Source organism: Streptomyces sp. P9(2023) (assembly GCF_032436795.1).
Taxonomy (GTDB): Bacteria; Actinomycetota; Actinomycetes; order Streptomycetales; family Streptomycetaceae; genus Streptomyces.
In genome coordinates, this window is record NZ_JAUPWM010000011.1 from 114,230 (window position 1) to 170,481 (window position 56,252).

General features: G+C 72.2%; 51 protein-coding genes (2 of these 51 running past the window's edge). 21 read left to right on the top strand and 30 right to left on the bottom strand.

Annotation, left to right across the window (positions count from 1 at the left end):
- Positions 1-613: the 5' portion of a GNAT family N-acetyltransferase gene (locus Q5762_RS17865; RefSeq protein ID WP_315893124.1), read on the bottom strand. It extends 377 nt beyond the left edge of the window; only the first 613 of its 990 coding nucleotides appear in the window; it begins with the start codon at positions 611-613; its stop codon lies beyond the left edge, outside the window.
- Positions 614-928: 315 nt separating this feature from the next.
- On the opposite strand from Q5762_RS17865, the gene Q5762_RS17870 reads away from it, so the two are divergent.
- The 3 genes from Q5762_RS17870 (at position 929) to Q5762_RS17880 (ending at position 5,053) form a co-directional block, all read left to right on the top strand.
- Positions 929-1,477: a DUF1707 and FHA domain-containing protein gene (locus Q5762_RS17870; protein ID WP_315893125.1), complete on the top strand. Its 549-nt coding sequence runs from the start codon at positions 929-931 to the stop codon at positions 1,475-1,477.
- Positions 1,478-1,587: 110 nt separating this feature from the next.
- Complete coding sequence (locus tag Q5762_RS17875; protein ID WP_315893126.1) at positions 1,588-3,801, top strand: MMPL family transporter; 2,214 nt, start codon at positions 1,588-1,590, stop codon at positions 3,799-3,801.
- Between the two features lie 172 nt (positions 3,802-3,973).
- Entirely contained in the window at positions 3,974-5,053 is a 1,080-nt protein-coding gene (locus tag Q5762_RS17880; RefSeq protein WP_315893127.1) for a cytochrome P450, read from the top strand.
- On the opposite strand, the gene treY is transcribed toward Q5762_RS17880, so the two are convergent.
- Complete coding sequence (treY, locus tag Q5762_RS17885) at positions 5,037-7,427, bottom strand: malto-oligosyltrehalose synthase (protein ID WP_315893128.1); 2,391 nt, start codon at positions 7,425-7,427, stop codon at positions 5,037-5,039. The two genes, Q5762_RS17880 and treY, sit on opposite strands and share 17 nt — an antisense overlap.
- 90 nt (positions 7,428-7,517) lie before the next feature.
- On the opposite strand from treY, the gene Q5762_RS17890 reads away from it, so the two are divergent.
- On the top strand, positions 7,518-8,741 hold the full coding sequence (locus tag Q5762_RS17890; protein WP_315893185.1) for an MFS transporter: 1,224 nt from the start codon (positions 7,518-7,520) through the stop codon (positions 8,739-8,741).
- A gap of 296 nt (positions 8,742-9,037) precedes the next feature.
- Entirely contained in the window at positions 9,038-9,790 is a 753-nt protein-coding gene (locus Q5762_RS17895) for a hypothetical protein (protein WP_315893129.1), read from the top strand.
- Positions 9,791-10,062: 272 nt separating this feature from the next.
- Here the strand turns inward: Q5762_RS17895 and glgX are convergent, their stop codons facing one another.
- Positions 10,063-12,183 carry a glycogen debranching protein GlgX gene (glgX, locus tag Q5762_RS17900; protein ID WP_315893130.1) on the bottom strand — a complete coding sequence of 707 codons (2,121 nt, stop codon included), beginning with the start codon at positions 12,181-12,183 and terminating at the stop codon, positions 10,063-10,065.
- Between the two features lie 429 nt (positions 12,184-12,612).
- Here glgX and Q5762_RS17905 point away from each other — a divergent pair, with 429 nt between their 5' ends.
- Together Q5762_RS17905 and Q5762_RS17910 are read left to right on the top strand one after the other, a co-directional pair.
- A complete protein-coding gene (locus tag Q5762_RS17905) occupies positions 12,613-13,863 on the top strand; it encodes an SAV2148 family HEPN domain-containing protein (RefSeq protein WP_315893131.1) in 1,251 nt (416 codons plus the stop codon).
- Positions 13,864-13,972: 109 nt separating this feature from the next.
- Entirely contained in the window at positions 13,973-14,695 is a 723-nt protein-coding gene (locus Q5762_RS17910; protein WP_315893132.1) for a 3'-5' exonuclease, read from the top strand.
- A 29-nt stretch (positions 14,696-14,724) separates the two neighbouring features.
- On the opposite strand, the gene Q5762_RS17915 is transcribed toward Q5762_RS17910, so the two are convergent.
- The 3 genes from Q5762_RS17915 to Q5762_RS17925 all read right to left on the bottom strand — a co-directional run bounded on the left by Q5762_RS17915 (position 14,725) and on the right by Q5762_RS17925 (position 17,034).
- A complete protein-coding gene (locus tag Q5762_RS17915) occupies positions 14,725-15,072 on the bottom strand; it encodes a hypothetical protein (RefSeq protein WP_315893133.1) in 348 nt (115 codons plus the stop codon).
- Positions 15,073-15,215: 143 nt separating this feature from the next.
- Entirely contained in the window at positions 15,216-16,046 is an 831-nt protein-coding gene (locus tag Q5762_RS17920; RefSeq protein WP_315893134.1) for an alpha/beta fold hydrolase, read from the bottom strand.
- A gap of 52 nt (positions 16,047-16,098) precedes the next feature.
- Positions 16,099-17,034: an aminoglycoside phosphotransferase family protein gene (locus Q5762_RS17925; protein WP_315893135.1), complete on the bottom strand. Its 936-nt coding sequence runs from the start codon at positions 17,032-17,034 to the stop codon at positions 16,099-16,101.
- Between the two features lie 106 nt (positions 17,035-17,140).
- Between Q5762_RS17925 and Q5762_RS17930 the strand changes: the two genes are divergently transcribed.
- From Q5762_RS17930 to helR, 7 genes are all read left to right on the top strand, one after another.
- Positions 17,141-18,112, top strand: a complete 972-nt coding sequence (locus Q5762_RS17930) for a carbohydrate ABC transporter permease (RefSeq protein WP_399495190.1) — start codon at positions 17,141-17,143, stop codon at positions 18,110-18,112.
- A complete protein-coding gene (locus tag Q5762_RS17935) occupies positions 18,109-18,951 on the top strand; it encodes a carbohydrate ABC transporter permease (protein WP_315893137.1) in 843 nt (280 codons plus the stop codon). Before Q5762_RS17930 ends, Q5762_RS17935 begins: the two co-directional genes overlap by 4 nt.
- Positions 18,951-20,246: an extracellular solute-binding protein gene (locus tag Q5762_RS17940; protein WP_315893138.1), complete on the top strand. Its 1,296-nt coding sequence runs from the start codon at positions 18,951-18,953 to the stop codon at positions 20,244-20,246. Before Q5762_RS17935 ends, Q5762_RS17940 begins: the two co-directional genes overlap by 1 nt.
- A gap of 129 nt (positions 20,247-20,375) precedes the next feature.
- Entirely contained in the window at positions 20,376-21,572 is a 1,197-nt protein-coding gene (mgt, locus tag Q5762_RS17945; RefSeq protein WP_315893139.1) for a macrolide-inactivating glycosyltransferase, read from the top strand.
- A gap of 223 nt (positions 21,573-21,795) precedes the next feature.
- Positions 21,796-22,998, top strand: a complete 1,203-nt coding sequence (locus tag Q5762_RS17950; protein WP_315893140.1) for a S8 family serine peptidase — start codon at positions 21,796-21,798, stop codon at positions 22,996-22,998.
- 72 nt (positions 22,999-23,070) lie between these two features.
- Positions 23,071-23,625: a DUF1697 domain-containing protein gene (locus Q5762_RS17955; protein ID WP_315893141.1), complete on the top strand. Its 555-nt coding sequence runs from the start codon at positions 23,071-23,073 to the stop codon at positions 23,623-23,625.
- Between the two features lie 149 nt (positions 23,626-23,774).
- On the top strand, positions 23,775-25,925 hold the full coding sequence (helR, locus tag Q5762_RS17960) for an RNA polymerase recycling motor ATPase HelR (RefSeq protein ID WP_315893142.1): 2,151 nt from the start codon (positions 23,775-23,777) through the stop codon (positions 25,923-25,925).
- On the opposite strand, the gene Q5762_RS17965 is transcribed toward helR, so the two are convergent.
- Positions 25,922-26,788 carry an aldo/keto reductase gene (locus tag Q5762_RS17965; RefSeq protein ID WP_315893143.1) on the bottom strand — a complete coding sequence of 289 codons (867 nt, stop codon included), beginning with the start codon at positions 26,786-26,788 and terminating at the stop codon, positions 25,922-25,924. The genes helR and Q5762_RS17965 overlap by 4 nt on opposite strands.
- Positions 26,789-26,875: 87 nt before the next feature.
- On the opposite strand from Q5762_RS17965, the gene Q5762_RS17970 reads away from it, so the two are divergent.
- Positions 26,876-27,448 carry a TIGR03086 family metal-binding protein gene (locus Q5762_RS17970; protein WP_315893144.1) on the top strand — a complete coding sequence of 191 codons (573 nt, stop codon included), beginning with the start codon at positions 26,876-26,878 and terminating at the stop codon, positions 27,446-27,448.
- A 3-nt stretch (positions 27,449-27,451) separates the two neighbouring features.
- Here the strand turns inward: Q5762_RS17970 and Q5762_RS17975 are convergent, their stop codons facing one another.
- On the bottom strand, positions 27,452-27,991 hold the full coding sequence (locus tag Q5762_RS17975) for a hypothetical protein (RefSeq protein WP_315893145.1): 540 nt from the start codon (positions 27,989-27,991) through the stop codon (positions 27,452-27,454).
- A 145-nt stretch (positions 27,992-28,136) separates the two neighbouring features.
- On the opposite strand from Q5762_RS17975, the gene Q5762_RS17980 reads away from it, so the two are divergent.
- On the top strand, positions 28,137-29,282 hold the full coding sequence (locus Q5762_RS17980) for a hypothetical protein (RefSeq protein ID WP_315893146.1): 1,146 nt from the start codon (positions 28,137-28,139) through the stop codon (positions 29,280-29,282).
- Here the strand turns inward: Q5762_RS17980 and Q5762_RS17985 are convergent.
- Together Q5762_RS17985 and Q5762_RS17990 are read right to left on the bottom strand one after the other, a co-directional pair.
- Complete coding sequence (locus Q5762_RS17985) at positions 29,224-29,775, bottom strand: transposase (protein ID WP_315893147.1); 552 nt, start codon at positions 29,773-29,775, stop codon at positions 29,224-29,226. The genes Q5762_RS17980 and Q5762_RS17985 overlap by 59 nt on opposite strands.
- A gap of 168 nt (positions 29,776-29,943) precedes the next feature.
- Positions 29,944-30,138, bottom strand: a complete 195-nt coding sequence (locus Q5762_RS17990; protein WP_315893148.1) for a hypothetical protein — start codon at positions 30,136-30,138, stop codon at positions 29,944-29,946.
- A gap of 85 nt (positions 30,139-30,223) precedes the next feature.
- On the opposite strand from Q5762_RS17990, the gene Q5762_RS17995 reads away from it, so the two are divergent.
- Positions 30,224-32,233 carry a transposase gene (locus Q5762_RS17995; RefSeq protein WP_315893149.1) on the top strand — a complete coding sequence of 670 codons (2,010 nt, stop codon included), beginning with the start codon at positions 30,224-30,226 and terminating at the stop codon, positions 32,231-32,233.
- Between the two features lie 15 nt (positions 32,234-32,248).
- On the opposite strand, the gene Q5762_RS18000 is transcribed toward Q5762_RS17995, so the two are convergent.
- The 14 genes from Q5762_RS18000 to Q5762_RS18060 all read right to left on the bottom strand — a co-directional run bounded on the left by Q5762_RS18000 (position 32,249) and on the right by Q5762_RS18060 (position 45,967).
- The gene (locus tag Q5762_RS18000; RefSeq protein WP_315893150.1) at positions 32,249-33,217 is read right to left on the bottom strand and encodes a sirohydrochlorin chelatase; all 969 of its coding nucleotides are present in this window, start codon (positions 33,215-33,217) and stop codon (positions 32,249-32,251) included.
- An 8-nt stretch (positions 33,218-33,225) separates the two neighbouring features.
- The gene (locus Q5762_RS18005) at positions 33,226-34,113 is read right to left on the bottom strand and encodes an ABC transporter permease (protein WP_315893151.1); all 888 of its coding nucleotides are present in this window, start codon (positions 34,111-34,113) and stop codon (positions 33,226-33,228) included.
- Complete coding sequence (locus tag Q5762_RS18010) at positions 34,100-34,894, bottom strand: ABC transporter ATP-binding protein (RefSeq protein WP_315893152.1); 795 nt, start codon at positions 34,892-34,894, stop codon at positions 34,100-34,102. Before Q5762_RS18010 ends, Q5762_RS18005 begins: the two co-directional genes overlap by 14 nt.
- Before the next feature lie 43 nt (positions 34,895-34,937).
- Positions 34,938-36,044, bottom strand: coding sequence for an aliphatic sulfonate ABC transporter substrate-binding protein (locus Q5762_RS18015; protein ID WP_315893153.1), 1,107 nt, complete (start codon positions 36,042-36,044; stop codon positions 34,938-34,940).
- Between the two features lie 203 nt (positions 36,045-36,247).
- Positions 36,248-37,603, bottom strand: coding sequence for a GTP-binding protein (locus Q5762_RS18020; protein ID WP_315893154.1), 1,356 nt, complete (start codon positions 37,601-37,603; stop codon positions 36,248-36,250).
- Positions 37,603-38,538, bottom strand: a complete 936-nt coding sequence (gene cysD / locus Q5762_RS18025; protein ID WP_315893155.1) for a sulfate adenylyltransferase subunit CysD — start codon at positions 38,536-38,538, stop codon at positions 37,603-37,605. The genes Q5762_RS18020 and cysD overlap by 1 nt, the downstream gene beginning before the upstream one ends.
- Positions 38,535-39,119 carry an adenylyl-sulfate kinase gene (gene cysC / locus Q5762_RS18030; protein WP_315893156.1) on the bottom strand — a complete coding sequence of 195 codons (585 nt, stop codon included), beginning with the start codon at positions 39,117-39,119 and terminating at the stop codon, positions 38,535-38,537. Before cysC ends, cysD begins: the two co-directional genes overlap by 4 nt.
- A complete protein-coding gene (locus tag Q5762_RS18035) occupies positions 39,116-39,826 on the bottom strand; it encodes a phosphoadenylyl-sulfate reductase (RefSeq protein WP_315893157.1) in 711 nt (236 codons plus the stop codon). Before Q5762_RS18035 ends, cysC begins: the two co-directional genes overlap by 4 nt.
- Complete coding sequence (locus tag Q5762_RS18040) at positions 39,823-40,041, bottom strand: hypothetical protein (RefSeq protein ID WP_315893158.1); 219 nt, start codon at positions 40,039-40,041, stop codon at positions 39,823-39,825. The genes Q5762_RS18035 and Q5762_RS18040 overlap by 4 nt, the downstream gene beginning before the upstream one ends.
- Positions 40,038-41,735: a nitrite/sulfite reductase gene (locus tag Q5762_RS18045; RefSeq protein WP_315893159.1), complete on the bottom strand. Its 1,698-nt coding sequence runs from the start codon at positions 41,733-41,735 to the stop codon at positions 40,038-40,040. Before Q5762_RS18045 ends, Q5762_RS18040 begins: the two co-directional genes overlap by 4 nt.
- A gap of 126 nt (positions 41,736-41,861) precedes the next feature.
- The gene (locus Q5762_RS39990) at positions 41,862-41,945 is read right to left on the bottom strand and encodes a putative leader peptide (protein WP_352077884.1); all 84 of its coding nucleotides are present in this window, start codon (positions 41,943-41,945) and stop codon (positions 41,862-41,864) included.
- A 142-nt stretch (positions 41,946-42,087) separates the two neighbouring features.
- Positions 42,088-42,657 carry a GNAT family N-acetyltransferase gene (locus tag Q5762_RS18050; protein ID WP_315893160.1) on the bottom strand — a complete coding sequence of 190 codons (570 nt, stop codon included), beginning with the start codon at positions 42,655-42,657 and terminating at the stop codon, positions 42,088-42,090.
- A 119-nt stretch (positions 42,658-42,776) separates the two neighbouring features.
- Entirely contained in the window at positions 42,777-44,096 is a 1,320-nt protein-coding gene (locus tag Q5762_RS18055) for a GAF domain-containing protein (protein ID WP_315893161.1), read from the bottom strand.
- 233 nt (positions 44,097-44,329) lie between these two features.
- Positions 44,330-45,967, bottom strand: coding sequence for an acyl-CoA dehydrogenase family protein (locus Q5762_RS18060; RefSeq protein ID WP_315893162.1), 1,638 nt, complete (start codon positions 45,965-45,967; stop codon positions 44,330-44,332).
- Positions 45,968-45,984: 17 nt separating this feature from the next.
- Here Q5762_RS18060 and Q5762_RS18065 point away from each other — a divergent pair, with 17 nt between their 5' ends.
- Together Q5762_RS18065 and Q5762_RS18070 are read left to right on the top strand one after the other, a co-directional pair.
- Complete coding sequence (locus Q5762_RS18065; protein WP_315893163.1) at positions 45,985-47,100, top strand: YihY/virulence factor BrkB family protein; 1,116 nt, start codon at positions 45,985-45,987, stop codon at positions 47,098-47,100.
- A gap of 28 nt (positions 47,101-47,128) precedes the next feature.
- Positions 47,129-47,866, top strand: a complete 738-nt coding sequence (locus Q5762_RS18070) for a helix-turn-helix domain-containing protein (protein ID WP_315893164.1) — start codon at positions 47,129-47,131, stop codon at positions 47,864-47,866.
- On the opposite strand, the gene Q5762_RS18075 is transcribed toward Q5762_RS18070, so the two are convergent.
- The 4 genes from Q5762_RS18075 to Q5762_RS18090 form a co-directional block, all read right to left on the bottom strand.
- Positions 47,803-48,201 carry a VOC family protein gene (locus Q5762_RS18075; protein ID WP_315893165.1) on the bottom strand — a complete coding sequence of 133 codons (399 nt, stop codon included), beginning with the start codon at positions 48,199-48,201 and terminating at the stop codon, positions 47,803-47,805. The genes Q5762_RS18070 and Q5762_RS18075 overlap by 64 nt on opposite strands.
- Positions 48,202-48,288: 87 nt before the next feature.
- Positions 48,289-49,455, bottom strand: coding sequence for a hypothetical protein (locus tag Q5762_RS18080; RefSeq protein ID WP_315893166.1), 1,167 nt, complete (start codon positions 49,453-49,455; stop codon positions 48,289-48,291).
- A 68-nt stretch (positions 49,456-49,523) separates the two neighbouring features.
- Positions 49,524-51,470: a trypsin-like peptidase domain-containing protein gene (locus Q5762_RS18085; RefSeq protein WP_315893167.1), complete on the bottom strand. Its 1,947-nt coding sequence runs from the start codon at positions 51,468-51,470 to the stop codon at positions 49,524-49,526.
- Positions 51,467-51,811 (bottom strand): CU044_2847 family protein, encoded by a 345-nt coding sequence (locus tag Q5762_RS18090; protein ID WP_315893168.1) that lies wholly within the window; start codon positions 51,809-51,811, stop codon positions 51,467-51,469. Before Q5762_RS18090 ends, Q5762_RS18085 begins: the two co-directional genes overlap by 4 nt.
- A 143-nt stretch (positions 51,812-51,954) precedes the next feature.
- Here Q5762_RS18090 and Q5762_RS18095 point away from each other — a divergent pair, with 143 nt between their 5' ends.
- A complete protein-coding gene (locus Q5762_RS18095; RefSeq protein WP_315893169.1) occupies positions 51,955-53,070 on the top strand; it encodes a molybdopterin-dependent oxidoreductase in 1,116 nt (371 codons plus the stop codon).
- Here Q5762_RS18095 and Q5762_RS18100 read toward each other — a convergent pair.
- Together Q5762_RS18100 and Q5762_RS18105 are read right to left on the bottom strand one after the other, a co-directional pair.
- Positions 53,025-54,506, bottom strand: a complete 1,482-nt coding sequence (locus tag Q5762_RS18100; protein WP_315893170.1) for an SPFH domain-containing protein — start codon at positions 54,504-54,506, stop codon at positions 53,025-53,027. The two genes, Q5762_RS18095 and Q5762_RS18100, sit on opposite strands and share 46 nt — an antisense overlap.
- Before the next feature lie 76 nt (positions 54,507-54,582).
- Entirely contained in the window at positions 54,583-55,089 is a 507-nt protein-coding gene (locus Q5762_RS18105; RefSeq protein WP_315893171.1) for a hypothetical protein, read from the bottom strand.
- Between the two features lie 149 nt (positions 55,090-55,238).
- On the opposite strand from Q5762_RS18105, the gene Q5762_RS18110 reads away from it, so the two are divergent.
- Positions 55,239-56,252, top strand: the 5' portion of a protein-coding gene (locus tag Q5762_RS18110) for a helix-turn-helix domain-containing protein (RefSeq protein WP_315893172.1). It continues 45 nt past the right edge of the window; the window shows 1,014 of its 1,059 coding nt (coding positions 1-1,014); the start codon lies at positions 55,239-55,241; its stop codon lies off the right edge, out of view.

The window sequence follows — 56,252 nt, forward strand, 5'->3', positions numbered from 1 at the left end:
CGGACGCGAGATCGGCCTGCCCGTGCGCGTCGAGGGTGCCCTCAAGGACCGGGGCCATCAGCGCGACCAGATCCTCGCGGTCGCGCACCGGGCGGAACTCAAGGCGGCCCTTCGGCTCCGGTACGGGAGTCCCCGGCAGCCACTCCAGGCGCAGCCGCTCGACCAGCGGGCGGGCCCCGGAGGCTTCCAGGACGCCGAAGAGGGTCTCCAGCTCGGCCCGCGTCGCCGGCACGTCGCGCCAGTCGGCCGGCATGAACCGGTTGAACTCGGGGCGGGGCGCGCCCGTCGGTACGACCGCGGCGGTCGCCGTCTCCAGCAGACGCAGGCCGATCCCGGCGCGCTCCTGCTCGGGCAGTTCGGGGTCGAGGTCGAAGAAGTCGAGGGCGAGCGGCTCGCCGCCGGCCTTGTTGGTCCACCAGGAGAGCCTGGCGAGGACCCGGTCGCCGCGCAGGGCGACCCACATCCAGGCCGGCACGCGGCGGCCGGTGGCGAGGTCGTCCGCGAGTTCGTGGTCGAGGACGTAGTTGAGCCGGCGGAACAGCGCCAGCTCCTCCGGTCCGGCGAGCGGGCGGAGTATCACGCCGTCGGGCGTGTCGGTCGAGGACGTGGTCACGTCATATCCCCCTGGGAGTCGAGTGCGCCGCAGAAGGTACCAGCGTTCTTGATCGGGGCGGTAAGGGATTACGGGAGGGTACGGATCAGGGGACGGTACGGGGTTGGCGGGCGGTACGGATAAGGGGCGGCCCGGGGTTGGCTGGCGGTACGGATCAAGGGACGGCCCGGGGTTGGCTGGCGGTACGGGTTCGGCTGGTGTCGCCGCTGCTCGCGAGGGCCACCGCGGCCCCTACGGGGCGGTGCCTGTGGGGCCGCGTGGCCCCCTGGGGCCCCGTTCTGGACACCTCGGGTCTCTCGGACGGACAATCACGATGTGACGACCCCTTTCGAGTTCTCCACGCAACCCGCTCGGCCCTCCGACGCCGAGCGGGACCGTGCGCTGGAGCTGCTCCGTGAAGGTGCCGCGCAGGGCAGGCTCTCGCACGACACCTTCCTGTTCCGGATGGAGCGGGCGCTCGTCGCCCGTGGGCCGGACGAACTCGCGCTCCTCACCGCCGATCTGCGCACCGAGTCCGGCTGGACGCGGCGGCTGGTCGGGGCGGTGGAGAAGATGTCCGGGTTCACGGCGAGGCTCGGCCGGGCCTGGAGTACCGAGCGGTTGCCGAAGCTGCTCCTGCCCGAACCGGCGCCGTACCCGCTGCGGATCGGCCGCGACCCGGTGAACGGGCTGCGGCTCAGCCACGAGACGGTCTCCCGGCTGCACGCCGAACTCTCCCTGCAGGGCGGCCTCTGGGTCCTGCGCGACCTCGGCTCGACCAACGGCACGACCGTCAACGGCCGCCGGGTCACCGGCGCGGTGGCGGTCCGGGCCGGTGACGCGGTCGGCTTCGGGCAGATGACCTTCCGGCTCTCGGTGCGCTGAACATCCCCTTCGTTCCCCGGGGACTTCCCTTACGGGTGGGGGTAACCCCCCTTCGGTACACGGGAGTCCACCAGTGACCGCGAACCGCCTCCGACGCGAGGCTTCTCACCATGAGAAGAACTGGGGATCCGGTCACGGTCCGTACGGCGCGATGGTGCGCGACCCACCCGTGGAAGGCGATCGCCGGCTGGGTGCTGCTGCTCGCCCTGTGTGTCGGCGCGGGGGCGGCCGCCGGTACGAACAAGGGGACGTTCGCCGACTTCTGGATCGGGGAGGCGGGGCGGGCGGAGGCGATGGCCTCGGGCAGCGGGCTGACGCCCCCGCCGATGGAGCAGGTGCTGATCGAGCGGAAGGCGACGGCCGGCGGGGCCGAAGCGGCCGCCGCGGCGGACGAGATCCGGCGGCGGATGGCGGCGCTGCCGGCGGTCGAGTCGGTCGGCGCACCGGTCGCCTCGTCCTCGTCCGGACGCGGCGAGGCGGTGCGGGTCGCGGTCACCCTGCGCGGGGACCGCGAGACGGCGAAGAAGGAGGTCGAGACGCTCCTCGCCGAGACCGCGGCCGTCCAGCGGGCCCACCCGGCCCTGACGATCGAGCAGACCGGCAGCGCCTCCATCTCCGTGGCGGTCAACGACAAGCAGGGGCAGGAGCTCCAGCGGACCGAGATGATCAGTCTCCCGGTCACGTTCCTGATCCTGCTGGTGGTCTTCGGCGCGGTCCTCGCCGCCGGAATCCCCGTCCTCCTCGCCCTCTTCGCCTTCGTCGGCGCGGTCGGCCTGTACGGGCTCGCGTCCTGGGTCTTCCCGGACGCGGGCGGCGCGGCGCTCAGCGTCATCTTCATGATGGGCATGGCGGTCGGCGTCGACTACTCGCTCTTCTACCTCAAGCGGGCCCGTGAGGAGCGCGAGCGTTCCGGCGGGACGATCTCGCACGCCCGCGCCGTCGAACTGGCCGCCGCGACCTCGGGCCGGGCGGTCGTCGACTCGGGGCTCGCGGTCGCGCTCTCGCTGGCCGGTCTGTACCTCGTCGGGGACGTGATCTTCTCGTCGATCGCGACGGGGGCCATCCTCGTCACGCTGGTGGCGGTCGGCGGCTCGCTGACCGTGCTTCCGGCGCTGCTGGCCAAGCTGGGCCACCGGATGGACGGCGGCCGGTTCGCCCGGCGGCGGCGCGAGCGGCGTGCCGCGCGCGGCGCAGGCGGCGCAGGCGGCGAGGGCCGCGTGTGGGCCGCGCTGCTGCGACCGGTCGTGCGCCGGCCGCTGGTGGCGCTGCTCGCCGGCGTCGCCGCGACCGTCGCGCTCGCGGCGCCCGCGCTCGGGATGCGGCTGGGCACCGAGGGCAAGGAGACGTTCCCGGACAGCATCCCGGCGGTGGCGGCGTACGACCGGCTCGTGGCGGCCTTCCCCTCCGAGGGGCCCGCGCATCTCGTCCTCGTACGGGGCGCGGACCCGGCGGCTCCGCTGCGGCAGCTGGCGGCGGCGACGCGCGGCGACGCGCTGTTCGCGCAGGACACGGCGCCGGTGGTGCGGACGGCCGAGGACGGGCGTACGGCGCTGCTCGCGCTGCCCGTCCCGTACGCGGCGAACTCGGCGGAGGCCGACCGCTCGTTGGAGCGGGTCCGCGAGGTGCTGCTGCCCGCCGCCGTCGAGGGCGAGCCGGGTCTCGCGTGGGCGGTGTCGGGCGAGATCGCGGCCGGCGCGGACTACGCGGCGCACCAGGAGGAGCGGCTGCCCTGGGTGATCCTCTTCGTCTCGCTGGCGACCCTGGCGGTCATGTACGCGGCGTTCCGCTCGGTGGTGCTGGCGGCGCTCGGCACGGTCCTCAACCTGGCTGCGGTCATGGTCGCGTGGGGCGTGCTCACCCTGGTCTTCCAGGGGACGTGGGCGGAGGGCCTGCTGGGCTTCGAGTCCCTGGGCTTCGTCGGCTCCCGTACGCCGCTGATGGTGTTCGCGCTCCTGGTGGGGCTCTCCACGGACTACCAGATATTCGTCGTCAGCCGGATCCGCGAGGCCGCACGCCGGGGCGTACCGACGCGGGAGGCGGTGGTCGACGGGATCGCGGGCTCGGCGAGCGTGGTGACGAGCGCGGCGGTGATCATGGTGTCGGTCTTCGTCAGCTTCCTCTTCATCGACCGCATCGAGATGAAGCAGATGGCGGTGGGCCTGACGGTCGCGGTCCTCTTCGACGCCCTCGTCCTCCGCGCGGTGATCCTCCCCTCGGCGATGGCACTCCTGGGCGAACGCGCCTGGTGGCCGCACCGCCCGACCGGGACGCCGACGGCGGCGCGGTCCGGTGCGGCGGTCGCCAGGGAGAAGGCCCTCGCCTGAACCCCTGGCACGACGAGGTGGGGCGGCGTGAGCCGCCCCACCTCCTTCGCGTAGAAGGGCGGCCTTCTCGGGGCACGGCGCATTCACCCGTTCGGCGGTATGCGGGCTGCGGTGTACCCCCGTCGGTGGTCAGGTGGGGAGACGTACCCACGCCGGACCGACAGGGGGCGCGATGAGCGACGAGGCGAAGCCGGGGATACGCCCCGACCGGTGGGCGGACCTGCCGCCCATGGAGCCCGGGTCCTCCCCGAGCGCCCCCGCCCGCACCACCCTCGCCGCCGCCGCCGCGGCCGCCGGGCGGCTCTGGGCCGACACGGAGGGCGCGCCCTCCGGCGCCGGCCGGACCGTCGCGCCCAGCCCCCTCGACCCCGGCGTCACACGGAACCCCCACCCGGTCCACCGCGTCCTGCGCGAGCAGTTCCCGCTCACCTACGACCCCCTGCTGCGCGCCTGGGTCCTCAGCCGGTACGCCGACGTCGCCACCGCCCTCACCGACGCCCGCTTCACCCACGGCCACCGCCCCGGCGACCCGCCCTGCGCCCGCACCCACGTCGACGTCGACGAGGACGAGCTCCGCAGCGTCACCGCCCGCACCGCCCACGTCCTGGCCCGCCGGATCGCCGACCGGCCGAACGCCGACCTCGTCGCCGACTTCTGCCACTGGCTGCCCGCCGGTACCGTCGCCGCGGCCGTCGGGGTGCCCTACCGCGACATGATGCGCCTCGTCCGCGGCCGCGCCGCCTCCGCGCTCGCCGGCCAGTGCACCGGCCAGATCGCGGTACGGGAGAAGGCCCTCGCCTCCTTCCTCGCCAACGTGCTCGCCCACCCCGGCCAGGCGCGTGAGCTCCACGCCGCGCCCTCCGGGCAGATCGCCCGCGCCTGGACCGAGTCGCTCCGCCGCGACCCGCCCGTCCAGATCGCCGTCCGCCGCACCGCCTCCGAAGTGCGGGTCAGCGGCGGCACGATCCCGCCGGGCGAGCCGGTCGCCCTGCTGATCGGCGCCGCCTGCCGGGACCCGGAACGATTCCGCGCACCCGACCGCTACGACCCGCTGCGCGACGACCCCGGCCAGCTCACCTACGGCAGCGGCGCCTGCCCCGCCGTCCTCCTCGCCGGCCTCGAAGCCGAGTACGCCCTGCGGGCGCTCCTAGACGCCATGCCCCGCCTCAAGCTCGCCGACGGATTCCGGCCCGAGCGGACCGGTCTGATCACCCGCGCGCCGCGCAGCATCCTCGTCAGGCCCGGCGGCTGAGCAGCGCCACCGGACGCGCGTCGAACAGGTCGACCGGCTTCACCGCCCCGCCCGCGAACTCCCGTGCCCCGTCGAGGAGATCGACCCAGCGGCCCGGCGGCAGGACCAGCTCCGTGTCCTGCCAGCCGCCCTCCTCCGCCAGCCGCAGCGGCAGCCGCGTGACCGCCGTGACCACCTCGGCCTCTTGACCCGCTTCACCCGCGCGCCCGCGTGCGAAGGCCAGACAGTGCGCCGCCGCGACCCCGGTCACCGTCAGGGGGAGGTACGAGTCCGGCGCGGCGAAGACGTCGGGCCGCAGCCGGCGCAGAGCCAGCGCGGCCCGCACCACCGCCGTCTTGTCGTCGTCGGCGTCGGCCCCTCCGACCGTGAACGGCCGCCGGTTGTCCGGGTCGACCAGCGCCCGGTACTCCCGCTCCGTGCCCTGGTAGAGCTCCGGCACCCCCGGCATCGTCAGCTGGACCAGGGTCGCGCCCAGCATGTGCGCCCGGATGTGCGGCTCCAGGGCGAACGCCGCCTCCGAGGCCGCGCGGAGCGGAATCCGGCCGGGTCCGGCCGCCACGAACTCCGTCACCGCCCGCTCGTACCCGGGGTCCGGCTCGGTCCAGCTGGTCTGCAGCCCCGCCTCCCGTACGGACTTCATCACCGCCGGGCCGAGCCGCGCCGGATCCGGCGCGCCGAAGCCGAACGCCGTCTGCCACGCCGTCCACGCCAGATGCGGATCCGGCGCCGCGACCCCCGCCACCTCGTCCAGCAACTCCCGCCACACGGACGGGCACTGGGCGAGCACCGCGATCCCGGCGCGGACGTCCGCGCTGCGCTTGGTGTCGTGCGTGGACAGCACCGTCCCGGTGGCCGGCCAGTCCCGGGACAGCCGCAGACAGTACGCGTGGAACTCCTCGGGCCCGACGGCCGGCCGCCCCGGCTCGCCGCCCACCTCGTTCGCCGACAGGAGCGGGGTGTAGCGGTAGAAGGCGGTGTCCTCCACGGACTTGGCGCGCAGCGCCGACGACGTCTGGGCGAACCTGGCCCGGAACGCCCGGTGTTCCGGACCGTCGCCGAGCCGCCCGAGCGCCAACTCCCGTACGGTGTCGACCGCCGCGGCCTCCTCCGGTACCGCGAAAGCCGCCTTCGCGCCGCGCGCCGCCTCCGGGGTCAGGACCTCCTCGCCGCCGGTGCGGTAGAAGCGGTAGACCGGTACGCGGACCAGGAGTTCGCGGATCGCGGTCCGCAGCGCCCAGGGGGCGTGGTCGCGCAGCGCGGGATCGGCGGCGCAGATCCGCTCCGCGAGCCGGGTCAGCGCGGCGGTCTCGGCGGCCAGTTCGTGGGTCACGACCTCGTACGCGGCGCGCCGGGCGGTCGCCTCCCAGGAGCCGCCCCGGTCCCCGGCCCGCCCAACGAACTCGCGGTATACATCGGCGAGTTCGTCGGCTCCGACTCCGTCGACGAAGACGCCGTCCACATACCGCAGGGCGTCGTAACCGGTGGTCCCGGCCACCGGCCAGGTCGGCGGCAGCGGCTCCGTACCGGTGAGGATCTTCTCCACGACCGTCCAGCACCGGCCACCCGTCGCCTCCCGCAGCCGCTCCAAGTAACCCTCGGGGTCGGCGAGTCCGTCCGGGTGATCGATCCGCAGCCCCTCGATCACCCCGTCCCGCACCAGCTGCACGATCGTGGCGTGGGTCGCGTCGAACACCTCGGGGTCCTCGACCCGTACCCCGATCAGCTCCGAAATGGTGAAGAAGCGCCGGTAGTTGAGCTCCGTACGGGCCAGCCGCCACCAGCCGAGCCGGTACCACTGCGCGTCGAGCAGCTCGGGCAGCGGCAGCCCCTCCGTGCCCGGGCGGAGCGGGAACGACTGGCCGTCCAGGTGCAGCGCGCCGTCGGCGACCCGCATCCGGTCCCGTACCTCCGGCAGCCGGGCGGGCAGCACCGGCAGCAGGATCCGCCCGTCCCCCGCCGCCCGGTCGATGTCGAACCAGCGGGCGTACGGCGAGTCCGGGCCGTCGCGGAGCACGGCGCGCAGCGCGTGGTTGTGCGTGGGCGACGCCGCCATGTGGTTCGGCACCAGGTCCACGACCAGGCCCAGACCGTGCGCCCGGGCGGTCGCCGCGAGCGCCCGCAGCCCCTCCTCGCCGCCCAGCTCTGCGCGGATCGCGCGGTGGTCGGTCACGTCGTAGCCGTGCGTCGAGCCGGGCACGGCCTCCAGGACGGGGGAGAGGTGGAGATGGGACACCCCGAGCCCGGCGAGGTACGGAACGGCCCGCTCGGCGGCCGAGAAGGGGAAATCCGGCTGGAGTTGGAGCCGGTAGGTGGCGGTGGGCACGGTCGGGGAGGTGGGCCGCGGGGTGGGGCGGGGCGGGAGAGAGGACGTCATGCGAACGTACGTACCCGGCGCGACGGCTTCTGTGTCATCGCCTCATGCGTCCGTCCGAGTGCATCGCGTTACGTTCGGGCGATGCTCCGGATGTATCGCGACACGTTGTCCCTGCTCGGGCCGGTCCTCCCGGTCGTCTCCTTCCTGGGGCGGCTCCCCACCGCGATGTGCCAGCTCGGCAGCCTGCTCCTGGTCGCCGAGACGAGCGGGTCCCTGACGACGGCCGGGCTCGCGGGCGGGGCGCTCGCGGCCGGGCAGACGGTCGCCGGTCCGGTCATCGGCCGGCTGGCGGACCGGCGCGGACAGCGCGGGGTGGTGCTGGTCGCCTCCCTCGCCAACGCGGTGGCCGTCGCCGCGCTGGTCCTCGCGGCGCTCGCGCACGCGGCGACGGGCTGGCTGATCGTCTGCGGCGCGCTCGCCGGGGCGACCGTCCCGCAGGTCGGGCCGCTCGCCCGGACCCGTTCGGTCGCCCTGGCCCGGCGTTCCGGCGCGGACGACCGGCTGGTGGGCACGGTGCTCTCGTTCGAGGGCACGCTGGACGAGGTGTCGTTCGTGCTGGGGCCGGCGCTCGTGGGCCTGGCCGCCGCTTTCGCCCATCCGGCGGCCGCGCTTCTGATGGCGGCGGGTCTCCTCGCGACGTGCGGCACGGCGTTCGCCCTGCACCCGTCGGCCCGCGTCGCCGAGGGAGATGCCACGGCCGTCACCACCCGTACGGGCGCCGCCGAACGGGGGCGGCTGCCCAGGTCCGCGTACGCCCTTCGGATCACGATGGTGCTCCAGGGCGCCATGTTCGGGGCCTCGCAGGCCGGCATCACCGCGCTCACCGAGAAGCTCGGGGCGCCCGCCCAGGCCGGGCTCGTCTACGCCGCCATGGGCGTGATGAGCGCAGCCGTCGGCCTCTCGATGGCCGCCGTGCCCGCTCGGATCGGCCTGCCGACCCGCTGGCGGGCGGCCACAGGCGCGCTGGTCGTGCTCTCGGCCCCGCTCGTCCTCGTCGACTCGCTTCTCGCCCTGTACGCGGTCGTGATCGTCCTCGGCGCCGCCTACGCGCCGCACCTGATCACGGTGTTCGGCCTCACCGAGCGGACCGTGCCCGCATCCCGGCTCTCCGAGTCCATGGCCTTCCTCACCAGCGGGATCGTGGGTGGCCAGGCCCTCGCGCTCGCCCTCTCCGGCCGCCTCGCGGACACCCATGGCGCGCCGGCGGCCTTCGCGGTGGTGGTCGTCGCGGCCGTCCTGTGCGCGGTGCTGTCCTGGTCCGTCCGCACCCGCCTGCCGTCGGGCGCCACCCGTGAGCTGGTGAGCGGCCCCTGACGGGCAGGGCCGTCGTGTCATTGAAGCCTGGTGGGTGGGACTGCGTCGACCACCCGCTGTGCAGCGCCGTGGTCTGTGTGACGTAGCCGGGCTTCTTCCAGATCCACGAAGTCCGTTTCCTGGTGCGGGCGTTGCCCACGCCAGGCAGAGGGCGAGAGCCGGCAGTCGGGCCTTCTGCTCGCGACCCGGACATGCCGCGGATATCCTGAATACGAATGGATCAGTGCGCTCCGCCGATCCCAGCTCCGGTTCCGGTATTGCCGTGGCGCAGACAGGACGCCCGCAGGAGCGATGCGATGGACCTGTTGCCAGTCGAGATCAAGGTCAACGTCGAAGGTGATGCGGGGGCGGCCCTGTCCGCTCTCGGCGCGGCGCACGGTGTGACGAGAGTGCGTCAGATCTGGTTTGCCGAGGACTCGGGCGGCGTCCCCGAGGGGCGATTGCCGCTGCTGGACGGCGGGGTGATCGTACGGTTCCGGCTGGGTGGCGGTCCGGACGACCTGACGGTCAAGCTGCGTCCGTGCACACGGGAGCAGTTGGGCGGCCGGTTCGCCGCCTCTTTCGACGCTGAACCCCTCACCTACAAGATCGAGGAGGACTGGTCGGGCGCCCGCCGCGTGCTGGCCGCCTCCCTCGTCCACGACCATCGGCCGGGTCAGCTTTCGGACGCGGTGGCGCCCGGTGCCGATCCCGCCGCGCCGATCGACGCGGTACAGGATCAGTTCCTGCACGTGTGCGCTCCCGCCGTCCACTTCGGTGGGTTGGTCGCACTGGGGCCGATTCACTCGACCAAGGTCGAGGACGTTGCGCTCGACGACCTGGAGGTGAACCTCGAGGTGTGGCGGGGCGCCGGTCTGAAATTCCTGGAAGCGTCGAGCCGGGTCAAGCCCAAGGACGGTGACGACGCCGAGGAGCTCATGGCACGGGCCGAGCGCAAGCAGCGAAAACTCGAGGATGCGGTGCGAGGGCGAGGAGTCACCATCTCTGAACACCCCGACACCAAGACCCGCCGGGTTCTGAGCGCGTTGGCTGGTGAGGGGCCAGGCTGAGACGCTTGCGGCGGGCCGCGGCGGCCACCTCCGCCAGATCGCCTACCACCGTCTGCGCGGCAGACACGGCACCGTGCAGGTTACGGCGCCCGCAGGTTGACGCGCTCACGCCTCGACGACCTGGGCATGTCGACCGCAACGGCAGCGGGATCGTCGAGGCCGGCGACCTGAGGTGCCTCCCGCGCCGGAGGGGAACCTCACTGCCAGGGCCCGGCAAGGGCGCCGTCCGTTGTGCCCCCCGGACTCCGTCCGGGGGGCGGGGTCGGTAGCCCCTACGCCGGGCGTTTCAGTACCGTCAGGCTCAACGGGGCCAGGGACACGCGTTCGCCGGCGGCTACCTTGGGGCCCTCCTGGGGAGGGATGCCCTCTGGGTGGGAGGTGTCCACGACCACCCGCCAGCACTCGCCGTGGTTGATCGGGACCTCGAACTCCAGCTCCTCCGACGACGCGTTGAACATCAGCAGGAACGAGTCGTCAGCGATCCGCTCCCCCTGCGTCCCCGGCTCCGAGATCGCGTTGCCGTTCAGGAAGACCGAGAGCGCCCGCGCGTGCGCCGCCTGCCAGTCCCGCGCCGTCATCTCCTCGCCCTCCGGCGTGAACCAGGCGATGTCCGTCAGCTCGTCGTGCGTCCCCTCCACCGGCCGCCCGTGGAAGAAGCGGCGGCGCCGGAAGACCGGGTGGTCCCGCCGCAGCCGCACCATCGCCCGGGTGAACTCCAGGAGCGTGCCCTCCTCCGACGCGCCCGGCTCCGGCCAGCGCACCCACGACACCTCGTTGTCCTGGCAGTACGCGTTGTTGTTGCCGCCCTGCGTCCGCCCGAACTCGTCGCCGTGGCTGAGCATCGGCACGCCCTGCGACAGCATCAGCGTCGCGAGGAAGTTCCGCATCTGCCGGGCCCGCAGCTCCCGGATCCCGATGTCGTCCGTCTCGCCCTCGGCGCCGCAGTTCCACGACCGGTTGTAACTCTCGCCGTCCCGGTTGCCTTCGCCGTTCGCCTCGTTGTGTTTGCCGTCGTAGCTCACCAGATCCCGCAGCGTGAAACCGTCGTGGCAGGTCACGAAGTTGACCGAGGCGAGCGGCCGGCGGCCGTCGTCCTGGTACAGGTCCGACGAGCCGGTCAGCCGGGACGCGAACTCGGCCAGCGTGCGCGGCTCTCCGCGCCACAAGTCCCGTACACAGTCCCGGTACATGCCGTTCCACTCGGTCCACAGCGGCGGGAAGTTCCCCACCTGGTAGCCGCCCTCGCCGACGTCCCACGGCTCGGCGATCAGCTTCACCTGGCTGACCACCGGATCCTGCTGCACCAGGTCGAAGAAGGACGACAGCCGGTCCACCTCGTGGAACTGCCGCGCCAGCGTCGCCGCCAGGTCGAAGCGGAAGCCGTCGACGTGCATCTCCGTCACCCAGTACCGCAGACTGTCCATGATCAGCTGGAGCACGTGCGGGGACCGCATGAGCAGCGAGTTCCCGGTGCCGGTGGTGTCCGTGTAGTACCGGCGGTCGTTCGAGAGGCGGTAGTACGAGGGGTTGTCCAGGCCCCGGAAGGAGAGCGTGGGGCCCAGGTGGTTGCCCTCCGCCGTGTGGTTGTAGACCACGTCGAGGATCACCTCGATCCCCGCCTGGTGCAGCGCCCGTACCGCCGACTTGAACTCCAGGACCTGCTGCCCCCGGTCGCCCCACGAGGCGTACGCGTTGTGCGGGGCGAAGAAGCCGATCGTGTTGTAGCCCCAGTAGTTGGAGAGCCCCGAGTCCACCAGCCGGTGGTCGTTGACGAACTGGTGCACCGGCATCAATTCCAGCGCCGTGACGCCCAGTTCCTTCAGGTGCCCGATCACCGCCGGGTGGGCGAGCCCCGCGTACGTCCCGCGCAGCTCCTCCGGGAGCTCCGGGTGGAGCATGGTCAGGCCCTTCACATGGGCCTCGTAGATCACCGTGCGGTGGTAGTCGGTGCGCGGGCGCCGGTCGTCGCCCCAGTCGAAGTACGGGTTGACCACGACCGAGGTCATCGTGTGCGGCGCCGAGTCGAGGTCGTTGCGCGAGTCCGGCCGCCCGAAGTGGTAGCCGTACACCGCCTCGCCCCACTCGATCGAGCCCGAGACCGCTCGCGCGTACGGGTCGAGGAGCAGCTTCGCCGCGTTGCAGCGCTGCCCGCGCTCCGGTGCGTACGGACCGTGGACCCGGAATCCGTACCGCTGACCCGGCATCACTCCCGGCAGATAGGCGTGCCGGACGAAGGCGTCCGTCTCGCGCAGTTCCACCGCCGTCTCCGAGCCGTCGTCATGGAGCAGACACAGCTCGATCCTGTGGGCGGCCTCCGAGAAGACCGCGAAATTGGTTCCAGCGCCGTCGTACGTGGCGCCAAGGGGATACGCCTGTCCCGGCCAGACCTGCATAGATACGACTCTTCCATTCTGATCCGGGTGTCGGGGTGCACTCCGGCCAGATCCTGCCCGAAAGAGAGCCGCGGGCGGGCGACCTGACACGCCGGGCGCGCCGCGGGAGCCCCCGTACCGCCGCGTCAACGACGGGGGCGTGCGGCGCCCCCGTCGTACGGGTCGACATCCTGTTCCCCCGGCGCCCGGACCCCGGCCGGCCTCCGAGGTCCGGCGATCCGGCGGGCTTCCCACCCGCACCCAGGGACGTTTCCGCTATGAATCCGCTCACTCCGGCCGATCTCTCCGGGGGGAACGGGGCTCCGAATCAGGGGAGTTGAGCAAGCAGCCTGTCCATCCTGCTGCACCGCCTCCCGCTCGCGGAGTACCCTTCCTTGATCGTTGACAGACGGTCGGATCGGGCGTCCAGGAGCAGAAGGCGGTGCGCGGGTGAGCTCGGGAGGTTTGGAGCTGCCGCCAGGTGACGCGGGTCATGAGGGGGGCGCGCCCGACCCCGTGGACGTACCGCCCGGAGCGGTCTCCGTGGCCAGGCCCATGGAGATCGGGGCGGAGCTCGACTGGGGCGCCGAGGCCTGGAGCGAGGTGCGGACCCGCGCCCAGCGGGCCGGGCGGGCCTACATCTGGCTGAATCTCGTCGAGCAGCGGCTGCGTGCCGTGGTGGCCGCCGTACTGCGCCCGGTGTACGAACCGGTGCACGGCGAGGACTGGGTGGTGGCCGCCGCCGGACCCGCGGGCCAGGAGTGGGTCCAGCGCGCCGTCGCCGTCCGGGAGGTCTCGCGGCGCAAGGGCTACCTCCTCGACCCGGCCGACGACAACACCCTCAGCTTCCTCACGCTCCCGCAGCTGCGGGAGCTGATGGTGCAGCACTGGCCGTGCTTCGAGCCGTACTTCGACGACCGGCGCGAGGTCGAACTGGCCCTGGACGAGCTGGAGGTGACGCGCAACGTCGTCTCCCGCAACCGCGCCCTCTCGCTGACCGTGCTCGCCCAGTCCGAACGGGCCTCCGCCCGCCTCCTGGAGATCCTCGGCAGCGGGGCGGGCGTGCCGTCCGCCGACCGGCTGCCGGTCGACGCGGTCGAGGACCTGGTGGGCGACCGGTACGCGGACGTGGTCTCCGTCCATCCCGACCGGGTGCGGCTGCAGCGCCAGCTCCCGGCCGAGGACCTCTTCGGCGGGGCCCGCCGCCTCGACGCCACGGGGATAGGCCTGAACCTCCTCGTGCAGAACTTCTCGGGGCGGCGCCTGGTGCGGCTCGCCGAGTCCGGCTGCCGCATACGCCTGCTCTTTCTGAACCCGGCGAGCAGCGCCGTCAAGCGGCGCGAGCGCGAACTGGGGCTGAAGAAGGGCGAGCTGAGCCGCTCGGTGGAGATGAACATCCTCCACATGCGGCGGGTGCGGTCCCTGCTGCGCGACCCGGGCGCCTTCCAGATCCACGTTTTCGACGAGACCCCGCGCTTCACGGCGTACCTGGTCGACGGGGACGGACCGGACGGGGTGGCCGTCATCCAGTCGTATCTGCGGAAGGCGCGGGGGATGGAGGCGCCGGTGCTCGTGCTGCGCGGGGGCGGGCGGAACCTGGTGCGTTCCGGACAGCAGGAACGTGACGGAGAATACGGACTTTTCTCGACATATCGCGAGGAGTTCGAATCGGTCTGGCTCGACTCCCGCCCGGTCTCCTGAGGCCGGGGGCCCGTCCGGCCCGTCCGCCGGGGCCCGTCCGCCGAGGGCGTTGTCAGTGGCTCGTGCGAGGGTGTTCAGCACCACGGGGGAGATCACGTAAGGAGGCCCGATGGCTTGGCACGGGGAACCGCTGGTCGGATTCGACCTGGAGACGACCGGTACGGAACCGCTGGAGGCGCGGATCGTGACCGCCTCGATCGTCGGCGTCCACCGCGGACGGGTGACGCGGCAGCGGGACTGGCTCGCCGACCCCGGGATCCGTATCCCGGCGCAGGCGTCCGCGATCCACGGCATCAGCAGCGAGCGGGCGGCGGCCGAGGGCCGGCCGGTGGTCGAGGTGGCCGACGAGATCGCCGAGACCCTGACGGGGTACTGGAACCAGGGCGTCCCGATCGTGGCGTACAACGCCTCGTTCGACCTCACGCTCCTCTCCGCCGAGCTGCGCCGCCACGGACTGCCCTCGCTGAGCGAGCGGCTCGGCGGCGCCCCGATAGGCCCGGTCGTCGACCCGTACACCATCGACCGGGCCGTCGACCGGTACCGCAGGGGGAAGCGGACCCTGGAGGCGGTCTGCGTCGAGTACGGCGTCGTCCTCGAAGCGGCGCACCAGGCGGCCGCCGACGCGCTGGCCGCCGTGCGGGTCGCCGTCGCGATAGCCGAGCGGCACGCGAGCGTCGCCGCGCTGACCCCGGCCGAGCTGCACGGGCGTCAGATCGACTGGTACCGCGCGTGGGCCGAGGACTTCCAGGGCTTCCTGCGCCGCAAGGGCAGCCCGGAGGCGGTCGTCGACCCGACGTGGCCCCTGCGGGAGCTCACACCGGTGGCGCGCTGACGCCACGACGGGGGACGGCCGTACGACCTCTACTTGGGGTGGACCTCGATCTCGGCGATGCCCGAGCCGAGGCTCGAACAGTGCGCGGTCGACTGTCCGGAGTCGCCCGGGGCGAGGGTCACGTGCTCACCGTCCGGGTCCGGCGACCAGCCGCAGATCAGGTGGACCCAGAAGGTCTGGGTCACGCCGCTGTTGTTGGTGCACAGCGCCCAGCCGGTGTAGTCGTCGATGTTGTGCTTCCCGGTCTCGCACGCGAACCCCGGCGGCTCGGCGGACGGAGCGGCGGTGGCCGTGGACATGCTGAAGGGCAGCGCGAGAGCGAGGGCCGCGGAGACGGTGAGGCCGGCGCGCAGCGCGACGCCCGCCTTCCTGTTCATGAGCTTCACGATGGTTCTCTCCCTGAGGTCGGGCGGATGCCTTCCCCACCCTTCCGCGCGCCGGGAGGACGAAAACAGCGCCCGATTTCACGCTGAGTCAGCGAAAGGTTCCGGCACATCGGCGCCCGCGGGTCCGGCCCGGGTCAGCCGATCGGGTTCTCCGCCAGGAAGTCCAGGAGCAGCGTGTTGATCCGGTCCGGCTGGTCCAGCTGGAGCCAGTGGCCCGCGTTCTCCACGCGCTCATAGCGCCAGGTGCCGTCCACGTGCTTGCCGGTGCCGGTCATCGACTGCTCGGTCATGAAGCGGTCGCCGGTCGACCAGATGCCGAGGACGGGGCCCGGCACCGGCGGGAGGGGCAGGGCCGGACCGAACTGCACCTCGGCGGGGAGGCCCGCCCGGTAGATGTTCAGCGCGGCCGTCAGCGCGCCCGGCGCCCGCAGCGGTTCGAGGATCGCGTCCGCGTCAGGGTGCTCGCCGAGCATCTCCCGGAGGTTGGCGAAGTCCTCCCGCGCGAGCCAGTCCTCGGCGATCCCCGGGAACTGGAAGAGGATCATGTACCAGGAGCGCTGCTTCTGCTCGAAGCCCGCGTCCCGGATGGCCGCCAGGTGCCCCACCGACAGGATGCTCAGGGACGCCACCCGCTCGGGCGTCACCTGGGCGAGGCCCTGGACGATGCCCGAGCCCCAGTCGTGCCCGACGAGATGGACCCGGTCGATGCCGAGCCGGGCCAGGAGCTCCAGCAGGTCGCCGACGTGCTTGGCCGGGTGGTACGCCTCATGGCCGCCGTCCGGCCGGCCTGAGGCGCCGAAGCCCCGCAGGGTCGGGGCGACGCACTTGTACCCGGCCGCCGTCAGGGCCGGCACCTGGTGGCGCCAGAGATCGCGGCTGTCGGGGAAGCCGTGCACCAGCAGGACGGCCGGGCCGTCGCCGCTCACCTCGACGTCGAGCGTCACCTCGGACAGTTCCACGCGCATCACAACACTCCGTTCATGAGTGGGACTTCGCGAGCCGACCCCCGACCTGGTGTCAGAAGGGGTACCACCGGACCGTGGGATCAGCCTCCCGCAGCGACGCCACCCGGCGCTCGAATTCGGCCAGCGCCTTGGGGTTCGTCGGCGCGTGCTGCGCCACCCAGGCGCAGCTCGCGGTCTCCCGCGCCCCGCGCAGCACCGCGCACCCCTCCCACTCCCGGACGTCCCAGCCGTACGCCTCCGTGAAGGCGTCGTACGCGGCGGGGTCGAGTCCGTACCGGTCGCGGGAGAGGGCGAGCACCACCAGATCGTGTTCGCGCAGATCGGAGGAGAAGGTCTCCAGGTCGACCAGGACCGGTCCGTCCGGGCCGACATGGACGTTACGGGGGAGGGCGTCGCCGTGGATCGGGCCGGGGGTGAGGCGTGGGGTGAGCGCGGCAGCCGCCGGGGCGAAGGAGTCGCGGCGCTCGCGCAGGAAGGCGGCGTCGGCCGGGTCGATCGCGTCGCCCGCCAGCCGCAGCCACCGCTCGACCCCGCCGAGGAGTTCGCGGCGCGGGAGCGTGAAGCCGTCCGGCTCGGGCAGGGCGTGGATCCGGCGCAGCAGGGGTGCCAGGTCGCGGGGCTCGGCGGGGCGCAAGGCCTCGGGCAGCCGGTGCCAGAGGGTGATCGGATAGCCGTCGACCAGGCGGGGCTTCGGCTCCGCCGCCCGTACGGCCGGGATGTCCGTCTCCACCAGCCAGGCCGCGAGCGCGAGTTCCCGCTCGGCGCGGGGGAGCAGCTCCGCGTCCCGGCCGATCTTCACCACGAGCTCGCCCACGGCGAAGACCGCGTTCTCCCCGAGCGCGAGCAGCCGCGCCTCCCGCTCCCGCGCGGCAGGCTCCCGCGCCTCCGGGCCCTGGGCTTCAGGCTCCCGCGCCTCGGACCCGCCCGCCGCGCTGTCCGTCGACAGCCCCGCGGCGGCCAGGATCTCCCGTGCGCGCGCCTCGTCCATCCGTCTCTCCCAGCTGCCCCGATGCCTGTGCGAATCAGCCAAAGTCTCGCATCCATGCAGGTTGCCTTGACGAACCGACGGCTCGTCAGGACCATGACGGAGGCCGATGCAACGTCGTAAAAGGTGCAAAGAGGTCTATCTGGTGGGTGTGGCGACCGCAACGAAGCGGTCCGGCGGAACGACGGCCGCCGGCCCGAGACCGGGTCCCGGGCGGGACTTCGGCGCCTGGTTCCTCGTCCTGCCCGCGCTCCTCCCCATCCTGGTCCTCAGCGTCGGCCCGCTGCTCTACGGCATCGCGCTCGCCTTCACCGACTCCCAGTCCGGCCGGACGCAGCCCACCCAGTGGGTCGGCACCCTCAACTTCCAGGACCTGCTGCACGACACCCTCTTCTGGGACTCGTTCCGCATCGGCCTGCTCTGGGCCGTCGGCGTCACCGTGCCGCAGTTCCTGCTCGCCCTCGGCCTCGCGCTGCTGCTCAACCAGAAGCTCCGCTTCCGCTGGCTGGCCCGAGCGCTCGCGATCATCCCCTGGGCCATGCCCGAGGTCGTCGTCGGCATCATGTGGCGGCTCGTCTACAACCCGGACGCGGGCATCCTCAACGAGACCATCCGTGACCTCGGCCTCGGCGACGGCCGCGACTGGCTCACCGGGCTCGCCACCGCCCTGCCGGCCGTGATCCTCGTCGGCATCTGGGCGGGCATGCCCCAGACCACGGTCGCCCTGCTCGCCGGCCTCCAGAACACCCCGCACGAACTCCACGAGGCCGCCGCCCTCGACGGCGCCGGCGCCTGGCGCCGCTTCCGCACCGTCACCTGGCCCGCCCTCAGGCCGGTGGCCCTCGCCATCACGGCCCTCAATTTCATCTGGAACTTCAATTCCTTCGCCCTGGTCTACGTCCTGACCAACGGCGGACCCGGCGGCCGCACCCGTCTTCCCATGCTCTTCGCCTACGAAGAGGCCTTCCGCTACGGACAGTTCGGGTACGCCGCCGCCATGGGCTGTGTCATGGTCGCTGTCATCTCCGTGCTCCTCGCCCTCTATCTCGTCGGACGGCTGAAGGGGGACCAGGACCGGTGACCACGTTCCGTACCAGCAGACCGGCGCGATTCGGCCAGTACCTCGCGCTCCTCGCCTATCTGGTCTTCCTCGCCTTCCCGTTCCTCTGGCTGATCTCCACCGCCTTCAAGCCGGCGACCGAACTCGGCTCGCTCCACCCGACCTGGATCCCCGAGGACCCGACCCTCGCCAACTTCCGGCAGGCGTTCGACGAGCAGCCGCTGCTCCAGGCCGCCGGGAACAGCCTGATCGCCGCGCTCTCGGCTGCCCTGATCGCCGTCGTCATCGCCACACCCATGGCCTATGTGATGGCCCGCCACCGCAGCCGGCTCGCGACGGCCGCCACCGGGTGGGTCGTGATCAGCCAGGCGTTCCCCTTCGTCCTGCTGATCATCCCGCTCTTCCTCGTCCTCAAGTACCTGCACCTGATCAACAGCCTCTTCGGCCTGGTGATGGTGTACGTCGTCTGGTCGCTGCCGTTCGCGCTCTGGATGCTGGTCGGGTACGTACGGGCCGTGCCGGCCGAGTTGGAGGAGGCCGCGGCCGTCGACGGCGCCGGGAAGCTCCGTACGCTCGTCTCGGTCACCGCCCCGCTGCTCGCCCCCGGCATCGTCGCCACCGCGCTCTTCGCCTTCATCACCGCATGGAACGAGTTCTTCTTCGCGCTCGTCCTGCTCAAGACCCCGGAGAAGCAGACCTTGCCGGTCGTCCTCACCCACTTCCTCGGCGCGGAGGGCGTCGCCGACCTGGGACCGCTGGCCGCCGCCGCGTTCCTGGCCACGATCCCCTCGCTCGTCATCTTCGCGATCATCCAGAAGCGCATCACGGGCGGGATGCTGGCCGGGGCGGTGAAGTCCTGATGCGGGTACGGAGGTTGGCGGCGGCCGCCGCCACGCTGGCGCTGCTCCTCACCGGCTGCTCGGCGGACGACGAGGGCGACGGCGGTCCGGTACGGCTCCGCTTCCAGTCCCTGGCCTGGCAGAAGGAGTCCGTCGACGCCAACAAGGAACTGGTCGCGGAGTGGAACGCCGCGCACCCGGACATCCAGGTGGACTACGTCCAGGGCAGCTGGGACTCCGTCCACGACCAGCTCCTCACCTCCTTCGAGGGCGGTGAGGCGCCGGACATCATCCACGACGCCTCCGACGACCTGGCCGACTTCGCCTACGGCGGCTACCTCGCCGATCTGACCGGCCTCCTGCCCGGGCGGCTCAAGGCCGCCATCCCCGCCCGCAGTTGGGAGACCACGACCTTCGGCGGCGGGATCTACGGCGTGCCGTTCCTCCAGGAACCGCGCGTGATCATGGCCAACAAGCAGATCCTGGAGTCCTCCGGAGTCCGCCTCCCGACCCCCGAGGAGCCCTGGAGCTGGCCGGAGTTCCGGCAGATCGCCAAGGACCTGACGGCGAGGATGGGCCAGGGGAAGTACGCGATCGCCTGGCCGCTCAAGGAGCCGGTCTCGGTCAGCCTCAACCTGGGTCTCTCGGCCGGCGGACAGCTCTTCCACCGGGAGGCCGACGGGAAGGTGACCCTCCGCTTCACCGAGCAGGACGGCGTCGTGCCCGGCACCATCCACGACCAGGTCAACACCGACCTCAGCGCCTCGCGTTCCACCCTCGGCACCGGCGGCTCGGACGCCCTGCCGGGCTTCTTCGGCGGCAAGTACGCGATGGTCCCGCTGGGCTTCTCGTACCGCCAGCAGATCACCCAGCAGGCGCCCAAGGGCTTCGAGTGGATCGTCCTGCCCGCGCCCGCCGGGGAGGACGGGCTCGCCCAGGGCGTCAGCCCGCAGACGCTCTCCATCGCCGAGGACAGCCGGTACAAGAAGGAGGCGGCCGCCTTCCTCGACTTCTTCCTCCAGCCGGACAACATGGTCCGGCTCGCCCGCGGCGACTGGATGCTGCCCACCGGGACGGCCGCGCTCGCGGACCCGTCCCTGCACACCGCTAAGGACGGCTGGGCGACCGGCGCCGCCGTGGCCGAGCATCTGCGCTCCGCGCCCGCGCAGTCGGTCCGCGGCTATCCCGAGTGGAAGGACAAGGTCGCCACCCCGGCCTACCAGGAGTACTACAGCGGGGCGATCGACGCGGCGGAGCTGCGCGAACGCCTGGAGGAGGACGGCAATCTCGTCCTCGCCCGCTACCAGCGCGACTGACCTGATCTCGACGGTCCCCGACCCGCTCCCACCCTTTCCCGACCCGTTTCGGACAGCCTCTGACAGCCCCTGGGCCCGGCGCGTCGCAACCGGCTGGACGAGACGTCTCGTCTCGTTTACTGTGGATCCATGACCTCCACCCCGCGCCCCGCCCATATCGCCATGTTCTCCATCGCCGCCCACGGTCATGTGAACCCGAGCCTGGAGGTGATCCGCGAGCTCGTCGACCGAGGCCACCGCGTCAGCTATGCCATCCCCGCCTCCTTCGCCGAGAAGGTCGCCGCGACCGGCGCCACCCCCGTCGTCTACCGCTCCACCCTCCCGACCGACGACGACCCGGACGCCTGGGGCACCGAACTGATCGACCATGTCGAACCATTCCTCGCCGACGCGATCCAGGCCCTCCCGCAGCTCGCCGAGGCCTTCGACGCCGACCGGCCGGACCTCGTCCTGCACGACATCACCGCCTACCCGGCGCCGGTCCTCGCACACCGCTGGGGCGTCCCCGTCGTGGGACTCTGGCCGAATCTCGTCCCCTGGGAGGGGTACGAGGAGGAGGTCGCCGAGCCGATGTTCGCCGAACTCAAGGCATCCGAACGGGGAAAGGCGTACTACGACCGCTTCGGGAGCTGGCTCACCGAGCAGGGCGTGGACACCCACCCCGACCGGCTGATCGCCCGGCCCCGGCGCGCCCTCGTCCTCATCCCGAACGCCCTCCAGCCGAACGCCGACCGGGTGGACGAATCCGTCTTCACCTTCGTCGGCGCCTGCCAGGGGGAGCGGGCCGACCAGGGGGAGTGGAGGCGTCCCGCGGACGCCGAGAAGGTCCTGCTCGTCTCGATGGGCTCGGCCTTCACCAAGCTGCCGGACTTCTACCGGACGTGCCTCGCCGCCTTCGGCGACCTGCCCGGCTGGCACGTGGTGCTCCAGATCGGCGCCTTCGTCGACCCGTCCGAACTGGGCGAGATCCCGGCCAACGTCGAAGTGCACTCATGGGTCCCCCAGTTGGCCATCCTCAAGCAGGCCGACGCCTTCATCACCCACGCCGGCGCCGGCGGCAGCCAGGAGGGGCTCGCCACCGCCACCCCGATGGTCGCCGTCCCGCTGGCGACCGACCAGTTCGGCAACGCGGACATGCTCCAGTCCCTCGGGGTCGCCCGCCGGCTGGACATGGAGGAGGTCACCGCGGAACTTCTTCGCGAATCGGTACGCACCCTCCTCGGCGACCCCGAGGTGGCGGTCCGCGCCAAGGGGGTCCAGGAGCGGATGGCGCGCGAGGGCGGCACGCACCGCGCCGCACATCTCATCGAGGCCGAACTGCCGTAATCCGAGCCGAAGATGGCCCCCGGGTGAATCCGGGGGCCCTTCTATGTGCCTGAGTTGGGCGAGTTGGTCGATTTTGTTATTACGAAGACTTGTTGCTTAAGTCACAGCTGTATGAAGGTCTTGATTTGCACTCGTCAATGAGCAAGGGTTTCGAGGCAGCCACCGGAGAACTTCCTTCCAGTGGCTCAACCCCCCACAAATCCTGACGAGGAGACCCCTCTTCATGGCAATACACAAGCGTGTACGCCGTACCAAGCTCATCGCCGTCTCGACCGCGATCGCAGCCGCAGCCGGAGTCACCGTCCTCACGAGTCCGTTCGCCGGCGCGGCCCCCACGCCCGCCCTCGGAACGGTCTACGGTCTCGGCGTCGAAGGCGCCGTGGCCGGCAGCTACATCGTTCTGCTGGACGAGAAGGCCGACAAGGGCGAGCTCGCGGAGGAGTACGGCGGCACCCTGCGCCGCAGCTACGACTCCGCCGTCAACGGCTTCTCGGTCAACGGCCTTTCGGAGACCGAGGCCAAGCGCCTCGCCGCCGACCCGGCCGTGGCCAAGGTCGTCCAGAACAAGAAGTTCTCCATCAACGCGACCCAGGAGAACCCGCCGTCCTGGGGTCTGGACCGGGTCGACCAGACCGACACCGCCGGCGACAAGAAGTACACCTACCCGGACAACGCGGGTGAGGGTGTCACGGCCTACGTCATCGACACCGGAGTCCGCACCACGCACAAGGACTTCGAGGGCCGCGCCACCTCCGGCTTCGACGCCGTCGACAACGACAACGATGCCTCCGACGGCAACGGCCACGGCACCCACGTCGCGGGCACCATCGCCGGCGCCGCGAACGGCGTCGCCAAGAAGGCGAAGATCGTCGCCGTCCGCGTCCTCGACGACAACGGCTCGGGCACCACCGAGCAGGTCGTCGCGGGCATCGACTGGGTCACCAAGAACCACCAGGGCCCCTCCGTCGCCAACATGAGCCTCGGCGGGGGTGCCGACCCGGCCCTCGACGAGGCGGTGAAGAAGGCCATCGCCTCCGGTGTCACCTTCGGTGTAGCCGCCGGCAACGAGTCCTCGGACGCCGGCGAGGGCTCCCCCTCCCGCGTCCAGGAGGCGATCACCGTGGCCTCCTCCACCAAGGACGACGAGCAGTCCAGCTTCTCCAACTTCGGCTCCGTGGTGGACCTCTACGCCCCGGGCTCGGACATCACCTCGGCGTGGAACGACAGCGACGAGGGCACCAAGACCATCTCCGGTACGTCCATGGCCACCCCGCACGTGGTCGGCGCCGCCGCCGTCTACCTGGCGGCGAACCAGGACGCCACGCCGGACCAGGTCGCCGAGGCGCTCGTCAAGGGCGCCACCCCGGACAAGATCAGCAACCCGACCGGGGGCACCGCCAACAAGCTGCTCAAGATCGTCGAGTAGTGACGGCCCGCTGAACCGGCGGCCGCCGTGCCCTCCCCCACGGGGCACGGCGGCCGCCTTATCGTGTGGGCCATGACAACGACGTACGCCGTGCTGCTGCGCGGGATCAACGTGGGCGGACACCGCAAGGTGCCGATGGCGGAGCTCCGTTCGGTCCTCGAAGGGCTCGGCCACCGGGACGTCCGGACCTATCTCCAGAGCGGCAACGCCGTCTTCACCACCGACGCCGACGGCCCCGGCGACGCGGAACAGACCACCGCGATCGAGGACGCCATCGAGGAGCGCTTCGGCTTCCGCGTCGACTGCCTCGTCCGGGACGCCGCGTATCTCGCCGCCGTCGCCGACGCCTGCCCGTTCCCGGCCGCCGAGCTGGAGGGCAAGCAGCTCCACGTCACGTACTTCTCCGAGCCGGTCGGCCCCGAGCGGTTCGCCTCGATCGACCCGGCGGCCTTCCTCCCGGAGGAGTTCCGGCTCGGCGACCGGGCGCTCTACCTCTACGCGCCGGAGGGTCTCGGCCGGTCCGAACTGGGGGAGGCGCTCGGCAAGCCCGCCCTGGTCAAGGGCCTCGTGGCGACGTCACGCAACTGGAACACCGTGCTCAAGCTGGTGGAGATGACCCGGGGCTGAGCCGCCTGGGTGGTGGAAGGAGGCGGGAAGGAGGCGTACCCACTCCTTTCCACTCTTAACTTATAGCGCACAGGGGGGCTTGCGGCAAGGCCCCGGTCGTGCCGCAGAATCTCAGGCCTTGGCCCGATTCCGCGGACCGAACCGAGGAGATGACCCCCCTGACCACCAGCGCGTTCGACCTTTCCGACCGACTGTCCCCCAAGGCCGACCCGGCGCTGATCGCCGGCGACGAGCGGCACTTCGCGGCCGTCGCGGACTGTCTCGACCAGACGATCGCCGAGGTGTCCGACCGGCTCGACGCCGTCCGCAAGACGCCCGGCGGCGTCGGCCGGGAGGCGATGGAGCGGGACCTGGAGGTCCACCGGCTGACGGCCCGGCTGCGCACCCTGCGCCGGTTCGGGCTCGACCTGTGCCTCGGACACATCGTCCCGGCGGACAGCACCGAGCCCCTCTACATCGGACGACTCGGCCTCACCGACAGCACGGGCCGCCGCCTGCTGATCGACTGGCGCTCGCCGGCGGCCGAACCGTTCTTCGCGGCCACCCACGGCGACCCGATGGGCCTGGCCAGCCGCCGCCGCTACCGCTGGACCGGCGGCCGGATCGGCGACTACTGGGACGAGGTGTTCACCGCCGAGGGGCTCGAAGGGCACGCGGCGCTCGACGACCACTCGGCCTTCGTCGCCGGCCTCGGCGGCAAGCGGTCCGCCCGGATGCGTGACGTGCTCGCCACCATCCAGTCCGACCAGGACGCCATCATCCGGGCCGGTTCCCGCGGCGCCCTCGTCGTCGACGGCGGCCCCGGTACGGGCAAGACCGTCGTCGCCCTGCACCGCTCGGCGTACCTCCTCTACTCCGACCCGCGCCTCGGCCACCGTCGGGGCGGCGTGCTCTTCGTCGGCCCGCACCAGCCCTACCTGAACTACGTCGAGGACGTCCTGCCGAGCCTCGGCGAGGAGGGCGTACGCACCTGCACGCTGCGCGACCTCCTCCCCGAGGGAGCCAAGGCGGCGGCCGAGACCGACCCGGAGGTGGCCCGGCTGAAGTCGACCGCCGACATGGTGCGGGCCGTCGAGAAGGCCGTCCGGTTCTACGAGGAGCCGCCCACCGAGGGGACGACGGTCACGACACCGTGGTCCCAGGTCCGGCTGACCGCCGACGACTGGACCGAGGCGTTCCGCGCGCCCGGGCCGGGCACGCCGCACAACGAGGCGCGCGAGGACATCTGGGAGGAACTCGTCACGATCCTCCTTGACAAGCACAGCGGCGACGTCCCGTCCGATGAGCTGTTCCGGAAGGCGCTGCTCCATGACGAGGAGCTGGTCGGCACCCTCGACCGCGCGTGGCCGGTGATCGACGCCACCGACCTCGTCGGCGACCTCTGGTCGGTCCCCGCCTACCTGCGGATGTGCGCTCCCTGGCTGGACCGCGACGAGGTACGCGCCCTCCAGCGCAAGGACGCCCCGCACGCCTGGACGGTGTCGGACCTGCCGATCCTGGACGCCGCACGGCAGCGGCTCGGCGACCCGGATTCGTCCCTGCGCAAGCGCCGCCACGAGGCCTCCGTCGCCTCCGAACGCGAGCGGATGTCGCAGGTCATCGCCGACGTCATCGCGGCCGACGCCGACGGCGAGGGCGCGGTGACGATGCTGCACGGACGGGACCTCCAGGACAGCCTGATCGACGAGGACGCGCTGTCCGGCGCCGAACGGGAGCCGCTCGACGGCCCGTTCGCCCACGTCGTCGTGGACGAGGCGCAGGAACTGACGGACGCGGAATGGCAGATGCTGCTGCTCCGCTGCCCGTCCAGGAGCTTCACCATCGTCGGCGACCGCGCCCAGGCGCGGGAGGGGTTCACCGAGTCGTGGGAGGAGCGGCTCAAGCGGATCGGGCTCGACCGGATCGAGGTGGCCTCGCTGAGCATCAACTACCGGACACCGGAAGAGGTCATGGCGGAGGCCGAGCCGGCCATCCGGGCCGCGCTCCCGGACGCCAACGTGCCGACCTCCATCCGCAGCAACGGCATCCCGGTGGTCCACGGCTCCGTCGCGGACCGGGACGCGATCCTCGACGGCTGGCTCGCCGAGCACACCGAGGGGATCGCCTGCGTCATCGGCGACCCCGTGTTCCGGGAGACCGCGCGCGTGCGGTCGCTGACGCCCAGCTTGTCGAAGGGGCTCGAGTTCGACCTCGTGGTGGTCGTCGACCCGGAGGCGTTCGGCGAGGGCGTCGAGGGCGCGGTCGACCGTTACGTCGCGATGACCCGGGCGACGCAGCAGCTGGTGGTGCTCACGAGCTAGGGCCGGTCGGCGGTGTCGGCAAGGGCGTTCAGGAGGGTGACATCGGAGGCGTCGAGGCGCAGGTCGGCCGCCTCCAGGTTCTCCTCCAGGTGCGCGAGGGAGCCGGTGCCCGGGGTGGGCAGCAGGACGGGGGAGTGGTGCAGCAGCCAGGCCAGGGCCACCTGGCCCCGGCTCGCGCCGAGCCGCCCCGCGACCGCGTCGAGGGTGTCCGCCGCCGCGCCGGTCAGGGCGCCGTTGGCCAGCGGGAACCAGGGCAGGAACGCCAGGTCGTGCGCGGCGCACAGCTCCAGGACGTCCGCCGACTGCCGGTCGAGCAGGTTGAAACGGTTCTGCACGGACACGACGGAGGCCGTCAGGGCCAGCGCCTCAGCCAGCTGCGCCGCCGTGACCGAGTCCAGGCCGACGTACCGGATCTTCCCCTCGGCGCGCAGCTCGTCCAGCGCGCCGAGCTGGTCCGCCATCGGGACGGCCGGGTCGAGCCGGTGCAGCTGGTAGAGGTCGATCCGGTCGGTCCGCAGCCGTCGCAGGCTCGCCTCGCACATCGCGCGCAGCCGCTCCGGCCGCCCGTCGATGTGCCAGGCGTTGTCACCGGTCCGTACGACGCCGCCCTTGGTGGCGATCACCAGACCGTCCCGGTACGGGTGCAGCGCCTCGGCGACCAGCTCCTCGGCGAGCTCGGGGCCGTAGTTGTCGGCGGTGTCGACGAGCGTGACCCCACGCTCCACGGCCAGCCGCAGCACGGCGACGGCGTCCGCCCGGTCACCGCGTGGTCCCCAGTAGCCCGGGCCGGTCAGCTGGGCTGTGCCGTAACCCAGCCGTCGTACGGGCAGTTGGCCGCCGATCCTGTACGTCTCCGAGATCATGGATGGACGCTACATCAACCGCCGAGGGCGCCCGGCTGTCGCGATTCTTCAAGACCGGGCGGCCGGGCGCTTCGTAGCGTCGACGGCATGAACGACATCCACAGCCACCTCACCGTCTGCGCCGCGGAGGCCGCCCGCGTCGCCCGGGGCGTCACCGCCGAGCAGCTCGGCCGACCCTCCGTCTGCGCCGACTGGACCGTGCGCGAACTCGTCAACCACCTCGTCCTCTACTCCTCCCACGGCCTGGAGCGCCGCGCCCTGCGCGAGCAGCTGCCCGAGGCCACCGTCCAGCGGGACTTCACCGCCGACGCCGACTGGGCGGAGGGGTACGCGGCCCAGCTGGACCGGGCGCTCGCGGCCTGGGAGAAGCCGGAGGTCTGGGAGGGCGACGTCGACACCGGCCACATGACCATGCCGGCGACGGTCATCGCCTCGCTGATCGTCAAGGAACTCACCCTGCACGGCTGGGACCTGGCCCGCTCCACCGGCGAACGGTTCACCGTGCCCGACGCCACGGGCACGTTCGTCCTCGCGGTGGTCGAGGAGCACGCGGAGCTCTACCGCCGGTACGAGGGCTTCGCCGCACCCGTCCCCGTACCGGAGAACGCGACCGACTTCGAGCGCGCCCTCGCCACCAGCGGCCGTGACCCGCGCGCCTGAGCGTCAGGGGAGCGGGTACGTGACGACGGCGCGCGCCGGGCTCGGGAAGCGGTCGGGGGCGAGCGTCGAGCGTTCGACCAGGACGCTGACGGTGGCGTTGGTGTAGTACCAGGCGGGACCGCGCAGGGGCGATCCGCAGAGCCCCACCGGGAGTTCGGGTTCGCCGTCGCCGAGCGCGTAGTGGTCGCCGTGCTTTCTGTCGAAGAGCGGGGCGCCGGGCGGGAGGATGCCCGTGCGGTGCAGGTAGTCCGGTATCCGGCTGCTCAGGAAGGAGACTTCGGCCCGGCCCTTCCGGGTGACGTGGTGGACGTCGGAGGCGTCGTCCGGGAGCGCCACGCCCCCGGGGGCGATCACGGCGGGCAGCGCTCGCTCGCTCCCCTCGCACGCCCGGGCATCGCCGAAGGGGCTGAACAGCTCGTCCTGGAACAGCCGGACGAGCCCGCCGACCGGCACCGTGAGCACCAGCACGGCGATCGCGAGGCGTCGCAGTCCGCGGCGGGACCGCGACCCGCGCCTCTCTTCGTCCAGCACCGTTCCGTCCACGTGCCGCCCTCACCCCTCGATCGTGTCGCTCCGCTTCGGGGAGCGTAGGCCCGTCGTGGGCGTGATCCGGATGTGATCGGCACGCCCGTAGCCTCCTTGTGATCACGGGAGTTCGCGGCGGCGCGGCGGATACGGGGGGCGGGACATGACATACCGGAGAGCGGCGATACCGGCACTGGCCGGGGGACTTCTGCTCACGGCGCTGCTGTGGTGGGCGGGGGCCAGTGGACAGGCGTTGCACCTGCAGGGCACCACGAGCGTGCTCGGCGGCGGGGCGACCGCCGAGCTCCAACACTGGCTCCTGCCCTGGGCGTACGACCCGCCGGCCGCGTACGGACCGGGCGCCGAGGTGTCCGGCGGGATCGGGGACACGGCAACGGCCGACAGCAGCCGCTACCTCTCGCTCCACACCACCGGGATGCAGATCCGGTTCGCGGCGGTCTTCGCCTTCTTCGTGCCCGGCGCGCTGCTGCTGATCCGCAGGCTGCCGCCGGTGCACGGCCGGCTGCCGGCCACGCTGCTCGGGCTGTGGGCGTGGGGGCTCGTGGCCGGAACCCTGGCGGTGACGGTCTCCGCGCCGTGGCTGATCGCGTCGAACGGGCGCGGCGGCTACCGCTTCCTGCCGAACCTGGCGGCGGCGATCTCGTCCGGGCGCCAGGTCCTGGTCGTGACCGCGCTGGTCACGGCGGCGGTGACGGTGCTCGTCGCGCGGGTCGCCGTCAAGGGCGCCGATCCGCAGCCGCGGCGCACGGTCCCGGCCCGCGCGGCCCGGCTTTCGGCCACCGCGGGGACGGCCGTCGTCGCGCTGTCGCTGGTGGTCCTCTCGTACGAAACGGTCGCCGCGGCCATGCAGACGGTCTCCCCGGACGGCGGCTTCCTCGCCGAGCCGGGGGACCTGTTGCGGCAGTGGCTGCTGCTCGGCGGGTGGGCGGGGCCGGCCGGCGGCTCGCTCGGCGACTGGCTCCTGTACCGGACCGCCGACGTGCTGCTGCTCGCGGTGGTGTGGTGGGCGCTGCGCGTCCTGCCCGGGCTGCTCACCCGGGCCACGCTCCCGGCGATGGCGGTCGGCGCCGTCTGCGCGACCGTCCTCGGTCTGCTGGCGAGCCAACTCCTGCGGATGGCGACGAACGAGGCGGGCCTGCGCTGGGGCGTGATCCGGCTCTTCGACGGCCTCGGCGGCGGCGTTCCGGCGGCCCTGACGTGCGGTGTGGCGGCGGGCTTTGCGGCCACGATCACGCTACGGGTGAGCCGGCGCGGAGCCCCGGTACCGGACGAGGGCCCGACGGACTAAGAGGTGTTCCGTAGTTACGCGCAGTCGATCGCGAGGTTGTGCGTACGGAGACGGCGCGGGTGGTGGAGTTGATCGTGTCGCCGCGTCGGCGGTGCTGGCGCAGTACGCGGTAGTCCTTGAGTCGGGCGATGCCGTGCTCGGCCCGCGCCCGGCGCTTGGCGAACGGCTTGCTCTTGGTCTTGCTGGTGGTGACCTCGGGGGCGCTGCGGTAGGCGCCGTCCCCGGTGGTCAGGCGGTGCCCGGCGACCTGCTCGGCCATGGTGGCGCGGAAGGCGATGATGTCGTTGCGGTTGCCGGTCCATGCGTCGCCCACGGCGATGACGCGCCGGTCGCGGGCACGGAAGACGAACTGGACGTTCACGCTGCGGCGGTAGTTCCTGGAGCACTCGGTCATCGTGTGGTCTTCCACGGGGATGAGTGTGCCGTCCACGACCCACAGGTCCGAGCGGTTGCCGCCGGGCGGTTCGAGTAGCCCGGCGACCAGTGGCGTCATGCAGTCGATGATGCGGTGCACGGGTGGCGATGCCGCAAGGAAGGCTTTGACGGGGAGTCCGGTCCAGTGGAGCAGGGAGCGGGGCCGCAGGCTGGTGGCGTTGATCTTCGACGCGAACGGACAGAACGACGTATTAGGTCAATTACTTCCCGTTCTCAAATAAGTCACTTAATCTCCCCGCTTCGGGTGCGCGCTGCGCCAGGCGTCCAGCCGGTCCACCGGCCACAGCGGGGTGCGGCCGACGTAGACGGGGGCGGGGAAGTCGGCGCGGCTGCTGTTGAGGTTGTAGACGTGCTGGACGGTGACCTTGAGTCGTGCCGCTGCCTGCTTGGCGTCTTCATATCCAGGAATTGTGATGGCCATGAATCCGATTCTACCTCGGTTGCCATAGCTCAACTACTCACATACTGTGTCGTAGGTCAACTAATTGTGACGGGGGGTGATGGTCATGCAGGCTGCCCAGACGCGGCGGAAGTTCCGGGGCAAGAACAAGGCTCCGAGGTGGAAGAAGCCCGACGACGGGATGGTGTCGGTGATGGTGCTGCCGCTGGCCGTCACCGACCCCGCCGATCTCGCCCGCGTGGAGAATCTGTTCGGCTCTATGTGGTCGGTCAAGCGGGCCGCCCAGCGTGACGCCCGCGCCAAGACCGATGCCTACTGGTCCGCGTTCCACGAGCGGAACGAGGATGGGGCGAAGGCCGTACGGCAGCGCCTGGGCCTGTCCCGCGAATCTCTGGAGCGGTGCGCGTACAAGCACCTCGAAGATGCCGGGCACCTCAAGCACCACGCCTCGAAGGCTCTGTCCATGCATATGGCCGATGAGGTGTGGAACGGCGTGCAGCGGCACCTGTTCCCTGACGCCACCGGCAAGCGGCACGGTCGCCCGAAGACGGGCCGCCGACAGGACTTCACCCGCATCCCCGGCCGGGCCCGCTCCCACACCGCCGACCGCAAGTGGGAGACCTTCCGCCTCGTCGGCTCGCTGCACGGCCACGTCATGGCCTACACCGACGGCGGTCAGCACGCCTTCGCCCAGCCTCGCCGTCTGCGAGTGCCGGCGGCGCCGTCCGGCGTTGTTCCCACGGGCACGACCACGGCGTCGGGGAAGCCGGGCACCCGGAAGGCCACGTGGTGGGACCACACGGGCCCGCTCGCGGTGGTGTTCGCGGGCGGCCCCGACGGCAGCCGGGGTGACCTCGTGCTCCCGGTGCGTATCCCGCAGCAGCCGGGTCAGTGGGCCCGCGTCGAACACTTCCTGTCGAATCCCGGCCGCTGGCACAAGGTCGATCTTGTGCGTCGCCGCAAGGCGTCCGCGCCGGGCGGCTGGGTGTACGAGGCGCACCTGATGATCCTCGGCCCCGGCTACACCTCCCCCGCCGTACAGCAGATGCGCCAGCGGGCCGCCGGGATGGACAGGATCGCCGGGGTGGACGGCAACGTCTCCAACGTCTCGATCGTCTCCATGCCAGCCAGCCTCGCCCCCGCCGACGGCGAGCCGGAGTCCACCGAGATCACCCTGAGCCCCGCCGAACAGGCCCTTCTGGAGCAGGCAGCGAAGAAGCGGCGCGGCCGTGCGCGGGCACTGGAGCGCTCCCGCCGGGCGACGAACACCGCACAGTACGGCCTGTCGAAGAAGCAGACCCGACGTGCCGAACACCGGGCCTCCAAGGGTCTCACGCCCAAGGTCGTCACCGTGCCCGGTGGTGCCCGCGCTGCCCGGTCGGACGGGGTGCCGAAGCAGGCGTTCCGCCGCGACCGGCTGTCCACCGAGTACCGGGGCCTACGCGCCCGGCAGGCCGAATCCGCCGCCTCGGCCGCCGAGCACCGACGCCATCGCGCCCGCCTCCTCGCCCGCGAGATCATCGCCGCTCACGGCCCCGTCCTCGTGGTCGAGGACTGCGACATCCGCACCTGGTACCGACTGTGGGGCAAACGCCTCTCCCAGACCACCCCCGGCCTGCTGATCTCGGCCCTTGAGCGCGAGTGCACCGCTGCGGGCGGGCGTCTCGTACGGGCCTCCACCTGGTCCACCGCACTGTCTCAGCACTGCCTGTGCGGCGAGCGCGTGAAGAAGACCCTCCGCGACCGTGAGCACAAGTGCATCGCGTGCGGCCTCGCCGGGAAACGCGACCTCGTGTCCGCCGCCCTCGCCGCGTTCGTCCGCTTCGCCGACGTGGACGACCCCAAGACCGCGTACCTGGACACCACCGCGTCCCGGCACGCACAGATCGTTTTCGCCCAAGGGCTGGAAGAAGCCCTGCGGGAGTCAACCGCACCGAGCCAGAACACCGTTCGCGGTGCTGGTCATGCGGCAGTCCCACGGCAACGTGAGACCTCTGCTCCCCGAACCGCCGGACGACGGTCCCGAGCAACCCCGGATGAGACACGCCCTGGGCGTGACCACGCCGGAAAGCCCGGACACCGCCCCGGCCGCAACCCACAGCTCACCCTCTGGTGAATTACGGATCAAGTCTTAGGCGACGGCCACGCGCTCGGTGTCGGTGGTGCGGCACTCGTCGTAGCGCCGGATCAGCAGCCGGGCCAGCTCCGGGGACGGGCCGAGCACGTCGGCCAGGACGTCGGCGTCCGCTGCGCCCGCCGCGATGCGGTCGGGCAGGCGGCCGGGGGCGATGACATAGGGGGCCACCGCCACCCGGCGCACGCCGTCGGCACGCATCGCCCGGACCGCGTCCTCGGTCCTCGGGAGAGATGCGGAGGCGAACGCAGGCCGCACGGAGCACCAACCGGTGCGCCGCAGCTCCCGCGCCGTTTCTGCGATCGCTGCGATCGCCTCCGGGTCTGTGGATCCCGCCGAGGCCAGGACGACCCCGGTCGAGCGCTTCATCTCGTCGACCGCCCGACGCCACGCGGTGGTTCCGGCCGGGGGTCCGGGGGTTGCCCCCCGGGAGGACGCAGTTGCGGTCGCTGCGATCGCCTCCGGGTCTGTGGATCCCGCCGAGGCCAGGACGACCCCGGTCGAGCGTTTCATCTCGTCGACCGCTCGACGCCACGCGGTGGTTCCGGCCGGGGGTCCGGGGGTTGCCCCCCGGGAAGGCACAGTTGCGGTCGCTGCGATCGCGGGCGTGAGGCCGGCCTCGTACAGGCGGCGTTCCACCGCGGCTATCAGCAGCGGGGACGGGCCCAGTACCTGCGCCTGGCGGATCCGGAGGGCCGGCGGGGCCTCCCGCAGGACCGCCGGGATGTCGGACTTCGCGTGGAAGGCGCGGGTCAGCAGCAGCGGGAGCGCGACCACGTCCCGTACGCCCTCGGACGCGAGCCGGTCGAGCACCCCGGCCACCGACGGCAGGTTGAAGTCCAGGAACGCCGTCTCCACCCGCAGCCCCGGCCGCAGCGACCTGGCCTGCCGCACCAGGGCGTGCACGGTCGCGGCGTGCCGCGGGTCGCGGCTGCCGTGGGCGACGACGAGAAGGACCTCGGACATGGCGCCGCTCAGCCCTTCACCAGCAGACCGCGACCGCGCAGCACCGCGCGCTCCAGCGGGCTGAAGATCAACAGGTCGATGGCGACGCCGACCAGCAGGATCAGGATGATCGCGAGGAAGATGCCCGGCATGTCGAAGTTGTTCCGGCCGTTCTCCAGCAACTGGCCGAGGCCGAGCCCCAGATCCGGCGACGATGCGATGATCTCGGCGGCCATCAGCGACCGCCACGAGAACGCCCAACCCTGCTTCAGGCCCGCGAGGTAGCCCGGCAGCGCGGCCGGCATCACGATGTGCCAGGCCCCCCGCAGCCCGGTCGCGCCGAGCGTGCGCCCGGCCCGCAGGAAGAGCGGCGGCACCTGGTCGACCCCGGCCACCAGGCCGTTCGCGATCGACGGCACCGCGCCCAGCAGGATCACCGCGTACATCATCGAGTCGTTGAGGCCGATCCACAGCACCGCCGGGGCGACCCACGCCACCGAAGGCAACGACTGCAGACCCGCGAGGACCGGACCGATCGCCGCGCGGACGAACCGCACCCGGGCGACCAGCAGACCCAGCGGCGTACCGATGGCGAGCGCCATCAGGAAGCCGAGCAGGGCGCGCGACACGCTCGTCCAGAGGACCCCGAGGAGCGTGCCCTCCAGCCACATGGTCTTCAGGCTGTCCCAGACCGCGAGCGGCGCCGGCAGCTTCGACTCGTCCGTGACCTCAAGGGTCACGAGGAGCTGCCAGACGGCGATGACGAGCAGCACCGCCACGACCGGCGGCAGGACCTTCTTGAGCAGGACCTCGCGCACCGGCGTACGGCGCACCTGCACCGCGTCCAGCGCGTCGAGGCCGGCTTCGAGGCCCGCCAGGTCGTCGGGCTTCGCGGCCCTCGTCTCAGTGCTGGCCATGACGGCGGATCTCCCCACGCAGTTCTTCGGTGATCTCGACGGACAGTTCCGCCACGTCGGCGTCCTCGATACGGCGCGGCTGCGGGATGTCGATGGTCCACTCCCGCGCGATCCGCCCCGGCCGCGACGACAGCAGCACCACACGCTCGGCAAGCCGCACGGCCTCGCGCACGTTGTGCGTCACGAACAGGACCGAGAGGTTCGTCTCGCGCCAGATCCGGGTCAGCTCGTCGTGCAGCACGTCCCGCGTGATGGCGTCGAGCGCCGCGAACGGCTCGTCCATCAGCAGCAGGTCGCTGTCCTGGGCGAGCGCCCGGGCAAGGGCGACGCGCTGGCGCATGCCGCCGGACAGCTCGTGCACCCGCTTGCGGTACGAGCCGCCGAGCCGCACCAGGTCGAGCAGCCGCTCGGCCTCCCCGCGCCGCTCGGACTTCGGCACCCCGCGCAGCCGCAGGGCGAGCTCGATGTTCTTGCCCGCGGTCAGCCACGGGAAGAGGGCGTGCTCCTGGAACATCAGGGCGGGCCGGCCGCCGGGGGTCTCGATGGACCCGGCGGAGGGCCGGTCGAGCCCGGCGACCAGGTTGAGCAGGGTGGACTTTCCGCAGCCGGAGGCGCCGAGCAGGGTGACGAACTCGCCCGGGGCGACATCGAGCGAGATGTCGTCGAGGACGAGCTGCCCCCCGGCGGGTCCGCCGAAGGACTTCGAGACGTGCTCGATCCGGGCGGCGTGTGTCACCGCCACACGGTCCTCGGCCTTGGCGAGCGTCGCGGTCGTGGCCATGGTCGTCACCTCCTGGGAATCCTGAACTCGGGCTGATGTGCGGTTACTTGGCGCCGAGACCGGCGTCGGAGGCCACGGGCTCGCCCGCCGCCTTGAGGACCTTGTTGAGGGGGCCCAGGTCGTAGATGCCGTTCAGGTCGGGCTGCTTGAGAAGGCCGGCCTTCACCGCGTGGTCGGCCTGCGACCGGAGGGTCGCGGCGAGCGGGTCGGCGGTGAACTGCAGCGACGGCCACGCACTGTCGATCACCTCGGAGCTCAGCGGCTTGCCGGTGAGTTCCTTCAGCTTGGCGTTGGCCGACGCCTTGGCCTTCTCCGGGTTGGCGCCGATCCACTGGTTCGTCTTCAGCGAACCCCGCAGCACCGCCTCGACGACGTCCGGGTGCTCGCTGAGGAACTTCTGCGACACGATGATGTTCGTGATCACGAACTTCTTGTCGGGCCACAGCGACGACTCGTCGAGAAGGACCTTCCCGCCCTCGCTCACCAGCTTGGAGGCGGTCGGTTCCGGTACCCAGGCGCCGTCGATGGAGCCGGACTTGTAGGCGTCGGGGGTGACCTTGTTGTCCGTGCGGAGGACGGAGACGTCGCCCTTGCCGCTCTGGGCGTCGACCTTCCAGCCCTGTTCGGAGATCCAGTTGAGGAAGGCGACGTCCTGGGTGTTGCCGAGCTGCGGGGTGGCGATCCGCTTGCCCTTGACGTCGTCCAGGGTCCGGATCTTCTCGGGGTTGACGACCAGCTTCACGCCGCCGGAGGCCGAACCGCCGATGATCCGGAGGTTCTTGCCCTTGGACTTGGTGTAGCCGTTGATCGCGGGGGAGGGGCCGATGAACCCGATGTCGATCGAGTCCGCGTTCAGCGCCTCGATCTCCGAAGGGCCGGCGTTGAAGCTCGCGACCTTCAGCTCGGTCCCGCCCAACTCCTTCTGGATGATGCCCTCTTCGTCACCCACCAGCGCCGTGGCGTGGGTCAGGTTCGGGAAGTAGCCGACCCGGACCGACTCCGCCGAGAGCTTCGCCCCCGCCGGGGCCACCTTCTGCTCGCCGCTCTTCGCCTGCGACCCGTACCCGCACGAGGCGAGCGCGCCGATCAGCAGCGGCAGGGCCGCGAGAGCGACGAGCGAGCGGCGCGGGGTGGAACGGAAGGCAGGCACGGAGGTGGTTCCCCTCAGGGTCTTCGAAGGCTTCTTCGGCTATGTCGTCTGTCGTACGGGTGGAGCTGCATCGCGCCCCGTACCCGGCGCATGGACGTCAGGACGCACATCGAGCGACACCTCCGCTCCCCGCGCCGAGGGCGCCGGAACCCACGCGGCCGCCCTCCTTCGCGAAGGTGCCGTAGACGTCGTCGTACGTCATCTCAGAAGTCCCAGCCCTCGTCGTCCGCCGCGTCCGGGGACGCGCCGGCCGTCACGGCCTTGGCGTCGGCGAAGGACTCGCCCGCCATGCCGGCCGCGAGCGTGGTGCCGTCCGCCGGGTCGATCAGCAGGAACGATCCGGTACGGCGCGAGTCGGCGTAGGCGTCGAGCGCGAGCGGCTCGGCGGTACGGACCTTCACCCGGCCGATGTCGTTGGCGACCAGCTGCCCGGGGTTCGGGTGCTGGGAGAGGTCGTCCAGCGTCAGCCGGGACGGGATCTCCTTGACGATCGCCTTGACCGTGCGGGTGGTGTGCTTGAGCAGCACCCGCTGGCCCACCGCGAGCGGCTGGTCCGCCACATGGCAGACCGTCGCCTCGACGTCCTGGCTGGTGGCCGGGGCGTCCCCGCTCGGGGCGAGGAGGTCGCCGCGCGAGATGTCGATGTCGTCGGCGAGCCGGATCGTCACCGACTGCGGCGCCCAGGCGATGTCCACGGACTCGCCCAGCGCGTCGATCCCGGTGATCGTGGACGTCCTGCCCGAGGGCAGGACGGTGATCTGCTCGCCGACCCGGAAGGCACCGGCCGCGATCTGACCCGCGTAACCCCGGTAGTCCGGGTGCTCGGCGGTCTGCGGACGGATCACGTACTGCACGGGGAACCGCGCGTGACAGGCCGTCAGGTCGTGGCTGACCGGGACGGTCTCCAGGTGCTCCAGGACCGTCGGGCCGCCGTACCAGTCCATGTTGGCGGAGGGCTCCACCACGTTGTCGCCGGCCAGCGCGGAGATCGGGATCGCGGTGATCTCCGGGACGCCGAGCTCGGAGGCGTACGTCGTGAACTCCTCGGCGATCGCCGCGAAGACGGGCTCCGCGTACTCGACGAGGTCCATCTTGTTGACGGCGAGCACCACGTGCGGGACCCGCAGCAGCGCCGCGACGGCCGCGTGCCGGCGGGTCTGCTCGACCACACCGTTACGGGCGTCGACCAGGACCACGGCCAGCTCGGCGGTCGAGGCGCCGGTGACCATGTTCCGGGTGTACTGCACGTGCCCGGGGGTGTCGGCCAGGATGAACCGGCGGCGCGCGGTCGCGAAGTAGCGGTAGGCCACGTCGATCGTGATGCCCTGCTCCCGCTCGGCCCGCAGACCGTCGGTGAGCAGCGCCAGGTCGGGCGCCTCCTGGCCGCGCTTGAGGGACGCGGCCTCCACGGCCTCCAACTGGTCGGTGAGGACCGACTTGGAGTCGTGCAGGAGCCGGCCCACCAGGGTCGACTTGCCGTCGTCGACGGATCCGGCGGTCGCGAAACGCAGCAGGGTGGTCGCCGAGGCGTCGGTGAACTGCTCGGTGGTGGTGCTCATTAGAAGTACCCTTCGCGCTTGCGGTCTTCCATCGCGGCCTCGGACATCTTGTCGTCGGCGCGGGTCGCGCCCCGCTCGGTGAGCCGGGAGGCGGCGATCTCGGCGATGACGGCGTCCAGCGTGGTGGCGTCGGAGTCGACGGCGCCGGTGCAGGACATGTCGCCGACGGTGCGGTAGCGGATCAGCCGCCTCTCCACCGTCTCGGTGGCCTTCGGGCCGCCCCACTCGCCGGCCGTCAGCCACATGCCGCTACGGGCGAACACGTCGCGCTCGTGGGCGAAGTAGATGTCGGGGAGCTCGATCTTCTCCCGCTGGATGTACTGCCAGACGTCCAGCTCGGTCCAGTTGGAGAGCGGGAAGACCCGGACGTGCTCACCGGCGGCGTGGCGGCCGTTGTAGAGCTGCCACAGCTCCGGGCGCTGGCGGCGCGGGTCCCACTGCGAGAACTCGTCGCGCAGCGAGAACACCCGCTCCTTCGCGCGGGCCTTCTCCTCGTCGCGCCGCCCGCCGCCGAACACGGCGTCGAAACGGTGCTGCTGGATCGCCTCGGTCAGCGGCACCGTCTGGAGCGGGTTGCGCGTCCCGTCGGGACGCTCGCGCAGCTTCCCGGCGTCGATGTACTCCTGTACGGAGGCCACGTGCAGCCGCAGCCCGTGCTGGGCGACGACCCGGTCGCGGTACTCGATGACCTCGGGGAAGTTGTGCCCGGTGTCGACGTGCAGCAGCGTGAACGGCACCGGCGCGGGCGCGAACGCCTTCAGCGCCAGGTGCAGCATGACGATGGAGTCCTTGCCGCCGGAGAAGAGGATCACCGGCCGCTCGAACTCGCCCGCCACCTCGCGGAAGATGTGGACGGCCTCGGACTCCAGCGAGTCCAGGTGCGACAGCGCGAAGGGGCTGTCCGTCACCTCGTGGACATGGGCGGCGGTCGTCATGCGAGACCCCTCTCGGTGAGCAGCGCGTACAGCTGCGCCGCGGACTCCTGCACGGTCTGGTTCTGCGACTCGATCCGCAGATCCGGGTTGCGCGGCTCGTCGTACGGGTCGTCGACCCCGGTCAGACCGCTGATCTCGCCGGCGGCCTGCTTGGCGTAGAGCCCCTTCACATCGCGTACGGAGCACACGTCCACCGGAGTGGCCACGTGCACCTCGACGTACGGGGTGCCCTCGGCCTTGTGGCGCTTGCGGACGGCCTCGCGGCTGTCCTCGTACGGGGCGATGACCGGCACCAGGACCTGCACGCCGTTGGAGGCGAGCAGTTCGGCGACGAAGCCGATCCGCTGCACGTTCGTGTGCCGGTCCTCGCGGCTGAAGCCGAGGCCCGCGGAGAGGAACTCGCGGATCTCGTCGCCGTCGAGCACCTCGACCCGCCGGCCCGCGTCGCGCAGCGTGGCGGCGAGCTCGTACGCGATGGTCGTCTTGCCGGCGCTGGGCAGGCCGGTGAGCCAGATGGTGGCACCGGTCACGTGATTCTCCTGGGTTTCCTGAGTGTCCTGGATGTCCTGAGCGGCCGTCATCCGTGCAGCCCGCATTCGGTCTTGCCCCGGCCGGCCCAGCGGCCGGCCCGGGCGTCCTCGCCCTCCGCGACGCGGCGGGTGCAGGGCGCGCAGCCGACGGAGGCATAGCCGTCCATGAGGAGCGGGTTGGTGAGGACGCCGTGCTGGGCGACGTACGCGTCGACGTCGTCCTGGGTCCAGCGCGCGATGGGGGAGACCTTGACCTTCCGCCGCTTCTCGTCCCAGCCGACGACCGGGGTGTTCGCCCGGGTCGGGGACTCGTCGCGGCGCAGTCCGGTCGCCCACGCGCGGTACGCGGTCAGGCCGTCTTCGAGCGGCTTGACCTTGCGCAGCGCGCAGCACAGGTCCGGGTCGCGGTCGTGCAGCTTGGGGCCGTACTCGGCGTCCTGCTCGGCGACCGACTGACGCGGGGTCAGCGTGATGACGTTGACGTCCATCACGGCGTCGACCGCGTCGCGGGTGCCGATGGTCTCGGGGAAGTGGTAGCCGGTGTCGAGGAAGACGACGTCCACCCCGGGCATGGCGCGGGAGGCGAGGTGGGCGACCACCGCGTCCTCCATGGAGGAGGTGACGCAGAACTGCCTGCCGAAGGTCTCGGCCGCCCACTGGAGGATCTCCAGCGCGGAGGCGTCCTCCAGGTCGCGACCGGCCTGCTCGGCGAGCGCCTTCAGGTCGGTGTCCTCGGTGATGGTCTGAGCGGTCGTCATATCTCTTCCCCTCCAGCTGAGTTGCTCGACGTGCCCGGGGCGAGGAGCCCCAGGAACTTCAGCTGGAAGGCTCGACTGCATGCCCGGCATTCCCAGGCCCCTCCCCCAAGCCCTCGGCTTCGCTCGGGCAGGGGGGACCCCCATCCGGTCTCGTGCGGGAACAGGTCCTCGTCGCCGCAGTACGGGCAGTAGAAGGGCGCGGCACGCTCGCTCACGACAGTGCCTCCTCCGACGCGCGCGCCGCCCAGGTGGCGAAGCGCTCGCCGTCCTCGCGCTGCTCCTGGAAGCGCGTGAGGACCCGCTCGACGTAGTCCGGCAGCTCGGTCGAGGTGACCTTCAGGCCACGGACCTTGCGGCCGAAGCCGGCCTCCAGGCCGAGGGCGCCGCCCAGGTGGACCTGGTAGCCCTCGACGCGGTTGCCGTCGTCGTCCAGGACCAGCTGGCCCTTGAGACCGATGTCCGCGACCTGGATACGGGCGCAGGCGTTCGGGCAGCCGTTGATGTTGATGGTGATCGGCTCGTCGAACTCGGGGATGCGGCGCTCGAGTTCGTCGATGAGGGAGGCGCCGCGCGCCTTGGTCTCGACGATCGCCAGCTTGCAGAACTCGATGCCGGTGCAGGCCATCGTGCCGCGCCGGAACGGCGAGGGGTTGACCCGCAGGTCCAGGGACTCCAGGGCGGAGACGATCGACTCGACCTGCGCCTCCTCGACGTCCAGGACGATCATCTTCTGCTCGGCGGTGGTACGGACCCGGCCCGAGCCGTGCTCCTCCGCGATCTCCGCGATCTTGGTGAGCGTGGCGCCGTCCACCCGGCCGACGCGCGGGGCGAAGCCGACGTAGAAGCGGCCGTCCTTCTGCCGGTGGACGCCCACGTGGTCGCGCCACTGCCCGGCCGGCTGCTCGGGGGCGGGGCCGTCGGTGAGCTTGCGCTTCAGGTACTCGTCCTCCAGGACCTGGCGGAACTTCTCCGGGCCCCAGTCGGCGACGAGGAACTTCAGCCGGGCGCGGGTGCGCAGCCGGCGGTAGCCGTAGTCGCGGAAGATCGAGATGACGCCCTCGTAGATGTCCGGGACCTCGTCGAGCGAGACCCAGGTGCCCAGCCGGACGCCCAGCTTGGGGTTGGTGGAGAGGCCGCCGCCGACCCAGACGTCGAAGCCCGGGCCGTGCTCCGGGTGGTTCACGCCGACGAAGGCGATGTCGTTGATCTCGTGCGCCACGTCGAGCAGCGGCGAACCGGAGATCGCGGACTTGAACTTGCGGGGCAGGTTGGAGAAGTCCTTGTTGCCGACGATCCGGCGGTAGATCGCGTCGATGGCGGGGGTGCCGTCGATGATCTCGTTCTCGGCGATCCCGGCGACGGGCGAGCCGAGGATGACACGCGGGGTGTCACCGCAGGCCTCGGTGGTCGACAGGCCGACGGCTTCGAGGCGGTTCCAGATCTCCGGGACGTCCTCGATGCGGATCCAGTGGTACTGGACGTTCTGCCGGTCCGTGATGTCGGCCGTCCCGCGCGCGAACTCCTGCGAAATCTCGCCGATGACCCGCAGCTGCTCGGTCGTCAGCCGGCCGCCGTCGATGCGGACCCGGAGCATGAAGTACTCCGCGTCCAGCTCCTCCGGCTCCAGGACACCGGTCTTGGTGCCGTCGAGGCCCTCCTTGCGCTGGGTGTAGAGGCCCCACCAGCGCATCCGGCCCCGCAGGTCGTTGGGGTCGATCGAGTCGAACCCACGCTTGGAGTAGATCGTCTCAATACGTGTCCGCACATTGAGACCGTCGTCGTCCTTCTTGAACTGCTCATTGCCGTTCAACGGGGTGAAGTGCCCCACGGCCCACTGGCCCTCGCCACGGTGGCGGCTCACCTTGCGGCGGGGCGTGGCGGGTGCGGGGTTTTCCGGGGTGGCGGCCATGGCGTTTTGTCCTTCGGGACTGCGGGAGGGCGGCTCTGACCTGCACACTCGTACGTGGGTCAGGGGATGGCGCGACGGTGCGCAGCAGGGGCGGTCTGAAAGGTGCTCGGGGCGGTGCTGGTTCTCTCAGCGCGCCGAACACATGGCGCTGGACATGCGGCCGAGGTCGACGTGCCGCCGACTCACCAAGGCAATTCCAGTTCCAGACATGACGGAAGCGTGTCACGGGACTTTGGACCCAGTCCAGCTTCGTCCGCTATGTGGACAGGAGTGTCTCGCTGTGCGAGATGGTGTGGCGTGGGTCACCCTCCCGGGCCCTCTCGCGGGCCCGGGGCGTGCGACGGGTCGGGGCTCAGGCGTGGGCGCCGGGCCAGGGGCCGGGCGTCTCGGACTCCTCGACCTCCTCCACCTTCGTGTCGAACAGCCGGAAGCCCCGGCGCAGGTAGTTGTCCATCGCGTGCGGCCCGTCCAGCGAGCAGGTGTGCAGCCAGACCCGCCGGGTCGCCTCCCGCTCCGGCCACCGCTCCGCCAGGTCCCAGGCGCGCTGGACCCCGTACGAGAGCAGATGCCCGCCGATCCGGCGGCCCCGGAATGCGGGGATGAGCCCGAAGTAGACGATCTCCACGGTGCCGTCGTCCTGCGGGTCCAGCTCCACGTATCCGGCCGGTGTCCCCTTGTCGTACGCCACCCAGATCTCGGCCCCGGGCTTCTCGACGATCTCCTGCCACTGCTTGTACGTCAGCGCCAGCCGGTCGTTCCAGCGGATGTCGGCGCCGACCGCCGTATAGAGGAAGCGGCTGTACTCGGCCGAGGGCACCTCGGCCCGCCGGATCGTGACGTCGTCCCCCTCCGGCGGGGTCGCGGGACGCAGATCGGACGGCGAGGTCTGTTCGAGGGACCAGGTGGTGAGAGTGATGCGCATGGCCTCATCGCATCATGCGGAGGGAGAGATTCCCAGGGCGGTCCTCACCCCGGGGGCCCGGCGGACGGCCTCGTGAGCCGAGTGTCCGCATGGTGGACAGAGCCGGCAGGCTCGCCGGGCTAGGGGCGGGCCTGCCGGGCGGACCGTACCGCCGGGGCCGTCGAGTGCGGCAGCAGGTCAGCGGGGTCGTCCGGGCCCACGAACCCGACCTCGACCTCCTCGCTGAACCGGTACGGGCGGTGGGCGAGCACGCTCGCCAGGTTCCGGCGGATCCGCGACATCTCCGCCCGTACCGTCACCGTCCTCGTCCGGTCACCGAACACGTCCTCGGCCAGCTCCGCCGCCGTCCGCCCGTCCCGGTGCAGCGCCAGGACGTACAGCAGCTCGGCGTGGCGCGGGCTCAGCTCCTGGGACCAGCTGCCCGCCGCCCCGGAGACCGCCACCGACGGGCGGCGCGGCCGGCTCAGATCGAGGACCACCCGGCTGGCCGCCTCCGCGCCCGGCGCCGAGGCCCCCGCCCGCTGCCCGTCCTCGACCCGCAGCAGCCAGCCGCCCGGCAGCGGCTCCACGGCGCACATCCCGAGCGACGGCAGCCACACCCGGCCGGCGCGGAAGGACTTCGGCAGCGCGATCCGGTCCACCGGGGCCAGCCCGGTCACCGCCGCCGTCCAGCCGTGCGCGTCCACCGCCACCGCGCGCCCGCCCACCCGGCACAGGATCGGCGCGGCCACCGAACGCAGCCGTTCGATCGACCGCAGATGACGGTCGCGCATCTCCGCCTCGGCGAGCTGGGCCACCGAACCGACCAGCGCGAGCGTCGACGGATGGAAACTGGTGGCCGGGCCGCTCACGTCCACGATCCCCAGCAGCCGCTGGTCGCGCGGGTCGTGGACCGGGGCGGCGGCGCAGGTCCAGTTGTGCAGGGTGTGGACGTAGTGCTCCGCCGAGTGGACCTGGACGGCCCGCCCCATGGCAAGCGCCGTCCCCACCGCGTTCGTGCCGGTGGTGTGCTCGGTCCAGGCCGCGCCCTCCTCCAGACAGATGCCGTTGGCCTTCCGCATCACCGAGAGGTTGCCCTCCCGCCACAGCACCCGGCCCTGCTCGTCGGTCACCACCATGATCTGCATCGAGGCGTCCGCGATCCCGGCGAGCATCGTGCTCAGCGTGCGCATCACCTCGCCGAGGACGGTCGTCCGGCGCCGCTGCTCCAGCTCGTCGCGCTGGAGCAGCACACTGCTGGTGCCCTGGTCCGGGTCCAGGCCGAGCCGGAACATCCGCTGCCAGGAGGCGTCGATGACCGGCCGGGGAGCGATCGGCGGCGTACGGCCGGCCAGCGTCTCGTCCCGTACCCGGTGCAGCAGCCGGCTGGCCTGGGCGGCGTCCATGGAGGCGAGCCGGTTCATGTCGAGCCGAGTGTTGTTCAGCTGAGTGTTCTTCATCGGTCTCTCCCAGCCACCCTCGCTGCCGCAGCGGTGCTGTATCGGTTCTGCGCAATTCCGGAGTCTGGTGCCCATCGTGCCGTCCGGTGCGACCCGGTAGAGCGCGATTCCGGTAATCCTGCAACCCTTTGCAACTCTGGCCGCAACCGCTCTCGTGCGTGAGGGTGGTGCGAGCGGAGGGTGGTGCCGTGTCGGCGCAGCACCACCCACCGCTTTCCCGGACGAGTCCCGGCTCAGACCTCCGCGCGCGCCCGTTCCACCACCGTCCCCAGATCGAGTGTCGACGGCAGCGTCCCGAACGCCGTGCCCCAGTCGCCGCCGAGCCGCGAGGCGCAGAACGCGTCCGCCACCTCCGCCGGCGCCCACCGCACCAGCAGCGACCCCTGCAACACCAGCGCCATCCGCTCCACGAGCCGCCGCGCCCGGCCCTCGATGCCGTCCAGGTCGGCCAGTTCGGTCAGCATCCCCCTGATCGCCCCGTCCAGCCGGTGGTCCGCGCCCCGCGCCTTCCCGACCTCCATCAGGAACGCGTTCAGCGCCATCGGCTCACGCTGCAGCGCCCGCAGCACGTCCAGCGCCTGGACGTTGCCCGAGCCCTCCCAGATCGAGTTGAGCGGCGACTCGCGCAGCAGCCGGGGCATCCCCGACTCCTCGACGTAACCGTTGCCCCCCAGGCACTCCAGCGCCTCCGCCACCGTCGGCGTACAGCGCTTCGTCACCCAGTACTTCGCCACCGGCACCGCGATCCGCGCGAACGCCCGCTCGGCCTCGCTGCCCGTGTCGTACGCGGCCGCGAGCCGCATCCCGAGGACCGTCGCCGCCTCCGACTCCAGCGCCAGATCCGCCAGGACGTTGCGCATCAGCGGCTTCTCGATCAGCACCCCGCCGAACGCCCGGCGGTACGCGGCGTGGTGCACGGCCTGCGCCACCGCCTGCCGCATCAGCGCCGCCGAGCCCAGCACACAGTCGAGCCGGGTCGCCGCCACCATCCCGATGATGGTGCGGACCCCGCGCCCCTCGTCCCCGACCCGGCGCGCCCAGGTCGTCCCGTCGAACTCGACCTCGGCGGAGGCGTTCGACCGGTTGCCGAGCTTGTCCTTGAGCCGCTGGACCGCGAACGCGTTCCGCGTCCCGTCCGGCAGGACCCGGGGCACCAGGAAGCAGGTGAGGCCCCCTGGTGCCTGTGCCAGGACCAGGAAGCCGTCCGACATCGGCGCCGAGCAGAACCACTTGTGCCCGGTGAGGACGTACGTGCCGTCCTCGTCCAGCTCCCGAGCCTCCGTCGTGTTCGCCCGTACGTCGCTGCCGCCCTGCTTCTCCGTCATCCCCATCCCGAAGAGCACCCCGGCCTTCTCCGCCGGCGGCCGCAGCCCCTGCTCGTACACCCGCGAGGTCAGCAGCGGCTCCCAGACGGCGGCCAGCGCCGGGTCCGTCCGCAGCGCGGGCACGGCGGCGTGCGTCATCGACAGCGGGCAGCCGTGCCCCGCCTCGATCTGGGTCGTGAGGAAGAAGCCGGCCGCCCGCCGCACATGTCCACCCGGACGGCCCCAGGCGTCCGTCAGCCCGGCGCCCACCGCCCGGCCGAGGAGCCGGTGCCAGGCGGGGTGGAAGTCGACCTCGTCGATCCGGTGCCCGTACCGGTCGTGCGTCCGCAGCCGGGGCGGGTACGCGTTCGCCAGCTCCCCCCACTCCCGCGCCTGCTCCGAACCGGCGGCCCGGCCGAAGTCCGCCAGGTCCCGGCGTGCCTCCGCGAGGAGCTCCGGGGCGAGGTGACGCTCCACCGCCTCGGCGAGCGCCCGGTCCGCCGAGAAGACGTCGTATCCCACCAGGGGCGGAGGCTGGTTGGTCACGGTGTGGGTGCTGGCTGCCATGCCGATACGGTAAGGAGGTGCAGGCAGCAAACGAAACACCCGAGCGGCGGCCCGGGGGCAGACTCCACCGGGCGCGAGTCCTCTACCGCAACGTCTCGAAGCGGAAGATGGTCTGGCTGCTCCTGAAAGACACCGTCAACTCGTGCATCGAGTACCGCATCCTCGGCCTCGCCGCCGAAGCCGCGTTCTTCACCCTCCTGTCCCTGCCCCCGCTGCTGCTCGGTCTGATCGCCCTCCTCGGCTACGCCGACGACTGGACCAACACCGACACGGTCGCCAGCATCGAGGAGAACATCCTCAACGCCGCCCGGACGGTCCTCTCCGACCGGGGCGTCCGCGAGATCGCCAAACCCGTCCTGGACGACGTCACCGGGGGCACCCGCCCCGAACTCGTCTCGCTCGGCTTCGCCATCGCCCTGTGGTCCGGCTCGCGCGCGGTGAACGTCTTCATCGACACCATCACCGTGATGTACGGCCTCGACGGCCACCGGGGCATCGTCAAGACCCGGCTCCTCGCCTTCCTGCTCTACATCGTGGCGCTGCTCATCGGCGCGGTCGTGCTGCCGCTCGCCGTGGTCGGCCCCGACCGGGTGGTGGAGCTGATCCCGTGGGGCACGGAGGTCGTCTCCGTCCTCTACTGGCCGGTCGTCATCCTGCTCTCGATCGCCTTCCTCACCACGCTCTACCACGTGTCCGTGCCCGTCAGATCGCCGTGGATCGAGGACATCCCGGGCGCGCTCATGGCCCTCGGGATGTGGGTGCTCGGCAGCTTCGTGCTGCGCATCTACCTCACCAGCCAGGTCGAGGGCCCGACCATCTACGGCTCCCTCGCCGCCCCCATCGCCGTCCTCCTCTGGATCGGCATCTCCGCCTTCGCCGTGCTCGTCGGCGCGGCGGTGAACGCGGCGATCGACCGGGTCTGGCCCTCGGTCGCCACCGCCGCCGCCCGCGAGGCCAGCGACCGCGCCCGCGTCGCCCAGGCCGCGGACCTCGTCGCCCGGCTGCGCGCGGAGGCGGACGACGTGGACGAGGACGACCCCGACATGCCGTCCGAGTTCCCCGAACGCTGGTCGCGCTTCCTGCCCCCGGACGACGTCAAGTCACGGCTGCACTCCGGCTGGGAGAAGGACTAGGGCCTGTCCGGGAACTACCCTCGGAGGGGTGTACGAGGAACGTCCCGCGCTGCTCGACGGCGCGTTCGTCTGGACGCTGACGCCCGGGCCCGTGGCCGACGCACCGGTGCCCGTGCTGCCCGACGGCTGCATGGACCTGCTGTGGCACGACGGCCGGCTGTTCGTCGCCGGACCCGACACCGTCGCGTACGTCCCCGAGGGCGGCCCGAGCCGTTACGCCGGACTCCGCTTCGCACCCGGTGACGCGCCCGCGCTGCTCGGCGTACCGGCGAGCCTCCTGCGCGACCGGCGGGTCGACCTGGGCGACCTCTGGGGCGAGGCGCGGGCCCGGCGGCTCGCCGGGCGGGTGACCGCCGCGCCCGACCCGGCCGCCGCCCTGGAGGCCCTCGCCGTCGGCCGGGCGGCGGACGCACCGGCCCCCGACCCGCTGATGCGGGCCGTCGCCCGGCAGCTGGCCGCCGGACGGCCCGTCGCCGAGACCGCCGACGGGGTGGGCCTGGGCGCGCGTCAGCTGCACCGGCGCTCGCTGGACGCGTTCGGCTACGGGCCCAAGACGCTGGCCCGGATCCTCCGGCTCCAGCGTGCCCTGGCCCTGGTCCGGGCAGGCGTCCCGTACGCCGAGGCGGCACTCCGCGCCGGCTGCGCCGACCAGGCCCACCTGGCCCGCGAGACCCGGGCCCTTGCCGGGACGACGCTCTCCGCCTACGCGTCGGCCTGGGCGAAGAGGGAGACCCCGCGGCCGTCCGGATCGAGTACGACGGCGTAGCGCTGGCCCCACACGGCGTCCCAGGGCTTCAGATGGCCCTGGTACCCGGCCGCGACGAGCGCCTCGTAGGTGGCGTCCACCTCCCGGGGCGAGTCGCAGCGGAACGCGAGCCCGATCCGGTCGCCGCCCGCGGGCCGGGTCCAGCCCGGATCGAAGGACCGGATGACCTCCTCGGTGTCCCACGCGATCCGCATCCCGCCGGGCAGAGCCGCCTCCACGTGCGGCTGCGTGTCGGCGTCGGCGGGAAGGTCGAGCCCGAGCCGCCGGTAGAAGGCGAGCGAGGAGGCCATGTCGGAGACGATCAGGCCGATGACGTCGAGTCGTGGTGTGTTCATGGACCCACGGTAGGCAGGGGCGGATACGCGGTCTTGTACGAATCGGACGCCGTGGGGGGCGATGGCGTAGGGCCTCTGGTCGGGCCTCTAGCCGGGGCGATTCGTCTCCGTCCCGCCCATCCCGTCGGGCCAGTGCCAGTCCCCGTACTTCTCGGTCTTCTCGCTCGGGTCCGTACCGGGAGCGCCGGCGAGCTCGGGTCCGACCACCGTGCCGGAATTCTCGATCACTGGCCCCAGACCCTTGGGCAGGCCCTTGTCCTCGTCCTCGTCCTCGTCCCGGCCGCCGGTCAGGCGGGCGGCGAGGCCGGAGAGCCAGCCGCGGCCGCGGTCCGGCTGCGCTTCCGGCGCCTCCTCGAAGGGAGTCTCCGCGCCCGACGGCAGAGCCGGCCGGTCCGCCGCGCCGTCCGTGTCCCCGCCCGGCGGCTCCACGACCACCACGTGCTGCCAGCCGCCCGCCGTCGCCGTGATCCGGCCGAAGTCGCGCTGTCTCGCGCGCGGAAGCCGGGCCCGCAGGCCGTGCGAGATCAGGACCGTCACCACGAGGACGTTCCGCCCGGCGTCCGCGACCTGCACGCCCGCCGCGTCCCCGAGCGCACTCGCCGCCGCCTCCGAGTCCTCGTGGACGACGACGTTCAGCCGGACCTGTGACAGGGCGTCCGGGGGCAGCTGCCGCGCCAGAGCCCGGGGGAACGTGTCGACCGCCCACTCGACCACGAACTCGGCGGAGTTCCTCGGAGGAAGCGGCGTACGGACCAGGCCCCGGCCTCCCCGGCCCGGCGGCCGGCCCCGCGGACCGCCGAGAATCCCTCGGGCCAGCTCGGCCACGAGTTCCTCGTGCTCCGCCGAGAGGCGCGGAGCGGCGTGCGGCTGACTGATCATCAGCCAGCCCGGCGACGCCTCCGCGGGCCGGTCGAGGGAGTCCCGTCGCTCGACGAGCTCGTGCAGCACCCCGCCCAGCCCCAACTCCCGTGCCACGGCGTACGGGAGGCTCGACTTGCCGCTGCCCGGCGGTCCCGTCACGAGCAGCGGGCGGCGCAGATACAGGGCCGCGTTGACCAGTTGGACGGTCTCCCCCGTGGGCCGGTACGTCTGCGCCCGGTGCATGCCGCCGGGCGAGCCGCCGCGCGCGTCCGTCCCGGGCGACTGCGGCAGTGCGGGCCCGCCGTCGAAGGCCCGCCACGGCGGCGGCGCGGGCAGCGCGTCGATGCCGTCGTGCGGCTCGCTCGATCCGGTGTAGACGGGCCACAGGGACATCGGGGCAGCTTCCGTTCTTCGAGTCGTTCGGCGTTCTGCTGGGGTGGTGCACGTCCGGGGAGGGTCGTTCAGCCGACGGGGGACCGCCGCATCGGGCGGACCTCGGGGAACTGGCGCGGGTCCTCCCAGACGAGGGACAGCTCGGCGGCCCAGTGCGGTTCCGGGCCCTCGTGGAGGAACGCCTCCTTGCGCAACCGGAAGACGAGGTCCGGCAGTTCGGTCGGCGGCAGGCGCGAGATCCGCTCCGCGATCCGGTCGAGGAACCCGGCACCGGTGCAGCTCCCCGAGCACGGCCCGCCCGGCGGGCAGCCGGTGCGGGGCCACATCACGATCGGCGCGGGCGCGTTCAGGGCGGCGCCGTGCAACTCCCGGTCACGGGCGGTCTTCGGCGGTCGGGCGAACCCCACGGGACCCCGTACGTCCTGGAGCAGGACGGACAGCTGGGGACCCCGCTGGGTGCTGGAGCACGCGACGCGGTGCAGCGCGGAGCCGTCCTGCAGGTCGAGTTCGGCCCACATCCGCTTGAGCTCGAACTGCAGCCGGGCCTTGCCGCGCCGGTCGTGATCCATCACGACGACCGGCGAATTGCAGCCCAGCGGGGCCTCCTTGCCCTTGCTCCTGGTCCACAGATCGACCGGCCGGTTGAGCCAGTCGCGCGGCAGGGCGAAGGCGATGAGCGGGCGCCCGTCACCGATCTCGTCGTACGCCTCGTCGATCCGGTCCAGGACCCACGCGCGGACGTGCGCGGTGGTGACCGGCTTCTCGTTGACGAGGAGCCGGTCGCCGTCCCGGTAGACGGAGACCTCCGCGATGACGGCGTTGCGGTCCGCACCGCTGCGCCGGATCTCGACGAGGATCGGAGCCCACGGGGGTGTGGCCGCGGGGCCGGCCCCGTACCGCGCCCCCGTTCCCCCGCACGCGGCATCGCCGTCCCGGGTGTGATCGTGCCGGCCCTCGTCCACCGTGGCCCCTCGCTCAGGGCCGTCGTCCACGGTGTCCCGTCGCCGCCGGCCGTCGCCCACGGTGTCCCGTCGCCGCCGGCCGTCGTCCGCGGTGTCCCCTCGCCTCGGGCCGTCGCCCCGTGCCGCCGGGGTGCCGTGCGCGGAGCCCTGGTGGCGGGAGCGGTGCTCGCGCGACCAGGCCCGCAGCTCGCGCCCCAGGTCCGGGTCCTCGACCAGGTCCGCGAGCCGCAGGGTGAGCTCGGCCAGCGGCAGGCGTCCCGGGCGCGGCGGCGCCTCGGTGAGCAGGTACCAGACGCCCGCCCAGAGGCCGCTCGACCGTGCCGCGTACGGGGCGAGCCCCAGCGGGCCGGTCGCCGCGTTCAGCAGCCGGTCCACCGGGCGCGGCGGAGTGCCGACCCGGTCGACCAGCTCCCGCAGCCAGCGCTTCTCCCTGGCGGAACAGCCCGGGGTCGGGACCAGTTCGCCCAGGGCGGGCAGGTGCCGGGCCAGTACCCGGGCCGGGATCATCCGGCCGTTGCGGGTGACCGGGTCGTACGCGGAGATCATGCCGACCACATCCCCGCTGTCCGCCCGCATGGCGGCCGCTCCGCTGAACCCGCGGGAGGGCTCCTGGCCGTACGCCTGCCAGAACTCCACCTGGCTCCACTCCCCGCCGATCAGCAGCCGGTCGTGGGTGACACGCAGCTCGCTCTGCGCCCCCTCCTCGTCGTAGCCGAAGGGGAAGCCGTACGCGACGAGGCGGTCCGGACCGCCGTCGCCGAGCGGCTCCACCGGCTCCGCGAAGACGGCCGGCTCGACCCGGGCGGGGCCGTCGAGGGCAAGCACCGCGACATCGCCCGGGTCCGTCCCGCCGCCCGCCCAGGCGCCCCGTTCCGCGACCCGCGCCGGGACCACGCCGAGACCGGGGGCGCCGGGGAAGGAGACCATCGCCCGGTCGCGCCCCTGGACGACATGGGCGCAGGTCAGGACCGTGCTCTCGGCGACGAGGAAGCCGGACCCGGCGATCGTGCCCTCGTGCTCGACCCGGACGTGCCAGGCGGGAGAACCTCTCACCGCGTGCCGGCCTCCGCGCCCGCGCCGTTCGGCGCCCAGGACAGCTTCACCGTCAGATGGCCCTCGACCGACGTCTTGGCGATCACCGCGCCCGCCTCCGCCGTCAGCTTCACGCCGAACTCCAGCTCCACGCCGTCCGGCTTGAGCGCCCCCTCCCGGAAGACGGTGAGCGCCGACTCGGCCGCCGACCGGATGCCCACGAGCGCCTCGTCGAGCGTGCGCCCGGCCTGGACCAGGGAGTTCCCGCCGCGCGAGACGAGCCGGGCGCCGGGCTGGGGGCCGTCCGCCTCCACCATGACCTGCGCGCCGCTCTCCGTGGTGAACTCCATCAGTGTGCTCACAACTACCCCCGAGGATGGATCAGTTGGATCACCCACCATTCTGTCCGACGGTCGCGTCCATGTCAGCGAAACCGCCTCGTGGGGTGGCCAGGACCGCCCGGACGTAACCTGGGATCGGGACCGTGCCCGACGGAGGTGGCGGCATGAGCGCATCGGCCGTTCCTCAGGGGCCCGGGGCCACTACCTGGACGCCCGAGACGGTGACCACCGAGCCGTACAACGCCCAGACGCCGATGGCCGCGCTCGCGGAGCCGGTGACGCCCGCCGGCGCGCTCTTCGTACGGGACCACTTCGGCGTCCCGCCGACGGAGGCCGCCGCCTGGCGGCTGCGCGTCGACGGAGCCGTCACCAAGCCGCTCACCCTCGACTACGCGCAGCTCATCGCCCTCGGCCGGCCCGGGCGGCGCGAGCTCGACGTCGTCCTGGAGTGCGCGGGCAACGGGCGCGCCCTGATGACCCCCCGCCCGCCCGGCCTGCCCTGGGAGCTCGGGGCGGTGGGCTGCGCCCGGTTCGCGGGCGTGCCGTTCCACCTGGTCGCCGAGCGGGCCGGCGTCGACCCGGCGGCCGTCGAGTTCGTCTTCACCGGGGCCGACACCGGTCGCGTCCACGGCCGGCCGGCCGCCTTCGAGCGCGCCCTGCCGCTCGCCGAGGCCCTGCACCCCGACACGCTCCTCGCCACCCACCTGAACGGCGAACCGCTCACGCCCCGGCACGGCGCCCCGGTCCGGCTCGTGGTCCCCGGCCGGTACGCGGTCGCCGACGTGAAGTGGCTGGTCGGGGCCCGGGCGGTCACCGTGCCCTTCACCGGCGTCTTCCAGACCGAGGAGTACGTGTACATCGCCTCGAACGGCACCCCCGACGGGCCCGTCGGGGCCATCCGCGTCAAGTCGCTCATCACCGTCCCCGAACAGGACGAGGCCCTGCGGCGCGGGACGGAGACCGTCGTGCGCGGCAGGGCCTGGTCGGGCGGCGGCCGGGGCGTGGGCCGCGTCGAGGTACGGGCAGAGGACGAGGACGGCACAGGGCCGGGGGAGGGCGCCCCCGACGCGGAGTGGCACGACGCCGGACTGGAGCCGCCCACCGGTCCGTACGCCTGGACGGGCTGGTCGTACCCGTGGACACCCCGCCGCCCCGGCCGGTACCGGCTGCTTGCCCGCGCGACCGACACCCACGGGGCCACCCAGCCGGACCGCGCCCCGTGGAACGCCCAGGGCTACGGCTGCAACGCCGTCGCCTCGGTCGAGGTGGTCGTCGTCTGACCCCCGGACACCTCGGGCCCCTCGGTGATCGCGATGGCCCCGTCGTCGACCGCCGGCCGCGCCGCGCTCTGCTTACGCGTGTAGCCCTGGAGCAGCTGGGCGAGGTCGACTCCCGTGGTGGAGGAGAGGAGTTCCATGCCCTGGGCGACGTTGTCCGTGACGGTGCGGGAGAGCTTGCTCGCTCCGTCGGTGGAGATGACCGTCATCTTGTCGATGGCCGACAGCGGTTCGGCCGCCTTCGCGACGACCTGCGGCAGGACCTCGACGAGCATCTGCAGGACGGCGGCGTCGCCGTACTGTGCGAAGGCGTCGGCCTTCTTCCGCATGGCCTCGGCCTCGGCGGAGCCCTTGGCGGCGATCGCGGCGGCCTGCGCCTCGCCCTCGATCCGTACGGCGTCGGCGAGCGCCGCGCGGTGCGCCTTCTCGCCCTCACCGGTGAGACGGGAGCGCTGGGCGTCGGCCTCGGCCTCCTTGACCAGGGCGATCCTGCGGGCCTCGGCCTCCTGCTCGGCCTGGTAGCGGGCGGCGTCGGCGGGCTTACGGACCTGGGTGTCGAGCTGGCGGTCGGTCAGCGCGGCCTGACGCTCGGCGACCTTCTCCTGCTCGGCGAGGATCTGCTGCTGGCGGTCGGCCTCGGCGAGCGGACCGGCGGCGTTCGCCTGGGCGGCCGCCTCGTCGGTCTGCGCCTTGATCTCGGCCTGCTTGAGGTAGAGGGTCCGCTGCGCGATCGCGATCTCCTCCTCCGCCTTCAGCCGGGCCTGCTCGGCCGCCCGGCGCGCCACGGCCTCGGCGATGTCCGCCTCCTGCTTGGCGCGGGCGGCCTCGGGCCGGCCCAGGTCCTCCAGGTAGGAGCCCTCGGTGGTGATGTCCTGGATCTGGAAGGCGTCCAGGACCAGGCCCTGCCCGGAGAGGCTCGCCTCCGCCTCCTCGGCGACCTGCCCGGCGAACGCGGCCCGGTCGCGGATGATGTCCTCCACCGACATCCGGCCCACGATCGAGCGCAGCGCGCCCGACAGCACCTCCTGGGTGAAGCCGACGATCCCGTTCTGCTGCATCAGGAAGCGCTGGGCGGCGGCCCGGATCGAGTCCTCGGTGCCGCCGACCTTGACGATCGCGACGCCCTCCAGGTTCGCCTTCACCCCGCGCAGGGTGACCGCGCCGCGCACGGCCACCGGGATGTGCCGGCTGGACAGGTCGAGCGTGAACTTCTGCTGGACGAAGGGGACGACGAAGACGCCGCCGCCGACCACGACCTTCTGCCCGCTGTTGTCGGTGAACACCCGCCCGGTGGCCGGGTCGGTGGACTGCTTGCCGCGCCGGCCGGTGATGATGAACGCCTCGCTGGGGCCGGCGACCTTGTAGCGAGTGATGACGACGAGGGCGAGCAGGACGACGAGTACGCCGATGCCCACCACAGCCGTGAGTACAGGTCCCATGACCGACTCCCCTTGATGTGATGCGAAACGAGACAGATGGACGGGGCGGTGGTGGTCGCCACGCGGTGCCGAGGGCTCAGCGCTCGACCTGGCGGACGGCGACGGACGTCGGCGAGAGCACCGACTCGACCCAGACCTCGGCGCCGCGCGGCACCGGAGCGGCCGACCTGGCCGCGTACTTCACGGGCTGCCCGGCGAGGAAGAGCAGCACCTCGCCGTAGCCGTCGGCCGGGATCGCGGTGACCACCGCGCCCGAACTGCCCGTCAGATCGTCGCCGCGCGGTGCGGCCGCGTCGCCGTCGCGCATGAGCATCCGGCTGAACCGCCAGGTCAGCCAGGCCACGACGCCCCCCGACAGCACGCCCGCACCGGTGGCGACCCCCGCCCCCGTACCGGTGACCCCCCAGGTGATCGCGCCCCCGAACCCGAGCGCGGACACGAACCCGGCGATCACCGGCAACGACAGAAACCCGTCCAGCCCGCCCCCGACACCGTCGAGGACCCCCTCCACCACCCCGTCGAGGGCAAGGGACAGGACGAGCAGCGCCAGACCGAAGATGCCGAGACCCAGAAACCAGGTCATGTCCCCCGCCTTCCTCGTGCCGTGCTTTTCCGCCGTCACCGGAATCCTGTCACGAGACCGGACATCAGTTCATTGCCGGACGTCGGCAATCTTTACGTAGACTTGATGCCGCCCATACATCATGGGCGCGCCAAGACCCGGGGGGCCACATGAGCCGGCAGCGGACGGACGAGTACGTGACGGGGTACGCCGAGATCCTGCTGGACGCCTGCGCGACCGGCCGCCGGCTGAACCGCGCCGAACTGGAGTCCCGGCGGGTGCAGGGGGAACGGGCCGCGGAGGCGGGGTTCGGCCTCAGACAGCTGATACGGGAGCACCTGACCGCCGCCCAGGACGTGTTGCCCCGCCTGTCGACCGGCGACGCACGGCTGCTGCTCGGGGTGGTCGAGCAGGTCGTGGACGCCTTCGCCGAGGGCTACGAGCGGGCCCAGCACCAGGCCGTACGGCAGGAGGAGGCGGCGCGCCGCGAGTTCATCGACGACCTGCTGTACGGGCGCAGTGACCTGGGCCGGCTCGCCGAGCGGGCCGAACGCTTCGGCCTCCGACTCTCCCAGGCCCACGCCGTGGCCGTGGCCCAGGGCCCGGAGCCGTACGGGGACGGCTACCCGGTGGCGCGCGGGATAGAGGAGTCGATGCTGGCCCGGTTCGGCAACCGGCGGATCCTGCTCGCCACCAAGGACGGCCGCCTGATCTGCGTCGCGCCCGGCGACCAGCCGGACGTCCTGGCCTTCTTCGCCAAGCAGGCCTACGCGCTCACCGGCGGCGGCCGGGTGGCCATCGGCCGCTCCCACCAGGGCGCCGGGGGAGTCGTCCACTCCTACGAGGAGGCCCTCAACGCCCTCGACCTGGCCGCGCGCATGGGCCTCGACGGGCCGGTGCTGCACGCGGCGGACCTGCTGGTCTACCCGGTCCTGACCCGGGACCGGCAGGCCATGGCCGACCTGGTGGAGAGCGTCCTCGGCCCGCTGCGCGAGGCCCGCGGCGGCGCGCAGCCGCTCCTGGACACGCTCGCCGCCTACTTCGACAGCGGCTGCGTGGCCACCGAGGCGGCGCGCCGACTCGCCCTGAGCGTCCGGGCCCTGACGTACCGTCTGGAACGCATCCACACCCTCACCAGCGCCGACCCCGCCGACCCGGGCCACCGCTACACCCTGCAGACCGCG

Bases quoted from the DNA above. Each gene is read 5' to 3' on its own strand.
- Q5762_RS17875 (WP_315893126.1), top strand. From the start codon at position 1,588: ATGAGAAGAACTGGGGATCCGGTCACGGTCCGTACGGCGCGATGGTGC.
- Q5762_RS17880 (WP_315893127.1), top strand. From the start codon at position 3,974: ATGAGCGACGAGGCGAAGCCGGGGATACGCCCCGACCGGTGGGCGGAC.
- treY (WP_315893128.1), bottom strand. From the start codon at position 7,427: ATGACGTCCTCTCTCCCGCCCCGCCCCACCCCGCGGCCCACCTCCCCG.
- Q5762_RS17890 (WP_315893185.1), top strand. From the start codon at position 7,518: ATGTATCGCGACACGTTGTCCCTGCTCGGGCCGGTCCTCCCGGTCGTC.
- Q5762_RS17895 (WP_315893129.1), top strand. From the start codon at position 9,038: ATGGACCTGTTGCCAGTCGAGATCAAGGTCAACGTCGAAGGTGATGCG.
- glgX (WP_315893130.1), bottom strand. From the start codon at position 12,183: ATGCAGGTCTGGCCGGGACAGGCGTATCCCCTTGGCGCCACGTACGAC.
- Q5762_RS17910 (WP_315893132.1), top strand. From the start codon at position 13,973: ATGGCTTGGCACGGGGAACCGCTGGTCGGATTCGACCTGGAGACGACC.
- Q5762_RS17915 (WP_315893133.1), bottom strand. From the start codon at position 15,072: ATGAACAGGAAGGCGGGCGTCGCGCTGCGCGCCGGCCTCACCGTCTCC.
- Q5762_RS17920 (WP_315893134.1), bottom strand. From the start codon at position 16,046: ATGCGCGTGGAACTGTCCGAGGTGACGCTCGACGTCGAGGTGAGCGGC.
- Q5762_RS17925 (WP_315893135.1), bottom strand. From the start codon at position 17,034: ATGGACGAGGCGCGCGCACGGGAGATCCTGGCCGCCGCGGGGCTGTCG.
- Q5762_RS17930 (WP_399495190.1), top strand. From the start codon at position 17,141: ATGCAACGTCGTAAAAGGTGCAAAGAGGTCTATCTGGTGGGTGTGGCG.
- Q5762_RS17940 (WP_315893138.1), top strand. From the start codon at position 18,951: ATGCGGGTACGGAGGTTGGCGGCGGCCGCCGCCACGCTGGCGCTGCTC.
- mgt (WP_315893139.1), top strand. From the start codon at position 20,376: ATGACCTCCACCCCGCGCCCCGCCCATATCGCCATGTTCTCCATCGCC.
- Q5762_RS17950 (WP_315893140.1), top strand. From the start codon at position 21,796: ATGGCAATACACAAGCGTGTACGCCGTACCAAGCTCATCGCCGTCTCG.
- Q5762_RS17955 (WP_315893141.1), top strand. From the start codon at position 23,071: ATGACAACGACGTACGCCGTGCTGCTGCGCGGGATCAACGTGGGCGGA.
- helR (WP_315893142.1), top strand. From the start codon at position 23,775: ATGACCCCCCTGACCACCAGCGCGTTCGACCTTTCCGACCGACTGTCC.
- Q5762_RS17965 (WP_315893143.1), bottom strand. From the start codon at position 26,788: ATGATCTCGGAGACGTACAGGATCGGCGGCCAACTGCCCGTACGACGG.
- Q5762_RS17970 (WP_315893144.1), top strand. From the start codon at position 26,876: ATGAACGACATCCACAGCCACCTCACCGTCTGCGCCGCGGAGGCCGCC.
- Q5762_RS17980 (WP_315893146.1), top strand. From the start codon at position 28,137: ATGACATACCGGAGAGCGGCGATACCGGCACTGGCCGGGGGACTTCTG.
- Q5762_RS17985 (WP_315893147.1), bottom strand. From the start codon at position 29,775: ATGACGCCACTGGTCGCCGGGCTACTCGAACCGCCCGGCGGCAACCGC.
- Q5762_RS17990 (WP_315893148.1), bottom strand. From the start codon at position 30,138: ATGGCCATCACAATTCCTGGATATGAAGACGCCAAGCAGGCAGCGGCA.
- Q5762_RS17995 (WP_315893149.1), top strand. From the start codon at position 30,224: ATGCAGGCTGCCCAGACGCGGCGGAAGTTCCGGGGCAAGAACAAGGCT.
- Q5762_RS18000 (WP_315893150.1), bottom strand. From the start codon at position 33,217: ATGTCCGAGGTCCTTCTCGTCGTCGCCCACGGCAGCCGCGACCCGCGG.
- Q5762_RS18005 (WP_315893151.1), bottom strand. From the start codon at position 34,113: ATGGCCAGCACTGAGACGAGGGCCGCGAAGCCCGACGACCTGGCGGGC.
- Q5762_RS18010 (WP_315893152.1), bottom strand. From the start codon at position 34,894: ATGGCCACGACCGCGACGCTCGCCAAGGCCGAGGACCGTGTGGCGGTG.
- Q5762_RS18020 (WP_315893154.1), bottom strand. From the start codon at position 37,603: ATGAGCACCACCACCGAGCAGTTCACCGACGCCTCGGCGACCACCCTG.
- cysD (WP_315893155.1), bottom strand. From the start codon at position 38,538: ATGACGACCGCCGCCCATGTCCACGAGGTGACGGACAGCCCCTTCGCG.
- cysC (WP_315893156.1), bottom strand. From the start codon at position 39,119: ATGACGGCCGCTCAGGACATCCAGGACACTCAGGAAACCCAGGAGAAT.
- Q5762_RS18035 (WP_315893157.1), bottom strand. From the start codon at position 39,826: ATGACGACCGCTCAGACCATCACCGAGGACACCGACCTGAAGGCGCTC.
- Q5762_RS18045 (WP_315893159.1), bottom strand. From the start codon at position 41,735: ATGGCCGCCACCCCGGAAAACCCCGCACCCGCCACGCCCCGCCGCAAG.
- Q5762_RS39990 (WP_352077884.1), bottom strand. From the start codon at position 41,945: ATGTCTGGAACTGGAATTGCCTTGGTGAGTCGGCGGCACGTCGACCTC.
- Q5762_RS18050 (WP_315893160.1), bottom strand. From the start codon at position 42,657: ATGCGCATCACTCTCACCACCTGGTCCCTCGAACAGACCTCGCCGTCC.
- Q5762_RS18055 (WP_315893161.1), bottom strand. From the start codon at position 44,096: ATGAAGAACACTCAGCTGAACAACACTCGGCTCGACATGAACCGGCTC.
- Q5762_RS18060 (WP_315893162.1), bottom strand. From the start codon at position 45,967: ATGGCAGCCAGCACCCACACCGTGACCAACCAGCCTCCGCCCCTGGTG.
- Q5762_RS18075 (WP_315893165.1), bottom strand. From the start codon at position 48,201: ATGAACACACCACGACTCGACGTCATCGGCCTGATCGTCTCCGACATG.
- Q5762_RS18080 (WP_315893166.1), bottom strand. From the start codon at position 49,455: ATGTCCCTGTGGCCCGTCTACACCGGATCGAGCGAGCCGCACGACGGC.
- Q5762_RS18095 (WP_315893169.1), top strand. From the start codon at position 51,955: ATGAGCGCATCGGCCGTTCCTCAGGGGCCCGGGGCCACTACCTGGACG.
- Q5762_RS18100 (WP_315893170.1), bottom strand. From the start codon at position 54,506: ATGGGACCTGTACTCACGGCTGTGGTGGGCATCGGCGTACTCGTCGTC.
- Q5762_RS18105 (WP_315893171.1), bottom strand. From the start codon at position 55,089: ATGACCTGGTTTCTGGGTCTCGGCATCTTCGGTCTGGCGCTGCTCGTC.